50 protein-coding genes and 1 tRNA gene (1 of these 51 cut by a window edge) are annotated in these 55,927 nt (G+C 73.9%); 26 read left to right on the forward strand and 25 right to left on the reverse strand.

The features are described from left to right. Positions 1-103 precede the first annotated feature (103 nt). Positions 104-1,342 (reverse strand): ABC transporter substrate-binding protein, encoded by a 1,239-nt coding sequence (locus DS079_RS07465; protein ID WP_126986249.1) that lies wholly within the window; start codon positions 1,340-1,342, stop codon positions 104-106. A gap of 147 nt (positions 1,343-1,489) precedes the next feature. Here DS079_RS07465 and DS079_RS07470 point away from each other — a divergent pair, with 147 nt between their 5' ends. After that, positions 1,490-2,869: an ROK family protein gene (locus tag DS079_RS07470; protein ID WP_164736153.1), complete on the forward strand. Its 1,380-nt coding sequence runs from the start codon at positions 1,490-1,492 to the stop codon at positions 2,867-2,869. Beyond that, positions 2,866-3,981, forward strand: a complete 1,116-nt coding sequence (locus DS079_RS07475) for a Gfo/Idh/MocA family protein (RefSeq protein ID WP_126986251.1) — start codon at positions 2,866-2,868, stop codon at positions 3,979-3,981. The genes DS079_RS07470 and DS079_RS07475 overlap by 4 nt, the downstream gene beginning before the upstream one ends. A gap of 256 nt (positions 3,982-4,237) precedes the next feature. On the opposite strand, the gene DS079_RS07480 is transcribed toward DS079_RS07475, so the two are convergent. The 7 genes from DS079_RS07480 to DS079_RS07510 form a co-directional block, all read right to left on the reverse strand. Continuing rightward, the gene (locus DS079_RS07480) at positions 4,238-5,200 is read right to left on the reverse strand and encodes a glycine betaine ABC transporter substrate-binding protein (RefSeq protein WP_010550408.1); all 963 of its coding nucleotides are present in this window, start codon (positions 5,198-5,200) and stop codon (positions 4,238-4,240) included. Between the two features lie 49 nt (positions 5,201-5,249). After that, complete coding sequence (locus DS079_RS07485; RefSeq protein WP_126986253.1) at positions 5,250-6,167, reverse strand: ABC transporter permease; 918 nt, start codon at positions 6,165-6,167, stop codon at positions 5,250-5,252. Next, on the reverse strand, positions 6,164-7,465 hold the full coding sequence (locus DS079_RS07490) for a quaternary amine ABC transporter ATP-binding protein (protein WP_241237587.1): 1,302 nt from the start codon (positions 7,463-7,465) through the stop codon (positions 6,164-6,166). The genes DS079_RS07485 and DS079_RS07490 overlap by 4 nt, the downstream gene beginning before the upstream one ends. 368 nt (positions 7,466-7,833) lie before the next feature. Next, complete coding sequence (locus DS079_RS07495) at positions 7,834-8,583, reverse strand: dienelactone hydrolase family protein (protein ID WP_126986255.1); 750 nt, start codon at positions 8,581-8,583, stop codon at positions 7,834-7,836. A 76-nt stretch (positions 8,584-8,659) separates the two neighbouring features. Beyond that, positions 8,660-9,964 carry a calcium:cation antiporter gene (locus DS079_RS07500; RefSeq protein WP_126986257.1) on the reverse strand — a complete coding sequence of 435 codons (1,305 nt, stop codon included), beginning with the start codon at positions 9,962-9,964 and terminating at the stop codon, positions 8,660-8,662. Between the two features lie 178 nt (positions 9,965-10,142). After that, positions 10,143-11,090 (reverse strand): hypothetical protein, encoded by a 948-nt coding sequence (locus tag DS079_RS07505; RefSeq protein WP_126986259.1) that lies wholly within the window; start codon positions 11,088-11,090, stop codon positions 10,143-10,145. A gap of 168 nt (positions 11,091-11,258) precedes the next feature. Next, on the reverse strand, positions 11,259-11,522 hold the full coding sequence (locus DS079_RS07510; protein ID WP_126986261.1) for a hypothetical protein: 264 nt from the start codon (positions 11,520-11,522) through the stop codon (positions 11,259-11,261). A 122-nt stretch (positions 11,523-11,644) separates the two neighbouring features. Between DS079_RS07510 and DS079_RS07515 the strand changes: the two genes are divergently transcribed. Next, the gene (locus DS079_RS07515; RefSeq protein WP_126986263.1) at positions 11,645-13,126 is read left to right on the forward strand and encodes a SulP family inorganic anion transporter; all 1,482 of its coding nucleotides are present in this window, start codon (positions 11,645-11,647) and stop codon (positions 13,124-13,126) included. A gap of 67 nt (positions 13,127-13,193) precedes the next feature. Here the strand turns inward: DS079_RS07515 and DS079_RS07520 are convergent, their stop codons facing one another. The 3 genes from DS079_RS07520 to DS079_RS07530 all read right to left on the reverse strand — a co-directional run bounded on the left by DS079_RS07520 (position 13,194) and on the right by DS079_RS07530 (position 16,489). Further along, the gene (locus DS079_RS07520) at positions 13,194-14,114 is read right to left on the reverse strand and encodes an NADP-dependent oxidoreductase (protein ID WP_126986265.1); all 921 of its coding nucleotides are present in this window, start codon (positions 14,112-14,114) and stop codon (positions 13,194-13,196) included. A 39-nt stretch (positions 14,115-14,153) separates the two neighbouring features. Continuing rightward, positions 14,154-16,148: a heavy metal translocating P-type ATPase gene (locus tag DS079_RS07525; RefSeq protein WP_126986267.1), complete on the reverse strand. Its 1,995-nt coding sequence runs from the start codon at positions 16,146-16,148 to the stop codon at positions 14,154-14,156. Positions 16,149-16,249: 101 nt separating this feature from the next. Continuing rightward, a complete protein-coding gene (locus DS079_RS07530) occupies positions 16,250-16,489 on the reverse strand; it encodes a heavy-metal-associated domain-containing protein (RefSeq protein ID WP_010550398.1) in 240 nt (79 codons plus the stop codon). 166 nt (positions 16,490-16,655) lie between these two features. On the opposite strand from DS079_RS07530, the gene DS079_RS07535 reads away from it, so the two are divergent. Continuing rightward, positions 16,656-17,414 carry a Crp/Fnr family transcriptional regulator gene (locus DS079_RS07535; protein ID WP_126986269.1) on the forward strand — a complete coding sequence of 253 codons (759 nt, stop codon included), beginning with the start codon at positions 16,656-16,658 and terminating at the stop codon, positions 17,412-17,414. Here DS079_RS07535 and DS079_RS17395 read toward each other — a convergent pair whose 3' ends face one another. The 3 genes from DS079_RS17395 to DS079_RS07545 form a co-directional block, all read right to left on the reverse strand. Further along, positions 17,415-17,924: a hypothetical protein gene (locus DS079_RS17395; protein ID WP_241237588.1), complete on the reverse strand. Its 510-nt coding sequence runs from the start codon at positions 17,922-17,924 to the stop codon at positions 17,415-17,417. It abuts the gene before it with no gap. Between the two features lie 3 nt (positions 17,925-17,927). After that, positions 17,928-18,539, reverse strand: coding sequence for a hypothetical protein (locus tag DS079_RS17400; RefSeq protein ID WP_241237589.1), 612 nt, complete (start codon positions 18,537-18,539; stop codon positions 17,928-17,930). A 401-nt stretch (positions 18,540-18,940) separates the two neighbouring features. Next, positions 18,941-19,016 (reverse strand) — tRNA-Arg (locus DS079_RS07545). A 77-nt stretch (positions 19,017-19,093) separates the two neighbouring features. On the opposite strand from DS079_RS07545, the gene DS079_RS07550 reads away from it, so the two are divergent. Continuing rightward, positions 19,094-20,527 (forward strand): nitrilase-related carbon-nitrogen hydrolase, encoded by a 1,434-nt coding sequence (locus DS079_RS07550; protein WP_126986270.1) that lies wholly within the window; start codon positions 19,094-19,096, stop codon positions 20,525-20,527. Between the two features lie 116 nt (positions 20,528-20,643). Then, positions 20,644-21,267 carry a copper resistance CopC family protein gene (locus tag DS079_RS07555; RefSeq protein ID WP_126986272.1) on the forward strand — a complete coding sequence of 208 codons (624 nt, stop codon included), beginning with the start codon at positions 20,644-20,646 and terminating at the stop codon, positions 21,265-21,267. 175 nt (positions 21,268-21,442) lie between these two features. Here the strand turns inward: DS079_RS07555 and DS079_RS07560 are convergent, their stop codons facing one another. Next, positions 21,443-21,640, reverse strand: a complete 198-nt coding sequence (locus tag DS079_RS07560) for an antitoxin (protein WP_126986274.1) — start codon at positions 21,638-21,640, stop codon at positions 21,443-21,445. A gap of 170 nt (positions 21,641-21,810) precedes the next feature. Here DS079_RS07560 and DS079_RS07565 point away from each other — a divergent pair, with 170 nt between their 5' ends. The 3 genes from DS079_RS07565 to DS079_RS07575 all read left to right on the forward strand — a co-directional run bounded on the left by DS079_RS07565 (position 21,811) and on the right by DS079_RS07575 (position 27,626). Continuing rightward, entirely contained in the window at positions 21,811-22,671 is an 861-nt protein-coding gene (locus tag DS079_RS07565; protein WP_241237602.1) for a DeoR/GlpR family DNA-binding transcription regulator, read from the forward strand. Between the two features lie 69 nt (positions 22,672-22,740). Beyond that, entirely contained in the window at positions 22,741-27,369 is a 4,629-nt protein-coding gene (locus tag DS079_RS07570) for a DUF4011 domain-containing protein (RefSeq protein ID WP_126986276.1), read from the forward strand. Next, entirely contained in the window at positions 27,366-27,626 is a 261-nt protein-coding gene (locus DS079_RS07575) for a hypothetical protein (RefSeq protein ID WP_126986278.1), read from the forward strand. Before DS079_RS07570 ends, DS079_RS07575 begins: the two co-directional genes overlap by 4 nt. A 36-nt stretch (positions 27,627-27,662) precedes the next feature. Here DS079_RS07575 and DS079_RS07580 read toward each other — a convergent pair whose 3' ends face one another. After that, positions 27,663-28,172, reverse strand: coding sequence for a P-loop nucleotide/nucleoside kinase family protein (locus tag DS079_RS07580; protein ID WP_164736154.1), 510 nt, complete (start codon positions 28,170-28,172; stop codon positions 27,663-27,665). 48 nt (positions 28,173-28,220) lie between these two features. On the opposite strand from DS079_RS07580, the gene DS079_RS07585 reads away from it, so the two are divergent. Both DS079_RS07585 and proC read left to right on the forward strand, forming a co-directional pair. Then, positions 28,221-29,150, forward strand: a complete 930-nt coding sequence (locus DS079_RS07585) for a DUF368 domain-containing protein (protein WP_126986281.1) — start codon at positions 28,221-28,223, stop codon at positions 29,148-29,150. 61 nt (positions 29,151-29,211) lie between these two features. Further along, positions 29,212-30,051: a pyrroline-5-carboxylate reductase gene (gene proC / locus DS079_RS07590; RefSeq protein ID WP_126986283.1), complete on the forward strand. Its 840-nt coding sequence runs from the start codon at positions 29,212-29,214 to the stop codon at positions 30,049-30,051. A gap of 151 nt (positions 30,052-30,202) precedes the next feature. Here the strand turns inward: proC and DS079_RS07595 are convergent, their stop codons facing one another. Together DS079_RS07595 and DS079_RS07600 are read right to left on the reverse strand one after the other, a co-directional pair. After that, the gene (locus tag DS079_RS07595) at positions 30,203-30,868 is read right to left on the reverse strand and encodes a potassium channel family protein (protein WP_126986285.1); all 666 of its coding nucleotides are present in this window, start codon (positions 30,866-30,868) and stop codon (positions 30,203-30,205) included. Positions 30,869-30,943: 75 nt separating this feature from the next. Next, entirely contained in the window at positions 30,944-32,359 is a 1,416-nt protein-coding gene (locus DS079_RS07600) for a TrkH family potassium uptake protein (RefSeq protein WP_126986287.1), read from the reverse strand. 101 nt (positions 32,360-32,460) lie between these two features. Between DS079_RS07600 and DS079_RS07605 the strand changes: the two genes are divergently transcribed. From DS079_RS07605 to DS079_RS07620, 4 genes are all read left to right on the forward strand, one after another. Continuing rightward, positions 32,461-33,720 (forward strand): acetoin utilization protein AcuC, encoded by a 1,260-nt coding sequence (locus DS079_RS07605; protein ID WP_126986289.1) that lies wholly within the window; start codon positions 32,461-32,463, stop codon positions 33,718-33,720. 145 nt (positions 33,721-33,865) lie between these two features. After that, a complete protein-coding gene (locus DS079_RS07610) occupies positions 33,866-35,632 on the forward strand; it encodes a dynamin family protein (RefSeq protein ID WP_126986291.1) in 1,767 nt (588 codons plus the stop codon). Further along, positions 35,629-37,305 carry a dynamin family protein gene (locus tag DS079_RS07615; RefSeq protein ID WP_126986293.1) on the forward strand — a complete coding sequence of 559 codons (1,677 nt, stop codon included), beginning with the start codon at positions 35,629-35,631 and terminating at the stop codon, positions 37,303-37,305. Before DS079_RS07610 ends, DS079_RS07615 begins: the two co-directional genes overlap by 4 nt. Before the next feature lie 153 nt (positions 37,306-37,458). Then, a complete protein-coding gene (locus DS079_RS07620; protein ID WP_019174583.1) occupies positions 37,459-37,557 on the forward strand; it encodes a 30S ribosomal protein bS22 in 99 nt (32 codons plus the stop codon). 156 nt (positions 37,558-37,713) lie between these two features. On the opposite strand, the gene DS079_RS07625 is transcribed toward DS079_RS07620, so the two are convergent. Together DS079_RS07625 and DS079_RS07630 are read right to left on the reverse strand one after the other, a co-directional pair. Next, positions 37,714-38,019, reverse strand: coding sequence for a glutaredoxin family protein (locus DS079_RS07625; protein ID WP_126986295.1), 306 nt, complete (start codon positions 38,017-38,019; stop codon positions 37,714-37,716). Between the two features lie 204 nt (positions 38,020-38,223). After that, on the reverse strand, positions 38,224-38,754 hold the full coding sequence (locus tag DS079_RS07630; RefSeq protein ID WP_126986297.1) for a YceI family protein: 531 nt from the start codon (positions 38,752-38,754) through the stop codon (positions 38,224-38,226). Between the two features lie 132 nt (positions 38,755-38,886). On the opposite strand from DS079_RS07630, the gene DS079_RS07635 reads away from it, so the two are divergent. The 6 genes from DS079_RS07635 to ccsB all read left to right on the forward strand — a co-directional run bounded on the left by DS079_RS07635 (position 38,887) and on the right by ccsB (position 44,543). Further along, positions 38,887-39,492, forward strand: a complete 606-nt coding sequence (locus tag DS079_RS07635; RefSeq protein WP_241237590.1) for a MarR family winged helix-turn-helix transcriptional regulator — start codon at positions 38,887-38,889, stop codon at positions 39,490-39,492. A gap of 69 nt (positions 39,493-39,561) precedes the next feature. Continuing rightward, entirely contained in the window at positions 39,562-40,209 is a 648-nt protein-coding gene (locus DS079_RS07640) for a histidine phosphatase family protein (protein WP_126986299.1), read from the forward strand. Continuing rightward, the gene (locus DS079_RS07645) at positions 40,206-40,805 is read left to right on the forward strand and encodes a TlpA family protein disulfide reductase (RefSeq protein ID WP_126986301.1); all 600 of its coding nucleotides are present in this window, start codon (positions 40,206-40,208) and stop codon (positions 40,803-40,805) included. The genes DS079_RS07640 and DS079_RS07645 overlap by 4 nt, the downstream gene beginning before the upstream one ends. Further along, on the forward strand, positions 40,802-41,623 hold the full coding sequence (locus DS079_RS07650; protein ID WP_126986303.1) for a cytochrome c biogenesis CcdA family protein: 822 nt from the start codon (positions 40,802-40,804) through the stop codon (positions 41,621-41,623). The genes DS079_RS07645 and DS079_RS07650 overlap by 4 nt, the downstream gene beginning before the upstream one ends. Further along, positions 41,623-43,392 (forward strand): cytochrome c biogenesis protein ResB, encoded by a 1,770-nt coding sequence (resB, locus tag DS079_RS07655; protein ID WP_126986305.1) that lies wholly within the window; start codon positions 41,623-41,625, stop codon positions 43,390-43,392. The genes DS079_RS07650 and resB overlap by 1 nt, the downstream gene beginning before the upstream one ends. Further along, positions 43,389-44,543 carry a c-type cytochrome biogenesis protein CcsB gene (gene ccsB, locus DS079_RS07660; RefSeq protein ID WP_126986307.1) on the forward strand — a complete coding sequence of 385 codons (1,155 nt, stop codon included), beginning with the start codon at positions 43,389-43,391 and terminating at the stop codon, positions 44,541-44,543. Before resB ends, ccsB begins: the two co-directional genes overlap by 4 nt. A 567-nt stretch (positions 44,544-45,110) precedes the next feature. On the opposite strand, the gene DS079_RS07665 is transcribed toward ccsB, so the two are convergent. Then, entirely contained in the window at positions 45,111-45,506 is a 396-nt protein-coding gene (locus DS079_RS07665) for a PLD nuclease N-terminal domain-containing protein (RefSeq protein WP_126986309.1), read from the reverse strand. Positions 45,507-45,811: 305 nt separating this feature from the next. Between DS079_RS07665 and DS079_RS07670 the strand changes: the two genes are divergently transcribed. Continuing rightward, positions 45,812-46,180 carry a DUF4229 domain-containing protein gene (locus DS079_RS07670; protein WP_010550372.1) on the forward strand — a complete coding sequence of 123 codons (369 nt, stop codon included), beginning with the start codon at positions 45,812-45,814 and terminating at the stop codon, positions 46,178-46,180. 133 nt (positions 46,181-46,313) lie between these two features. Here the strand turns inward: DS079_RS07670 and DS079_RS07675 are convergent, their stop codons facing one another. The 3 genes from DS079_RS07675 to DS079_RS07685 all read right to left on the reverse strand — a co-directional run bounded on the left by DS079_RS07675 (position 46,314) and on the right by DS079_RS07685 (position 49,841). Next, on the reverse strand, positions 46,314-47,213 hold the full coding sequence (locus DS079_RS07675) for a 1,4-dihydroxy-2-naphthoate polyprenyltransferase (RefSeq protein WP_126986311.1): 900 nt from the start codon (positions 47,211-47,213) through the stop codon (positions 46,314-46,316). A gap of 266 nt (positions 47,214-47,479) precedes the next feature. Beyond that, positions 47,480-48,844 carry an AMP-binding protein gene (locus tag DS079_RS07680; protein ID WP_126986313.1) on the reverse strand — a complete coding sequence of 455 codons (1,365 nt, stop codon included), beginning with the start codon at positions 48,842-48,844 and terminating at the stop codon, positions 47,480-47,482. A gap of 1 nt (position 48,845) precedes the next feature. After that, positions 48,846-49,841, reverse strand: a complete 996-nt coding sequence (locus tag DS079_RS07685) for a 1,4-dihydroxy-2-naphthoyl-CoA synthase (protein WP_126986315.1) — start codon at positions 49,839-49,841, stop codon at positions 48,846-48,848. Between the two features lie 160 nt (positions 49,842-50,001). Here DS079_RS07685 and DS079_RS07690 point away from each other — a divergent pair, with 160 nt between their 5' ends. From DS079_RS07690 to DS079_RS07705, 4 genes are read left to right on the forward strand one after another with little or no spacing between them, the layout of a single operon-like run. Next, positions 50,002-51,054, forward strand: a complete 1,053-nt coding sequence (locus DS079_RS07690) for a hypothetical protein (RefSeq protein ID WP_126986317.1) — start codon at positions 50,002-50,004, stop codon at positions 51,052-51,054. A 51-nt stretch (positions 51,055-51,105) separates the two neighbouring features. Continuing rightward, a complete protein-coding gene (locus DS079_RS07695; protein ID WP_126986319.1) occupies positions 51,106-52,083 on the forward strand; it encodes an o-succinylbenzoate synthase in 978 nt (325 codons plus the stop codon). Between the two features lie 51 nt (positions 52,084-52,134). After that, positions 52,135-53,931 (forward strand): 2-succinyl-5-enolpyruvyl-6-hydroxy-3-cyclohexene-1-carboxylic-acid synthase, encoded by a 1,797-nt coding sequence (gene menD, locus DS079_RS07700; protein WP_126986321.1) that lies wholly within the window; start codon positions 52,135-52,137, stop codon positions 53,929-53,931. 22 nt (positions 53,932-53,953) lie between these two features. Beyond that, positions 53,954-55,387, forward strand: coding sequence for a trypsin-like peptidase domain-containing protein (locus tag DS079_RS07705; RefSeq protein ID WP_126986323.1), 1,434 nt, complete (start codon positions 53,954-53,956; stop codon positions 55,385-55,387). A gap of 109 nt (positions 55,388-55,496) precedes the next feature. On the opposite strand, the gene DS079_RS07710 is transcribed toward DS079_RS07705, so the two are convergent. Then, positions 55,497-55,927 carry the final stretch of an isochorismate synthase gene (locus DS079_RS07710; protein WP_164736155.1) on the reverse strand. The gene runs 868 nt beyond the window's last position, so 431 of the gene's 1,299 nt are visible here — the last part of the coding sequence; its start codon lies beyond the right edge, outside the window — the gene reads right to left on this strand; its stop codon occupies positions 55,497-55,499.

Here is a 55,927-nt window from a genome sequence, read left to right on the forward strand (position 1 = left end):
CAACGGCCGGCTCGAGCACCTCCGCGGCTCCGCACTGGGCTTCCGCAACCTCGTCCACTACATCGCTCGCAGCCTCCTCGAAGCCGGCGGCTTCAGACCCCTCCTACACCCTTAAATGCGAAGAGCCCGATTGGATGTAGTTCTCCGCCGGGATCGAGCGGGGGATGAACTGCGAGGCGCCCATGTAGAAGCGGCCCTCGTCGTAGTACCGCTGCATCTCGGCGATGCGGTCGTCGGTGACGGGCGGGGCGTCGGTCCTCGTGCCGAAGGCGAGGAACTCCGCGTTGTAGGGGTCCTGCACCTCGGGCCGCATCAGGAACTGCGCGAGCTCGCGCGCACCCTCGGGGCTGCTCGCCGCCTCGGGCACCCACAGCGACAGGTCGATGTTCACGCGCACCTTGAGATCGGCGGGGTCGTCGGTCATCGGCAGCGGGAAGGTGCCCAGCTCGACGTCCGTGCCGGCCTTCGCGATCTCGCCGAGCGCCCAGGGGCCCTGGAAGTACATCGCGCCCTTGCCCTGGGCGATCGCAGTGTTCCCGTCGCCGTAGCCGCGGTTGGCGGCATCGGGGTTCACGAACGCGAGCAGCTCGCCGAGGCGCTGCATCGGCTCGAGCAGGGTGCGCTGGAAGGAGACCTCGGAGTCGGGGCCGACGTCCTCGCCGAGCTCGTCCATCCGCCGGTAGAACTCCCGCACGTCCACGAGCCCGCCGACGGTGTAGTCGAACAGCCCCTGCGCCACCGTCCACGCATCGAGGAAGGTCGCGTAGATCGGGATGACGTCCGCGGCCTGCAGCGTCTCGCACACCGCGAGCAGCTCGTCCCAGGTGGTGGGGACCTCCAGGCCGTGCTCGTCGAAGATCCGCCGGTTGTAGATCACCGAGGCGGCGGTGACCGAATAGGGGAGCACGCTGGTGCGGCCCTCGTAGGTGGGATACCAGTCGGCGAGCTCGGCGACGTCCTCGCGGATCTGCCCGGCCACGGGGAGGTCGGAGAGGTCCGAGAGCGCCCCGCGCTCCATGAAGCGCCCCATCTCGAGGTTGTAGTTCAGGCAGCCGAGGTCCGGCGGGCTGTTGCGCACGAAGCTCGCCGAGAGGTTCGTCGCGATGTCGTGCTGGACGGTGAAGCGGGCCTGCGCCTGCGAGAACTCCCCGGCGAGCTGCGAGAAGTAGGGGATGGCCTCGGGCTTGGACTGGTAGAGCGTCAGCTGCGAGCTGCCGCCGCCGGTGCCGCAGGCGGAGAGGGCGGAGGTGGCGAGGGCGGCGCCCGCGCCGGCGAGCACGCCGCGTCGCGAGGGCCGCGTCGGCGCGTGCCGCGCGTGCCGGCTGATCGAGGATGACACCATCGTCTCCTTGGAGGGGAGCGGAGTCGCCGCAGTGATGCGACGGTAGTTACGCTAGAGGTTATATTTACGACCTATCGAAAGTATGGAGGGGGTGGTCCGGGCATGTCAACACCGCCGCGATCCGGGGAGCGGTCCCAGGTCGGAGAGGTGCGTTCCGCCGACCGCGGGGTCAGCTCGCCGCAGCTGATGCGTCGGGCGAACCGTCAGGCGCTCCTCCAGCACGCCCTCGGCGCCGAGGCCTTCACCGCGGCCGACGCGATGGCCGCCACCGGGCTCACGCGCGCCACCGTGCTCGGCGTGTGCGCCGAGCTCGAGCAGGCCGGATGGCTCGAGGAGGCCCCCGCCGAGCGCGACGGCGCAGCCCCGCGAGGCCGCCCCGCCCGCCGCTTCTCCCTGCGCGCGCAGGCGGGGATCCTGCTCGCCGTCGACGCCGGCGAGCACACCCTCGCCGCCCGGGCGGCGGACCTGCGCGGCCGCGAGCTGGCCGCCGAGCGCCTCGTGCTCGAGGACGCTCCGCTCGTCGGCGACGACCTCGAGGCCGGCGCCGCCGCGGCGGAACGGCGCCTCGAGGCGCTGCGCGCGCTGCTGGACCGGGTGAGCGCGCGGGCCGGCGCGGGAAGTCCGGTCGACGCGGCCGGCACAGGGGGCTCCCACGACACGGCCGACGCGGTCGACGCTCCCGCCGCGGCTGGCACTGCCGACGGACGAGGCGCGGGTGGAGCGCCCCGACTGCTCACCGTCGTGGGCGTGCCCGCCCCGGTCGATGCCGAGGGGCGCTCGCCGAGCGGCGACGCCGGCTACTGGCCCGCCATGAATCCCGGCCTCGTGGACGCGCTCGACGGCCCCGTCCTGGTCGAGAACGACGCGAACCTCGCCGCGCTCGCGGAGCGCGCCCACCTGGCCCTCTCCGGCGCCGACGCGGACCACCTCGCCGCCCTGCTCATGGGCGAGCGGTTCGGCGCCGGGCTCGTCGTCGACGGACGGCTCCTGCGCGGGGCCGACGGCGGCGCGGGCGAGATGCGCTTCCTCGAGACCGTGCTCGGCGACCCTCGCGGGGCCGACGGCGTCGCCGCCCTCGCCCGGCGGTGGGCGCTCGAGGCGCTCGAGGCAGGGGAGACCTCCGCCGCGCTCTCGGCCCTGCCCGCCGCCGAGCTCGGTGCGAAGGACGTCTTCGCTGCCGCGCGCGACGGCGACAAGCTCGCCCGTGCCGTGCTCGAGCGCATCGGCGACCGCCTCGCCCGCATCGCCATGATCCTCTCGAGCCTGATCGCCGTGGACACCGTCGTCGTCGCCGGCGCGATCGCCGAGGCCATCGACCCCGTCCTCGAGCATGCGCGCGAGGCGCTGCCCCGGATCGGGACCCCGCCCCTCCCGCAGCTGCGCGCCAGCTCCCTCGGCCGCGACGTCGTCGTGCGCGGGGCGCTGGAGCTCGCCCTGACCCACCTGCGCGAGGACCCGCTGGCCCTCCTGGCCACGGACCCCGTCCAGGACCCCCATCCACCGACCGAAGGGAACCGCACGTCATGACCGCAGCAGCACCGCAGGCCGCAGCACAGCAGGAGGGTGCGCGCCGACTCCGCGCCGGCGTGATCGGCCTGGGCTGGGCCGGCCAGCAGCATCTCGCCGCCTACGCCGCCGACCCCGCCGTCGACCTCGTCGCCCTCTCCGCGATGGAGGAGCACCTGCTGGAGAGGTTCGGCGAGGAGCACCGGGTGCCCGGCCGCTACCGGGACTGGCGGCAGATGCTCGCCGAGGCCGAGCTCGACGTCGTCTCGATCGCGACGCCGACCTTCCTCCATGCCGAGATGGCGATCGCCGCGCTCGAGGCCGGCGTGCACGTGCTCACCGAGAAGCCGATGGCCCAGACCGGCGAGGCCGCCGCCTCGATGGTCGAGGCGGCCCGACGCGCCGGACGCGTGCTCGAGGTGTCCTTCAACCACCGCCGACGCGGTGACGTCACCGCGCTGAAGACCGTGATCGACTCCGGCGTCCTGGGGGACATCTACTACGCCAAGACCGGCTGGATCCGCCGCCAGGGCATCCCCGGGCTCGGCACCTGGTTCACCAAGGCCGAGAGCGCCGGCGGCGGCGCGATGATGGACATCGGCATCCACATGCTCGACATGACCCTCCACCTCCTCGGCGAGCCGGGCGTCACCGCCGCCTCCGCCATGACGCACGCCGAGTTCGGCCCCCGCGGCCGCGGCGGCTCCGGCTTCGGCGTCTCCCAGCTCGAGGACGGCGCCCCCTTCGAGGTCGAGGACCTCGCCACCGCCTTCCTGCGCCTGGACGGCGGGGCGACGATGCTGCTGGAGTCCAGCTGGGCGCAGTGGATCCCCGAGGACCTCTGCTACGTCACCCTCTACGGCGCGGACGGCGGGGCGACGATCGAATGGGCCGGCGGGCCCGGTAACCACCGCATCACCGTGTGGACCGAGGTCGAGGGCATCCCCGCCGAGCTCAGCCCGCAGGTGGGCGAGGACCGCGGTCACGCCGGTGCCATCGCCGAGTTCCTGCAGGCGGTCCGCTCCGGCGACGTCGCGGCCCACGACGGCTCCCTGGCGCTGCGCCGCGCCCGGGTGATCGACGCCTGCTACGCCTCCGCCGCGGCGGGCGCCGAGGTCGCCGTCGAGGGCTGAGCGTCCCGCGCGCCGAACCCCCTCGGCGACGCCCCATGACGAGAGGCGCCCCCGACACCGCACGGTGTCGGGGGCGCCTCGCGGCGGTGGCGGCACGCAGCAGCGCCGGCCGATCCGGGGCCGGGCGCGCCCCCCCCCCCCCCCCCCCCCGGGCCCCCCCCCCCCCCCCCCGCCCCCCCCCCCCCCCGCCGGGGGGGGGGCCCGCCTCTCGTCGGTGCCGGCACTCAGCAGCGCCGGCAGATCCGGAGCCGCAGGCTCACTCGCCCTCGACGGGCGGGAGGACGTCGGGGTTCTCCTCGAGCCAGGCCTCCACGGCCTCGGCCTCCTTGCCCTCGCCGAACTCGTTGACGACCTTGTCCTCGAGGGAGCCGAACTGCTCGTCGGACAGCTTGGCGCCGGCGATCCACTCGGCGGCGTCGGGGAAGTCCTCCTTGAAGCCGGTGCGGCCCAGGTGGTGCAGCGCCTCCGGCTCGCCGAAGGCACCCTCGGGATCCTCGAGCGCCTTCATGTCGTAGGCCGGCATCGCCCAGAAGGGGGTCCAGAGCGTGACGACGATGTCCTCCTCGGCGTCGATCGCGTTCTCGAGCTCCGTGATCATCGCGGTGGTGGAGGACGTGACGAGCTCGTAGTCGTCGAGGCCGTAGCCCGGGATCACGCTCTCCTGGGTCGCCTTGGTGAGCCCGGCGCCCGGCTCGATGCCGACGATCCGGCCGCCGAAGCGGTCGGCCTGGCCCGCGAGCTCGTCGATCGAGGTGATGTCCACGTACTGCGGCACGGACAGGTTCAGCACCGCGCCCTCGTAGTAGGCGACCAGGTCCTCGATGTCGTCGCCGTACTCCTCCATGTAGGAGGCGTGGGTGACCTCGGGCCAGGCCGAGGGGAACATGTCCACATCGCCCTGGGCGAGGCCCGCGTAGAGCACGCCGGCCTCGGTGATCTGCTCGTGCTCGACGGTGTAGCCCATGGCGGTCAGGCGGTTGTCGAGCAGGTAGGCGAGGGACAGCCCGTCGGTCCACGAGGGGATGTAGCCGAGCGTGATGGTGTCGCCGCCCGAGCCGCCGCCGTCGGAGCCGCCTCCGCTCTCGCCCCCGCCGCCGCAGGCGGCGAGGCCGAGGCCCATCAGGCCGGCGCCGCCGATCAGGGCGGAGCGTCGGGTGAGGGGGCTGGCGGCGGGGCGTCGTGCGCCGCGGGGGCTGAGGGGGAGTCGTCGGGTGCTCATGAGGGAGTTCCTTCCGTGGGGTTTCTGATGGATCCGTCGGTCGCCGGTCTCAGGCGGCGGCCGCGTGGTCGGTGCCGCGACGGGACAGGGACTTCCTGATCAGTGCGATCAGGGAGGTCGGATAGCCGCTGGGGTTGCCGATCGCCGCGGTGAGGCGGTCGAGGAAGACGGCCAGGACCACCACGGCCAGGCCGGCCTCGACGCCGAGGGGCAGGTTCTGGGTGGAGATCGCCTGGACGACCTCCTTGCCCAAGCCGTCCGCGCCGACCATGCCGGCGACCACGGCCATCGACAGGGAGAGCATGATGACCTGGTTGACGCCCGCCATGATGGTCGGGACGGCCAGCGGCAGCTGGATGCCGCGGAGGATCTGGCCACGGGTCGCGCCGAAGGCCTCTCCGGCCTCGACGGTCTCCGCGTCGACCTGGCGGATGCCGAGCTCGGTCATGCGCACGCCGGGCGGCAGCGCGAAGATGATCGTGGAGAAGACGCCCGGGACCACGCCGATCGAGAAGAACGTGACCGCCGGGATCAGGTAGACGAAGGCGGGCATCGTCTGCATGAAGTCCATGACCGGCTTCACGATCGCGCTGACCGTGCTCGAGACAGCCGCGAGGATGCCCAGCGGCACCGCGATCACGACCGCGAACCCGGTCGCCACCAGCACCAGCGCCATGGTCTGCATCATCGTCTCCCACTGCTCCATCGAGATCACGATGGCGAAGCCGATGAGCGTCGCGAGCGAGAGCTTCCAGGAGCGGAACACGAAGGCGATCAGCGCGAAGACCACGACCATCACCAGCGCGGGCGCCAGCAGGAGCAGGTCGGTGAGGCCGCCGATCAGGAAGTCCATCACCGTGGAGAAGAGGTCGAACAGCCAGGAGACGTTCGCCTTGAGCCAGTCGATGCCGGCGTCGATCCACTCGCCGATCGGGAGGCGGGGCATGAGGGCGTCGTCGGGGTTCATCGTGCGTCACCTCCGCGGCGATCGTCGGCGGTCGGGGCGTCCTGCGCGGCGTCTCCCGGGGTGCTGGGGCCCACCGGTCCGGGCGGCGGATCGACGGCGGGGGAGGAGCTCTCTGCCTCGCCGATCACGCCGAGCGCGGTCAGCAGGGTGACCCGGGGGATCACGCCGGCGAACCGGCCCTCGTCGTCGACGACGACGAGCGGCGCGTCGTGCTGCGCGGACTTCCCGAACAGCTCGGCGACAGGCGTGTCGTGGCTGACCACCGCCATGTCGTGCACGTCGGACCAGGGCATCTCGTCCTGGCCGAGGCGCACGGCCTCCGCGACGTCGTCCTGCCAGATCACGCCGGCGGGGGTGCGGTCGCGCTCGAGCACCACGAGCCAGGAGTTCTGCGTCTCGCGCAGCAGCTTGTGGGCGGTGCGCGGGCCCTGGCCGATGCCGAGGGTCTCGCGCGGCTGCTCCATCACGGCGCCGGCCACCAGCACGCGGGTGCGGTCGACGTCCTGGATGAACTTCGCGACGTAGTCGTTGGCGGGCTCGTTGAGGATCTCCTCCGAGGAGCCGATCTGCTCGATCCGGCCGTCGCGCATCATCGCGATCCGGTCGCCGAGGCGCATCGCCTCGTTGAGGTCATGGGTGATGAACAGGATCGTCTTGTCCAGGCGCTGCTGCAGGTCGACGAGCTGGTCCTGCATGTCGCGCCGGATCAGCGGGTCCAGGGCGGAGAACGCCTCGTCCATCAGCATCACGTCGGTGCCGGCGGCGAGGGCACGGGCCAGGCCCACGCGCTGCTTCATGCCGCCGGAGAGGGCGGAGGGGCGGTAGCCGTCCCAGCCCTTCAGGCCCACCATCCCCAGCGCCTCCTTCGCCTTCTTCTCGCGATCGGAGCGGTTCATGCCGCTGATCTCGAGTCCGTAGGCGGCGTTCTCGCCGACGGTGCGATGGGGGAGGAGCGCGAAGTTCTGGAAGACCATGGAGATCCGGCGGCGGCGCACGTCCCGCACCTGCGCCGGGGACATCCTCGAGAGGACCTCCTCGCCGATGCGGATCTCGCCGTCGGTGGCGGGGAGAAGCCCGTTGACCATGCGGATGAGGGTGGACTTCCCGGAACCGGACAGGCCCATCACCACGAAGATCTCCCCGGGGTCGACGCTGAAGCTCGCATCGATCACGGCGGCGGTCAGGCCCTGCGCGCGCAGGTCCTCTCGCGAGCGTCCGCTGCGGAGCTCGCGCACTCCTCGCTCTGGGCGGCGGCCGAAGACCTTGTACAGGCCCTCGGCGGAGATCACAGGTGGCACAGGGGCTCCTTCGGTGGCGGCATGACGTGCGTGATGCCGAGCGGGACGTCAGCGACAGAGGGCGCAGAGGGGCCCGGGAGGCATCCGACGATCCCTCACTCTAGGCCTCGCCAGCGGGAAAAACCGCCTCGGAACAGGCGTTTCAAGTCCTGCGAAGGGGGCTGGGAGCGTCTGTGCGGCGGCGGCGGCGAGGATGAGGGAGCGATGAGGAGGTGGCCTGACCTGCAGGGATGCGTCCGCCGGACGGGACGACCGCCAGCCGATCCGACTGTCCGACAATCGGGACATAACTATTCGGTCACACCCTGGCCGGACGGGGGCGGCCGCCCGTCGACGACCTGCGGAAGGGCGGTGACGGCGCGGGGCCGTCAGCTCCGCGGCGGGAGGGCCTCGGCGAGGAAGCCGAGGGTCTGCTGCCAGGCCGCCTCGGCGGCGCCGGCGTGGTGCAGACCGGGGTGGGGGTTGTCGAAGGCGTGCCCCGCACCCTCGTGGAGTACGAAGCGCACCTGCTCGCGGGCGCCGTCGGCGGTGACGGCCTCGCGGATCCGCTCGACCTGCTCGAGCGGGATGAAGGCGTCGGCCGTGCCGAAGTGGTGCAGGCTCGGCACGTCCACCTGCGCGGCGCGGTCCAGCAGCGTCGGCAGCGCGGAGCCGTAGTAGCTGACCAGGGCCGAGACCGGGCGGTCCTCCTCGGCGGCCGATGCGGCGGCGGAGAACGCGAGCCCGCCGCCGTAGCAGAAGCCCACCAGCCCCACCCGTTCGGAGTCGACCGCGCCGTGGGCGCGCAGCGCGCCGATCGCCGCGATCGCATCGGCCTCGGCCCGCTCCCAGGGCACGCGCGAGGTCAGCGCCATGCCCTCCTCGAGCCAGGCCTGGAGGTCCTCGCCGTCCTCGATGCCGACGACCGGCGGGTCGAGGCGGGCGAAGAGCTGCGGGGCGAGCACCGCGTAGCCGCGGGCGGCGAGATCCGCGCAGCGCTGCTGCATGTAGGTGGAGAGTCCGAAGATCTCCTGCAGCACCACGAGGCCCGGTACGGGCTGATCGAGGTCCTCGGGAAGCCAGAGCAGCCCGGGCAGGTCGTCGGCGTCGGTGGGGATCTGAAGCGTCGTCGCACTCACGCCGCGACCCTACCCCGCGCTCGCCCGGCATGCCCGGGGCCGTCGTGCGGAGGGCGCGCTCCGGCGCCCGGCCGGCTCAGGAGAGCAGGGCCAGGGCGTACACCGCGAAGAGCAGCAGGTGCACGGTGCCGTGCACCGCGGTCACGCGCGGAGCCGCCGCGGAGACGGCCGAGACCGCGAACGTCACGCCGAGCAGCAGCAGGTTCACGGGCGACTCCGCCAGGACCACGGGGCTGCCGGTGGCGAGCCCGATGATCAGCACGGTCGGGATGGTCAGCGCCAGCGTCGAGACGAGCGCGCCGTGGCACAGGTTCACCACCCGCTGCATCTCCCCGCCGGCCGCCGCACGGAGCGCGGTGAGCGTCTCGGGGGTGAACACGATCGCGGCGATCAGTACGCCGGACAGGGCGATCGGGGCGCCGAGCCGGTCCAGTCCCTCGTCCAGCAGTCCGGCCATGTCGTGGGAGAGCAGCACGATCGGCAGCACGGTCGCGACGAGCAGGAGCACGCGCAGGCCCAGCTCCGCGCGGTGGCGAGAGAGCGTCGCGCCGATGCCTGGGGAGGAGTCCTCGGTGTCGGAGGCGTCCGCGGCGTCGGCGGGCTCCTCGGCGGACTCGTCGGCGGCGGGGAGCTCCACCTCCTGGAACTCGACCGCCTGCGCGCCGGTCTGGCGCCACAGGAAGACGGCGTACACGGCGACGGCCATCGCGGCGATCGCGACGCCCTGGACGGGGGCGTAGGCACCGTCCTCGCCGAGCACCGTCGGGACCGCGAAGGCCATCGCGCCGAGGCCGATCAGCAGCACCAGGTAGACGGAGGTGCCCGTCCGGTTCACGCGTATCGCCTCGCGGCGGATGCCGCCGACCAGCAGGCAGAGGCCGAGGACGAGGTTCATGATGATCATCGAGACCGCCATGACGGAGTCGCGGGCGATGGTCGCGTGATCGCCCGGACCGAGCATCACCGCGGCGATCAGCACCACCTCGATCACCACGATCGACAGGGTGAGCACCAGGGTGCCGTAGGGGTCGCCGAGACGGTGGGCGAGGGCCTCCGCCTGCGCGAAAACGCCGCCGGCGGCGATCACGATCACCGCGACGATCGCGGCGAGGGCGAGCGCGAGCAGCGCCGAGGGCAGCGCGCCCGGGGCGGGGGAGAGCAGCATCAGCGCGGCGACTCCCGCCCAGCCGAGCATCAGGCGCGAGCTCGCGCTGCGGTCGAGCACCCTGCGGACGAGGTTCCTCCCGACGAGGGCGGGGCCCGGGGAATCAGGGCCGGGGGAGCCGGGGACGTGCGGGGAGCCGCCGGACTCGGGGGAGCGGTCGGGTGCGGCCGACGGGGACGCGGCGCGCGGCAGGCGGGTGCGGGACGAGGGGGTCATCGGATCTCCTGCGAGGCCGTCCTCGTGGTGCGTCCGCGGGTCGGGTCGTCCCGGCCGGGGCGCCGATCTGCCCTCGGCGCGCTCTCACCGTAGCCCGTCGCGCCCGCCCGGGTCAGCTCGTGGTGAGCGGTCTGACCAGGGAGGGCGCGAGACGGGGCGGGGCGAGATGCGTCGGGGCTCAGACGTCGGTCGGGCTGCCGATGCCGACCAGCAGTCCCTGGTCGCCGTCGGCGAAGGGGCCGGGGGCGACGTGCAGCTGCCAGGAGTTGCCCTCGGCGGTGGTGGCCGTGCAGTCCGTCGTCCCGAACTCGTCGAAGTCCAGGCCGTCCTCGCAGGTCACCTCCGACCAGTCGGCCATGCCCGCCACCGGCACGTAGGCGTTCTCGGAGGTGAGGGTCTGCAGGGTCGCGTCCGCGGCCTCCTCCGCGTCGAGCGGCTCGGCCCCGAACATCGAGCCCTGGCCCAGCCCGGTCAGCATCACGTTCCCCTCGGTCAGCTCGCTCACCTCCTCGGGCAGCTCGGTACCGGTGGAGAACAGCACCGCGACCCGGTAGCCGTTCTCGAGGCCGTCCGCGTGCGGGACGGCGACCGTGTTCGCGACCCACTCCTGCTTCGGGGCGGTGTCGTCCGGGCTCGTCGGCCCGACGCAGCCGGCGCTCTGTCCCCTCTCGACCAGGAGCTCGTCGGTGCACTCGGCGGTGCCGCCGAAGGGTCCCGCGAGCAGCGCGGCGAGGTCGTCGCCGGCGAGGGTGGGTGCGCCGTCGCCGGAGGTCTCGTCGATGCCGAGGTCCGTGACCAGGAGGATCCGGGTGCGCTCGTCCGCGCCGCCCGGGTCCCCCTCCTCCTGGCCCCCCGCACCCTCGTCGTCCCCTGCCTCGTCCTGGTCGTCGGTCGCCTGGTCGTCCCCGGTCTCGGCGTCGTCGCCGGACCCGGCGTCGTCCGACGGCTGCTCCTCGCCGGACTGCTCCTCCGTCGCGGTGGCGGGCTCCTGGGCGCCGCCGTCCCCGGTCCCGGCCTCGTCCCCCGCGCCGCAGGCGGACAGGCCCAGCAGCGCCGTGGAGGCCACGAGCGCCATGCCGCGGCGCAGACGGCGGGTGGTCGTGGTGCGTGCGTCGAGGTGTCCCATCAGGGTCTCCGTCCCGGCCCTCCCCGGTGCGGCGGATGCGCCGTCATGGGCCGGGGAGCGGTGGCCCGCATCACACCCTGCCCATTGGTCAAGAGAGGGTCAAGCCCATGCCATGAAAAGCTTGTGCCGACGGTGTGGAGATCCTGTGCGGATCATCAGAAGTGCAGGTCAGCGCCTCTCGCCGGGGCGCGGGTCGCCGTGCAACCGCCGGTACTCGTCGTCCTCCGCGTCCTCGTCCCGAGTGAGCGCGTCGCCGCCCCCGCGCAGGCCCAGCAGCACCCCCAGCACGGCTCCGGCGAGCACGCCGACGACCGCGCTGATCCACAGGCTGTCGATGACCCTGAGGCCCATCCCGATCCCGACCACGAACCCGATGATCATTCCGAAGGGCAGCCAGGTGGAGTCGAAGCGGCGGCGAGCAGGCGGGGCCATGGAACCTCTGTCGGGCGGAGCGAGCGGGACGGTCGGGACGTGCAGCGCGGTCGCGGTGAGGCGCGACGCACGGCAGGCAGACCGCCAGGGTAGTCCGCCGCGGGCGCGGATAGCATCGGCCCGTGACCACGCCCTCCTCCTCTCCCTCCGTGCTGCAGGCCCTGCGCAGCCCGCGCCGCCTCACCACCGAGGTGCTGGCCGGCGCCGTCACCACCCTCGCGCTGATCCCCGAGGTCATCTCCTTCTCGGTGATCGCGGGCGTGGACCCGAAGGTCAGCCTCATCGCCTCCGTCGTGCTCGCGATCTCGATGACCTTCCTCGGCGGGCGCCCCGCGATGATCACCGCCGCCGCGGGCGCGGTCGCGCTCGTCGTCGCCCCGCTCGTGCACACCCACGGCGTCGAGTACCTGCTGCCCACCGTGATCCTCGCGGGCCTCGTCCAGATCGCCTTCGGCCTGGTCGGGCTCGCGCGGATCATGCGCTTCATCCCCCGCTCGGTGATGATCGGCTTCGTCAACGCGCTGGGCATCCTGATCTTCACCGCGCAGCTCCAGCACGTCCTGGACGTTCCCGCCGCGGTCTATCCGCTGTTCGCGCTCACCCTCGTCGTGGTGCTCGCCCTGCCGCGCCTGACGAAGGCCGTGCCCGCGCCGCTGGTCGCGATCGTGCTGGTCACCGCGATCGCGATGATCTTCCACCTCCGCGTCCCGACCGTCGGCGACCAGGGCGAGGTCTCCGGCGGCCTGCCCGGCCTCACCCCGCTCGAGGTGCCGCTGACGCTGGAGACCCAGCAGATCATCGCCCCGACCGCGCTGTCCGTCGCCTTCGTCGGCCTGATGGAGACGCTGCTGACCGCGAAGCTTGTCGACGACATCACCGACACCCGCTCCTCGAAGAGCCGTGAGTCCTGGGCGCTCGGCGTCTCCAACATCCTCGCCGGCTTCTGGGGCGGGATCGCCGGCTGCGCGATGATCGGCCAGACCGTCATGAACGTGAAGCTGGGCCGGGCCCGCACCCGCATCTCCACCCTCGTCGCCGGCGTGCTGCTGCTCATCCTGGTCACCGCGCTGTCGGAGCTCATGGAGCAGATCCCGATGGCCGCGCTCGCCGCGGTGATGATGGTCGTCGCGGTCTCGACCGTGGACTTCCACAGCGTGCGCCCCGCGACCCTGCGCCGCATGCCGGTCTCCGAGACGCTCGTCATGGCCACGACCGTCGTGGTCGTGGTGATCACTCACAACCTCGCCCTCGGCGTCGCCGCCGGGGCGCTGCTCGCGGTCGCCCTGTTCGCCCGCCGCGTCGCGCACGTGACCCGCGTGGAGCGCACGACGGGGGCCGACGGGACGCGCTACTCCGTGCACGGCCCGCTCTTCTTCGGCTCGAGCAACGACCTGGTCGAGCAGTTCGACTACGCCGCCGACGCCGAGCGCGGCCTCCCGGTCGCCGTCGACTTCACCGCCGCCCAGATCTGGGACGCCTCGACCGTGGCCGTGCTCGACTCGGTCCAGGCCAAGTACGTCGAGCACGGCCTCGAGGTCTCCTTCACCGGGCTCGACGAGCGCTCGACCGTCTTCCACGGGCGCCTGACCGGCACGCTGAACTGACCCGCCGGACCGCCGTGGGCGGGCCGGGTCGCACCGGCGGGGTCGGCCCCCGCCGGCACGCCGCCGCTCACGGCACGATGACGATCTTCCCGCCGAGGTGACCCTGCTCGACCCGGGCGATGGCCTCCGCCGCCCGGGCGAGCGGGTAGGTCTCGAGCACGTGGGGGTCGACGAGTCCCGCCTCGACCACGCCGACGATCTTCTCGAGCACGCCCTCGGAGCGCTCGCGCCCTGCCCCGCCGAGCTCCGTCGCGGTGGCCGCGTCCGCCGCGGAGACGAGGTGCGCAGGATCCTTCACGAGCGGGGCCAGCGCCCGCAGCGGCTCCCCGCCCACCAGGTCCACGAGCAGGTCCGCACCGTCGGGCAGCAGGTCGCGCACCGCCTCGGCGGCGCCGGGGCCGGCGGCGACGAAAGCCGCGCCGGTCTCCTCGATCAGCTCCCGCTTGGCCGCGGAGGCGACGCCCACGGCGGCGAAGCCGTGGACCGCGGCGATCTGCAGCACCATCCGGCCCACCCCGCCGCCGGCGCCGAGCACCAGCAGTGACTGGCCCGCCTCGATCTCGACCTGATGGGTGAGGTCGTAGGCGGTGGTGCCGGCGACAGGCAGGGTCGCGGCGTCGACGAAGGAGATCTCCTGCGGCTTGCGCACGGCCTCCGCGGCTCGCAGCACCGTGTGGGAGGCGAAGGCGCCCTGGCCCCGCGCGGGGGCGCCGAGCACCTCCTCGCCGACGGCGAGAGCAGTGACGCCCTCGCCGAGGGCGACGACGACTCCGGAGGCCTCGAGCCCCATCGGCATCGGCATCGGGGTCGAGGTGCCGAAGGCGCCCTCGCGACGCTTGACGTCGGCGGGGTTCACCCCGGCGGCACGGACCTCGATCAGGACCTCGCCGGGGCGGGGCTCCGGGACCGGGCGCTCGGTCAGCTCCTGGTGCTCGGGGCCGCCGTAGCGGGCGGTGACGAACACGGGCGAGGTGGTGGTGACGGTCATGTCAGGTCTCCTCTTTCTGCGGGCGGTTCCGCGACGGGGTCAGGCTGTCACGCGCGGGCGGGTGCCGCGCTCCTCGGCGATCGGCGGGGCGCTCGCCGAGGTGGGTCGGGACTCGTCCCGGCGGCGAAGCAGGCGCATGGCGTTCAAGATCACGAGTAGCACGGAGGCCTCGTGGACGAGCATGCCGATGGCCATCGTGACCCCGCCGGCGAAGACCCCGGCCAGCAGGGCCGCCACCGTGAGCACCGCGATCGCGATGTTCTGGTGCATCACCCGCACGGTGCGGCGGGCGAGTCCCACGGCCTCCGGGAGCTTCAGCAGGTCGTCCTTCATCAGTGCGATGTCCGCGGTCTCGATCGCGACGCCGGTGCCGGCCGCGCCCATCGCCACGCCGATGTCCGCCGTCGCGAGCGCCGGGGCGTCGTTCACGCCGTCGCCGACCATCGCGACAGTGTGGCCCTCGGCCTGCAGCGCGCGGACCGCGTCGAGCTTGTCCTCGGGCAGCAGCTGGGCGCGGACCTCGTCGACGCCGACCTCGGCGGCCACTGCCCGGGCGACGCGCTCGTCGTCGCCGGTGAGTATCACGACCTTCTTCACGCCCCGGGCGTGGAGTCGGGCGATCATCTCCGACGCATCGGTGCGCAGCCGGTCGGCCACGGCGACCACGCCGATCACCTCCCCGTCGAGCGCGATCGCCATCGGGGTGCGGCCCAGGCCCGCGAGCCGGGCGACCTCCTCAGCGGCCCCGCGGTCCTCGGCAATGCCCTCGTCTGCCAGCAGCGGCAGGTTGCCCACGGCCACGCGGCGGCCCTCCACGGTGGCGACGACGCCCTTGCCCGGAACCGGTTCGGTGTGCTCGGGCAGGCCCGCGATCGCGAGCCCCTCGGCGTCGGCGGCCTCGATGAGCGGACGGGCCAGCGGGTGCTCGGACCCGGCCTCGGCCCGGGCGGCCCATCCCAGCACCTCGGCGCGGCTGTGGGCGGGGTCCAGGACGCTCACGTCGGTGAGGTGCGGCCTGCCTTCGGTGAGGGTGCCGGTCTTGTCCAGCGCGACGGCGGAGATCCTCGCGCTGGTCTCAAGGAACTCCCCGCCCTTGATGAGGATGCCGTCCTTCGCGCCGCGGCCGATGCCGGCCACGATCGCGACCGGGATCGAGATGACCAGCGCCCCGGGGCAGCCGATCACGAGCAGCGTCAGCGCGAGCACGACGTCGCCGGTCACGAGCCCGGTGACCAGTGCGAGCAGGATGATCGCCGGGGTGTACCAGGTGGAGAAGCGCTCCATGAAGCTCTGGGTGCGGGCCTTCGCATCCTGCGCCTCCTCGACGCGGTGGATGATCCGGGCGAGAGTCGTGTCGGCGCCGATGCCGGTGGCGCGCACCTGCAGGAGCCCGGCGGCGGCGACGGTGCCCGCGAACACCTGGTCGCCCGCGGCCTTCTCCACAGGGAGCGCTTCGCCGGTGATCGAGGCCTCGTCCAGTGCGCCGGTCCCGCCGATCACGGTCCCGTCGACGGGGACCTTCGCGCCGTTCTTGACCAGCACGGTCTCCTCGAGCAGCACGTCGGCGGCGGGGATCTCGACCTGGCGACCGTCCCGCATCACGACCGCGACGTCGGGGGCGACCGCGACCAGCTCGGCGAGCGCGGAGCGGGTGCGGTTCATGGTGCCCGCCTCGAGGGCGTGGCCGATCGCGAACAGGAAGGTGACGGCGGCGGCCTCCCAGTACTCGCCGATCACGAGCGCGCCGATCGCGGCGATGGAGACCAGCAGGTCGATCGCGATGGTCCGCGCCCGCAGGGCACGGACGGCCGTGAGCAGGATCGGGGCCCCCGCCACCAGGGCGGCGGCGACCATGGCCAGGTCCGAGGCGATCAGGACGCCCCGGCGGTCCAGGGCGAGGCCGAACTCGTGGTGCCCGGCGCCGAAGGGGTTCACGCCGGCGGAGGCGGAGAGGACGGCGGCGAGGACGATGAGGGCGCCGGCGACGGTCGGCGTGCCCCAGGGGCCGCGCCACCAGCGCAGCAGGGTGGTCATGAGGAGTCCTTTCGAGACAGGCGCCCGCGGCCCCGGGACGGGGGATGCCGTACCGGGTGCCTCGGCGGGCGGGGATCCGCGGGGCGGATCCGGGGAGAGGGTCAGAAGGCGGAGAGCGTGGCCCGGTAGCCGGCCGCGCCGATCGCGGCGATGATCTCGTCGGTGGAGGTCACCGACGGGTCGTGGTCGACCTCGACGCGGGCGGAGGCGAACTTGACGGTGACGTCCCGGACGCCCGGCAGGCGGCCCACGCGCTTCTCGATCTTGGCCACGCAGGAGGGGCAGCTGAAGCCTTCGGCGCGGAACACGGAGCGGGTGGTGGAACCGGCGGTGGCGGTCATGAGCGGGTCCTCTCGGCGAGTGCGGCGAGGGCGTCTCCCTCGCTCGTACCTCGACCCTAGGTGCGCGCGGAGAGGGAGAACATGACGGCGGTCATTCGCCCGCACGGCAATCCTGACCAGGACCGATGGCCCGTTCTAGGGGCCGCGCACGGGCTATCCTCACGCCATGACCGCTCCCGAGGGGCGGCGCACCATCCCGCTGGCGGAGGTGACGCTGCCGCACCAGTGCCCCGCGCCCGTGCGCCTGGGTGTGCTCTCCCGCTCCGCATACTTCCACGGTCTGGACGCCGCGGCGCTCGAGGGCATCGACCGACGCATGCGCACCGCCACGATCGGCGCCGACGAGGCGGTGTTCCGGGCGGGGGAGGAGGCGAGGGCCCTGTACGTCGTCGCCGAGGGGCGGGTGCGGATGTCGCAGCCGACGCCGTCGGGCGCGCTCGTGGTCACCGACATCCTCGGGCCGGGGGCGATGTTCGGGGCGATGAGCAGCCTCGGCGAGCCCGTGCACCAGCGCACCGCGACCGCGCTCGTCGGCTCCTGCGTGCTGCAGATCGGGCAGGCCGCCTTCCGAGAGGTGATGGTCGAGCAGCCCGTCGTGGGGCTGCGGGTCGTGGACGACCTCGCCGAGCGGCTCTCCCGCGCCCAGACCGACCTGGGCGGGCAGGGTCCGGACACCGTCGAGCAGCGGGTCGCGCGGGCACTGCTGCGCCTCGCCGAGACGCTCGGGGAGGACCGCGGCGCGCAGGGCTTGCTGCTCGAGGTGCCGCTGAGCCGGGCGGACCTCGCCGGCCTCGCCCGCTCCACCCCCGAGTCGGTCTCCCGCGTGATGAGTCGGCTGCGGCGCGAGGGGATCATCGACTCCGGCCGGCGCTGGACCTCGATCCTGGACCGCGGCGCGCGCGAGGAGCGCGCCGCGGCGAGCTGATCAGATCGGTCGGCGGCGCACCAGGCGCAGCACGGTGCGCAGGATCATCATCACCAGCAGCAGGATCCCCACGTAGCCGTTGATGACGTAGACGATGTTGACCATCTGCGAGAACGGCAGCACCAGCCCGATCAGGGTGCCGACCGCGGCGAGGACCACGGTGAGGCGCTTGAACCCGGGGGTGCCGTCGGCGAAGAAGCGCTGGGAGACGGTCCACAGCAGCGGCACGGCCGTGGTGAAGATGCCCGCGAGGATGATCAGCGAGAAGACCGAGGCGAGGGCGGGGCTGATCTCGTTCGCCAGCACCAGCATCGGGATCTCGGTGCCGGCGACGAACTCGATGTTCGCCAGCAATCCGAGCCCGACGACGATGCACGCGACCGAGAACAGGGTGCCGCCGAGGACGCCGCCCGAGGCGGCCTCGCGGTTGCTGCGGGTGGTGCGGCCCAGCGCCGTCAGGAACGCCGCGAGCCAGAGCATGCAGAAGCCGACGTAGGACAGCCCCGACATGACCTAGTTGTTCGAGGCCTGCACCAGGTCGAGCGAGGGGAGCATGGACACGCCCTCGCCGACGCCGTGCGAGGAGCGGACGATGCCCACGATGCCCAGCGCGATCGCGATCACCACGATGACCGGGCCGATCTTGCTGATCACGTCCACCAGGCTCGAGAGCCCGAACCAGGCCGTCAGCCCCACCACGACCGCGAGCGCCACGCCGTCGATGTGCTTCGAGAGGCCGTCGTGCTCCTCGCACACGGCGCCCGCGCCGGAGACCATCACGGTGAAGCTCAGGAACACGAACAGGATCGAGAACCAGTCGAAGAAGGTGCCCAGATACCTGCCGCAGTAGTAGGAGAAGATCCGTGAGGGCTTGTCGAACCTGTGCTTCCGCCCGACGAGGAAGAATTCCACGCACACGTAGGAGATCAGCACCAGCACCAGCAGGCCGGTGCCGAAGATCCCCCAGTAGCCGTAGGAGGTGAAGTACTGCAGGATCTCCTGCCCGGTCGCGAAGCCCGAGCCGATCAGGAAGGCGATGATCGCCCCTGCAAAGGTGAGCACCCGCAGCGGGGTGCTGTTCTCTCTGGTCGCGAGGTCTTTCTGGGTCGTCGTCGACTGCTCCACGGAAGCTCCTGCCCGGGGACATCCTGGCACGGGTCCTCGGCCGCCCCTCGTCGGACGGTCCGCTCCGCTGCGCCGGGAGGGGGCGTGCCGCCGTCGGCCCGCTCACCCCTGATATATCAATGGTCGGCGCTCAATGTATGTGGTGGTGCTCACGCCGTCAATCGGCGTGCGACGGCGCTGCCGAGGCGGAGCCGGGTCCGGGTCGCGACATGGGGCCGGGATGGCTCGAGGGCGCCGCCGACGCGCTCGCCGACGAGGCGTCGCTGCCGGAGTGGGCCGAGATCGCGAGGGAGCACGATCGCGCAGTGACCGGCGCGCGTCGCTGAGCGGACCGGAGGAGACGAGGAGCGGAGGCGATGGGGCCGACGAATCCGTGTCGTCCACGCGCTGAACGATGCTGATGGTGCCCCCGGCAGGATTCGAACCTGCGACACCCGCTTTAGGAGAGCGGTGCTCTATCCCCTGAGCTACGGAGGCGCTCCGGTCCGGTCGGGGGATGGATCCCCATGAACGAAGGCCTGGGTCATCGTAGCGTCCCATGGCAGGATCGCTCCATGTCGACCGCATCGCACGAGACCGCCGCCACCGTCGCCGCCGTGATCCTGGCCGGGGGAGCGGCCTCGCGCCTGGGCGGCACCGACAAGACCCGCCTGCCCATCGCGGGCGCGAGCGTGCTCGAGCGTGTGCTGCGGGCCGCCCCCGTCGGCCGCCGCATCGTCGTGGGCCCGAGCGGGGCCGACGGCGGCGACCTCGCCGCCCGCCACGGCGCCCGCTTCGTGCTCGAGGACCCGCCGCGCTCCGGGCCGCTGGCCGCGCTCGCCCGCGGCGTCGCCGAGATCTCCGAGGCGCCCGACGAGGCGACCGTGCTGGTCCTCGGCGGGGACATGCCACTGCTGCGCCCCGAGACGCTCCGCGCCCTCGCCGCTCGCAGCGCCGAGACCGGCCGCGTCGTCGCCCTCGAGTCGAAGGACGGGCATGTGCAGTTCCTCGGTGCCGCCTGGCCGCTCGGCCGGATCCGCGCCGAGCTCTCCGAGATCGAGCACGACGGCGGCGGCTGGGCGGACCTCAGCCTGCGCCGCCTCTACGGCACCCTCGGCGAGGGCGAGCTCGTGAGCCTGCCCGTCACCGGCTCCGAGGCCGCCGACATCGACACCCCCGACGCCCTGGACCAGGTGCGCCGCGCCGCCGGCCCCCGCATCGCCCTCGCCCAGATCGAGGTGCCCACCGATCATGAGTCGATGGTCGCCGTGGTCCGCGGCGCCGTCGCCGAGGCCGCCCAGGAGGGCGCCCACCTCGTGCTCCTGCCCGAGGCGACCCTCACCCCCTTCGGCACCGACCTGCGCGCCGCCGCCGAGACCCACCACGAGGACTTCGCCCGTCTGCTCCAGGAGCTCGCCGACGAGCACTCCCTCGTTGTGGTCGCCGGCTCCTTCAGCCCCGCGGACGACGGCCGCGTCCACAACACCGTCCTCGTTCGCGGCCCCGGCGGCACCCCCTCGCTCGAGTACCGCAAGATCCACCTCTTCGACGCCTTCGACGCCGACGAGTCCGCCACCGTCGCCCCCGGGCAGGAGCTGGTCACCTTCGACCTCGCCGGCACCCGCTTCGGCCTCGCCACCTGCTACGACATGCGCTTCCCGGAGCAGTTCACGGCGCTCGCCCGCCGCGGCGCGCACGCGATCCTGCTGCCGACGGCCTGGGCCGAGGGCCCCGGCAAGCGCGAGCAGCTCCAGCTGCTGCTGCGCGCGCGGGCGCTGGACTCGACCTCGGTGATCCTCGCCGCCGACCAGTCCCCGCCCGCCGGCTACGCGGGCAGGGCCCCGCGCGGCATCGGCCGCTCCGCCGCCGTCGGCCCGCTGGGCCGGATCCGCCAGGAGCTCGGGCTCGAGCCCGGACTGCTGATGGTCGACCTGGACCTCGCCGAGGTCGAGACGGCGCGCGCGACCCTGCCCGTGCTGCGCCACGCGGTGCCGCTGCCCGAGCGCTGAGCCCGCGGCGAGCACGATCTGATCGCGGGGCTGCCGGGAGTGCCGCTCGGCAGGCCCGCCTGTCGGCGTGACCTGGGGAACAGACCCGCCCCGACCCTCTCGCGTACCCTGCCGGGGTGAACACCCTGCTCAGCCGCCGTGCCTCCGTTCGCCCCGCCGCCCTCGCAGCGCTCTTCGCCGCCCTGCTCGCCGCGCTCCTCGCGCTCGGCGCGCCCGCGCAGGCGCATGACACGCTGCTCGAGTCGGATCCGGCCGACGGCGCGACGCTGGAGAGTTCGCCCGAGGCGATCACCCTCACCTTCTCCGCCGACGTCCTCGAGGTGAGCCCGCTGGTGCGGATCACCGACGAGAACGGCGAGCAGCTGGCCGAGATCACTCCGAGCATCGACGGACCCGTCGCCACCGCGACCCTCGAGGAGCCGCTGCCCGCGGGGACCAGCACCGTCCAGTGGCGCGTCGTCTCCAGCGACGGCCACCCCATCGAGGGCACCTTCGAGGTGGCCGTCGAGCAGGACGCCGCCGCGGAGGAGACCACCGAGGCGCCCGCCGAGGAGAGCAGCCCCGCCGAGGAGAGCGCCCCCGCCGAGACCGCCGCCCCCGCCGAGGAGGGTGAGCAGGCCACGGCCGAGGCCGCCGAGGAGGAGAGCGGCTCCTCCATGACCCCGCTGCTCATCGTGTTCGGCGTCGTCGTGGTCGGCGCGGTCGTCGCGGTGCTGCTGATCATGCGCCGCCGCGACTGACACCCGGTCCGTCGGTCGCTGGGCCGCAACCGCGTCGGCCGCTCGACCCCGCGCCGCCGGCCCGCCGGCCCACCGGCCCCGCGACCCGGCCCGTCGGCCGTGGCCCGCCCCCTGAGCAGCGAAGAACCCCCGAGGCATGCCTCGGGGGTTCTTCGCTGCTCAGGGGGGCGGGGACTCAGTTGTCCTTGTTGTCGTCCCCGCCGAGTCCGAGTCGGTCGCGGGCGGCGTCCGCGCCCTTGTCGACGTGACCGTCGACGTTGTCCGGAGCGCGATCCTTGACCTGCTCGGTCGCACCGTCGAGGCCCTGCTCGACCTTGTCCGGGTTGTCGTTGGCGAAGTCCTTGGCCTTGTTCAGCGCGTCATCGAAGCCCATGGTCATGTCCTTTCGTTCGCGGAACCACCCCGTGACCGGGGCGACATCGCCAACCTACGACGCCCCGCCGCCGTGACTCAAACGTGACCCGACGATCCGACGGGATCTGGTCGATTCTGCGCGCGACAGGCGCTATCGGTCGCAAAGCGCGCAATACTGTCTGCGTGACCATGCGCGAAACCGGGCCCCGCCCCTCCGCTTCGACCCCCTCGAGCCCGTCCCAGGCGCCGCGTCGCGCCGCGAGGGGACGCAGCGCCCGCTGGGACCACGTGCTCTCGCTGCTGACCACCACCAAGCGCCTCAGCGTCGCCGAGGTCGCCGCCGACCTCGAGGTCAGCGAGTCCACGGTGCGACGCGACTTCATGGAGATGGAGCGGGCCCAGCTCGCCCGGCGCACCCACGGCGGGATCGTCGCGGTCGACGTCGCCTACTCCCTCGCCAGCGTCCCGCGCGCGGCCGACGAGGGCTCCGCCCAGCGCGAGCGGGTCGCGGACCGCGCCGCCTCCCTCGTCGAGCCCGGGCAGATCATCGGCTTCAACGGAGGGCGCACCACCACCTCCGCCGCCCGCCGGGCCGTCTCCCGCTCAGACCTCGACTCCCGCGACGGGACGCCGGGCCTGACCGTGGTCTGCGCGGCGCTGAACATCGCCACCGAGGCCGTGCTGCGCCCCTCCGTGCGCACCGTCGTGCTCGGCGGCGTCGCCGAGCCCTACTCCTTCGAGCTCACCGGCCCCCTCGCCACCGCCACCATGCGCGACCTGTGGCTGGACACGATGTTCGTCGGCACCGTCGGACTCGACCTCGGTGCGGGCCTGACCTGCAACTCCGACGCCGAGGCGGGAGTCACCCGGATCATGATCGGCCACTCCCGCCGCGTCGTCGGCCTCGCCACCGCCGACAAGATCGGCCACCGCGCACTCGCCGGGATCTGCCCCGTCTCCGTGCTCACCGACCTGGTCATCGCCGGTCCCGTCCCCGAGGACCTCCGCGCCCATCTGCAGGAGAGCTCGGTGCGCCTGCACGAGGTGTGAGCAGGTCGGGCGTCCCACGGCGGCACGCCTGCGCGGACGCCCGCCGGGCTCCCGGTAGCGTGGGCTCCCATGTGGAGTTTCCTGCGCGGGAAGAAGCGACCGGAGAGCACGGACCAGGAGGCGCCGTCGCGCGACGACGCCCTGTCGGCCCTCGCCCGGGAGCGTCGCGGCGAGCGGTCCGGGGACCAGCAGGAGGCCCCCGCGAGCCCCGACCCGGCACCTGCCGCCCCGCAGCGCGAGGAGCCCCCGGCCGAGCCTGCGCGGACCGGCGGCTACGAGGTCGTGCTCGACCACCGCTTCGACGAGGTCGGAGCCGGGATCGCGCCCGAGCAGGACGAGGACGGCGTGCCCGTGGTCCGCCGCGAGCACCGACCACTCAGCCGCGAGGACCGCGTCGCCGACGCCCTGGACCGCTGGGCCCAGCAGATCACCGGCGGCGTCACCGCCCCCTCCTTCCTCACCCAGATCCGTGCCGGCGGCACGGTCCTGGACCTCACCCACTCCCATCCCTCCGGCCTCGCGCAGCTCCTCGCCGGCCGCGGCCCGACGCGCCTGTCCTCCCTGGTCCGCGAGGTCGGGGCGCTCGCCGACGCCCGCGCCCACGCCCGCACCATCCGCGAGGTCGCCGAGCGGCACGCGGAGGAGGTGGGCCTGACCACCTGCCACCTCGGGATCGGCGAGGCGATCTGGTACCCCGAGGACGGCTCCGAGCCGATCCACGCCCCCGTGCTCGTGCGCCCCGTGACCCTGCGTCTGCGCGGCAACGCCCGCGAGGACGTCGACCTCGAGGTCGACGCGACCGCGGACCTCAACCCGGTCCTGCTGCGCGCCCTGCGCGAGGCCGGCGTCGCCGTCGACGCCCGCGCGCTGCTGGCCACGACCGACGGCGCCCACGGCTTCGACCCCAACCCCGTCCTGGACGCCTTCCGCTCCCTCGGCCAGCCGCTGACCGGCTTCCGCGTCCTGCACGCCCTCGTCGTCGGGAACATGATGGACGCCGCCGGCTCCGTCGCCGAGGACCTCGCCGAGGCGCGCGAGGACTGGGCCGCCTCGCCGCTGGTCGCCGCGCTCGCCGGCGACGAGACCGCCCGCACCGAGGTGCAGGACGCGGAGGGGACCGAGCTCCCCTCGGTGCCCGAGGACGAGCTGGTCGCCGCCGTCGACCCCGGCCACCGCGCCGTGCTCGAACGGGTCCTGGCCGGTGGGGACCTCGCCGTGCCCACCCCGCCCGGCACCACCAGCCTCGACCTCGTGGTCGACCTCGCCGAGGAGCTCAACGCCCGCGGCAAGAGCGTCCTGATCGTCTCCCAGCGCCGCCGCAACCTCTCACAGCTCGTCGAGATCGCCCGCCGCCGCGGCCTCGACGAGCTCGTCTTCGACCTCTCCCCGGACCCGTCCCTGCAGCGCAACGCCTCCGCCTCGCTGCTGCGCAGCCTGCGCCGCGCCGGCTCCCACGGACTCGGTCCGGACGACGCCGCCCCCGAGGAGCTCGGCGCCAGCCGCGACATCCTCGTCGGCCACGTCGAGGCGATGCACCGGATCCAGGAGCCGTGGGACGCCTCCGCCCACGACGCGATCTCCGCGCTCGCCGCGCTGACCCGCCTCCACCCCGCCCCCCGCACCTCCGTGCGCCTGCCCGGCTCCGTGGCCGCGCAGATGGTGGGGGAGGACCGCGACCGCTACACCGAAGCGCTGCGCGAGGCGGCCGAGGTGGGCGTGCTCTCCACCGGTCCCGAGCAGACCGCCTGGTACGGCGCGCCGATCAGCTCCGACACCCAGGCATCGCGGGCCGAGGAGCTCGTGGACCAGCTGCGCGGCGAGATCCTGCCGCAGCTGCGCCGCGCCGGCGCCCGCGCCGGCGGAGAGCTGGGACTGCGCGAGCCCGCGACCCTCGTCCAGCTCGGCGAGCGCCTCGCCCTGCTGGACCGGGTGCAGGCGCTGCTGGGCACCTTCCAGTCCGCCGTGTTCGCCGCCCCGCTGCCCGATCTCGTCGCCGCCACCGCCGACAAGCGCTGGCGCGAGGAGCGCGGCGTGGAGATGGGCTTCGGCGCCCGTCGGCGGCTGAAGAAGGAGGCCGCCGCGCTGCAGCGCCCCGCCGCCCTGTCCCCGGACCTGCACCGCGACCTCGGCGAGGCCCGTGACGTGGTCGAGGAGTGGCGCCGCCACGCCGCCGAGGCGGAGGGGAGCCCCTCGCGGCCGTCCCTGCCCGAGGACCTCGAGCAGATCCACCGCATCGCCGCCCGCTCCCAGAAGGTGCTCGACGAGCTCGCCGTGCTGCTGGACGGCACCCCCGCCGGCGCCGACCTCGCCCGCACCGACCTCGACGAGCTCGAGCGCCGCGTCGAGGCCCTCGCCGCGGACCGCTCCGATCTCGAGACCCTTCCGCGGCGCACCGAGCTGCTGCGCCGACTCGGCTTCGACGGCCTCGGCGAGCTCGTCGAGGACCTCCGTGCCCGCCGCGTCCCGATCGACCAGGTCGGCGCCGAGCTGGAGCTGGCCTGGTGGCGCAGCGTCCTCGAGATGATCGCCGGCGCCGAGCCGACCATCTCCCAGTACGACGGCACCTCCCTCTCCCAGGTCGCCGAGCGCTTCCGCCGCCTGGACTCCGCCTACCTCTCCGACGCCTCCGCTCGCGTGCACGCCGCGGCCGACGAAACGCGAGTGGCGACGATGAAGCTCTACCCGGACACCTCCCGCGCCGCGATCGCCGAGCTCGCCCGCTCCTCGACCGTGTCCATCCGCGACCTCGCCGCGAAGTACGAGGACATCCTCTTCGCGGCCCGACCCGCCTGGCTCGCCTCCCCGTACCTGGTCCCGCAGGTCATCCCGCGGGGGCGCCACTTCGACGTGCTGATCGTCGCCGACGGCGGGCGCCTGCCCACCGCCGCGGCGCTGCCCTCGATCGTCCGGGCGTCGCAGACCGTCGTCGTCGGCGATGTGCTCGAGTACGGCGGGGACTCGGTCCCGAGCCTCCTCGACGACATGCTGCGCATCGCCCCGCACCAGGAGATCCTGCGCGATCCCCATCCCGCGACCGAGGGGCTGCGCGGCTTCGCCCAGCGCCGCGCCCTGGTCGGCGAGGTCGTGGCGGTGCCGAGCCCCGTCGCCCCCGAGCAGGACCGCCTGGTCACCGTCGAGAACGGCCGCGGCCCGGTCACCGAGGGGACGGAGTACGTCGAGTCCACCGAGGCGGAGCTGCGCCGTGTCACCGACCTCGTGATCGAGCACGCCCGCACCCGCCCCGAGCGGTCCCTGGCCGTGCTCACTTTCACCGAGGAGCACGCCCGGCGCCTGATGGAGCGGATCATGAACACCGTCTCCGTCATCCCGGCGCTGCGCGACTACTTCGACCCCGGCGCCCGCGAGGTCTTCACCGTGCTGCCCGCCGCGCAGGCCACCTCCGTGCTGCGCGACGACATCATCGTCTCGATCGGCTTCGGGAAGACCCCGCACGGCCGGCTGCTGCACCGCTTCGGACCGCTGTCCGAGGAGAGCGGCCGCAAGGCCCTCGCCACCGTCATCACCCGCGCCCGCGGCCGCACCACCGTGGTCTCCTCGCTGGCCGTGCAGGACCTCGACCACGCCCGGCTGCGCTCCGACGGCGCCCGGGACCTGCGCGCCCTGCTCTGGGTGCTGCAGGGCGGGCACGACGTCCCCGTCGTCCCCCATGTCGCCGCGCTCACCGGCAGCGACGAGGAGATCGCTCCGCCCGCCCCCGAGCTGCCGCGCGCCGCACCCGCTCCGAACGGGAGCGAGGGCCCCGTGCAGGAGGGCCGCGGCGGCGCCGCACCGGAGCCGGCCGCGTCCGCGGAGCCGGCGCACGCGCAGGAGCTCTCCGACGAGGACCTCGACGCCGCGATCGAGGCGGCGCTGGCCCGCAAGTCCGCCGCCTCCCCGCGGAGCGCGGACCCCGAGACCGACGGCGCCGTGACCGGACAGGAGACGGAGCAGCCGGCGGCGGAGTCCGACGACGCTGCCCGGGCCGCGGCCGGTGGCGCTGCCGGTTCCGACGCCCCCGCGGGCGTCGATGCGCCGTCCGACGTCGACGAGCCCGCCCCCGCGCGGCCCGAGCCGGAGGCCGAGCGAGCCCCGCGCGAGCTCGAGACCGACGCCCTCGTCCAGGACCTCGCGGACCGCCTGCGCCGGCTCGGCCTGCTGGTCGAGCGGGACTTCGGCCTGTCCGCGGACCGGATCGAGCTCGCGTTCGGCCATCCGGACATGCCCGGCCGACTGCTGCTGGCCGTGGACACCGACGGCGACCACTACGTCGACACCCCCAGCCAGCGCGAGCGCGACCGGCTGCGGGCCGAGCGCCTCGAGGCCGCCGGATGGGCGACCGAGCGCGTGTGGTCCTGGGCCCTGTTCATCGACCCCGACGGGGAGGCCGAGCGGATCCGTCGCGCCCTGGACCGGGCGCTGCGCCTGGTCCAGGCGGAGGAGAGCTCCGACTCGCCCTCCGGCGTCGGCACGATCCGCCATCGTCTGCCCCGCCCGCAGATCCCCGCCGGTCACCCGCTGAGCTTCTACTCCAGCGACGACTTCGACGCGGTGGTGGAGTACATCTGCTCCGACGGCCGCGCCCGGCTCGAGGAGCACCTGGCCACCGAGGTGCGCAGCTTCCTCGGCTTCGAGCAGCGTTCCGTGCTGCTGGACGTCTCCGTCTCCAGCGCGATCCGCCGCTACCAGGAGCGGCAGTGAGCACCGGCTCCGCGGCCGACGGGGAAGCGTCGGCCCGTGGGAGAGCGGCGAGGCCCGTCCGCCGGGTCGTCGTCTCCTCCGTGACCGGCAAGCCGATCGACTGGGAGGCGCAGGACGCGGCCGCCCCCGCCGCCTCCCGCGGCGAGGAGCCGAAGGTGCTCCCGGACCGCCTCGCCGAGGACGCCCCCGAGCCCGGGGCCGACGAGTCCAACGACGCCCGCCTCAGCGGCGACGTGCCCCCGCACTGGGGTCGCTGAGGCGGTGCACGGACGGGCGCTGGGTGCCCGGCTCGGTCAGGGATGGACGATCAGGCGAAGTCCCTCGTCCTCCGAAGGTTCCTCGATCAGACCGGCCAAGTGGTAATTCCCCGCCAGATCCACCGTATGTGCATACGCCGTGCCTGCCTCGGTCCGGGCTCGGGCCCGTCGGGTGGACTCCTCGAGCGGGGTCGTCAGACGGTGCAGCAGCACCTCGGCGCCGGCCCGTCGAGCCCGCGCGATCCCGTCGGCCCGGCGATCCCGCGACCAGGCGTTCCAGTCCAGGATCGCGTCGCTCCCCGTGCGCAGCACCTGCTCGGCGATGTCGCCCAGCAGTGCCCTCACGACGGCCGCTCGCTCGCCGTACGCCGTGTCCTCCACGGTGAGCTCCGGATTCAGACGCAGCATCCACTCGTCCAGCGTCAGGCGCACTGCGGGCGACTCCGCCTCCAGGCGGCGGGCGAGGGTGGACTTCCCCGAACCAACCAGACCGCACAGGAGATGAAGACGCGGTCGGGCGGTATTGGGGCCGGATGCGTCACTCACGCAGTCGACGATATCGGTGCTGGCGCTGCACCTCCGTAGGCTCGGGCCATGACGGACACCGCCCCCGCCGCCGCGCCCGCCGACACCGCCCTCCCGCGCCACCGCAACCCGCTCGGGAACCTCCTGCGCGGCGCGCTGATCGGGGTGGTCGAGACCGTGCCCGGCGTCAGCGGCGGCACCGTCGCGCTGGTCACCGGGATCTACGACGAGCTGATCGAGGCGGGGCACCGGATCACCGCCGCCGCTCGTCGCCTCGTGACCGGGCCGGATCGCCTCGCCGGAGCGCGTGAGCAGCTGCGCGGCGTGAACTGGCTGCTCGTCCTCCCGCTGCTGGTCGGCATGGCAGCGGCCGTCCTCACCGTCGCCGGGCCCGTCGCAGGTCTCGTCGAGAGCCACCCCGAGACGATGCGCGCCCTGTTCCTCGGCCTCGTCGCCGGCTCCGTGCTGGTGCCCGTGCGGCTCTCCGGCGGGGCGTGGCGCGGAGCGGAGCTCGGCCTGTTCGCCCTCGGCGCGGTCGGCGGGCTGCTGCTGACCTCCCTGCCCTCGACCTCCCTCGAGCCGAGCCCGTGGGTGGTCGCCCCTGCCGCCGCGATCGCCGTGTGCGCGCTCGTGCTGCCCGGTGTCTCGGGGTCCTTCCTGCTGCTGAGCGTCGGCCTCTACCAGCCCACCCTGCAGGCCGTGGACCAGCGGGACCTCGGCTACATCGCCTGGTTCGGGCTGTGGGCGCTCGTGGGGCTCGTCGTCATCGTGAAGCTCATGCGGATCCTGCTGACCCGTCACCACCGCGGCACCATGGTGGTGCTCGCAGGCCTCATGATCGGCGCCCTGCGCAGCCTCTGGCCGTGGCAGGACGCCTCGGGCGCCCTGCAGGGCCCGGGCGCGGACTGGCCGCTGATGCTGCTGCTCGCCCTCGTCGGCGTGGCGGCCGTGCAGCTGCTCGTCCTCGTCGAGTCCCGCCTCGCCGCCCGCACGCCGTAGGCCCGAGGGCGCCCACCGGGACGGCCCCCATGGTCCAGCGCCTGCGCCGTACCCTGACGGCATGACTGACACGAGCACCGACAGCATCGACCTCTCCGCCATCCGCGTCGCCCTGATCGGGGCCGGGAACATGGGCGGGCCCGTCGGCCGCACCATGCTCGACGCCGGCGTGCGCCCCGAGAACCTGCGGATCGCGAACTCGATCCCGACCAGCAGCGAGCGCGCCGCGGAGGAGCTCGGCGCGACCGCCGCCGCCTCCCGCGCCGAGGCGATCGAGGGCGCCGACGTCGTCGTCCTCGGCGTGAAGCCCTACCAGATCCTCGACCTCGTCGCCGAGCTGCGGGACGACCTCCCCGACGGCGCCGTGGTGCTCTCCCTCGCCGCCGGCACCACCCTCGCGCAGATCCAGGACGCGCTCCCGTCGGACGCCGCCGTCGCCCGTGCCATGCCGAACACCCCCATCTCGGTGGGGGAGGGGGCCGTGGGCCTCATGCGCGGCGACGCCGTCTCCGACGAGCAGCATGCGCTGCTGCACGCCCTGTTCTCGAGCGCCGGCGTGGCCGTGGACATCACCGAGGAGCAGGTCCACGCCTTCATCGGCACCGCCGGCTCGATGCCCGCCTTCGTCTTCACGATCATCGAGGCGATGACCGACGAGGCCGTGCGGCTCGGGCTGAAGCGCGACCTCGCCGCCTCCCTCGTGCAGCAGACGGTGCGCGGCGCCGCGACCATGCTCACCGAGAGCGGCACCCACCCGGCCGTCGCGAAGAACGCAGTCTCCAGCCCCGGCGGCACCACCGTGCAGGGCCTCGCCGCCCTCGAGCGGGAGGGCGTGCGCGCCGGCGTCGCCGCCGCCATGGCCGCCGCGGCCGACTCCTCCCGCGCGATGAGCCGGGGCTGATCGCCCCGACCGGCGCGCACGGCCGCCTCAGGGGAGGGGCGGGCCCGGGTGCCGTGGGGGAGGGCGGGGCGTGGACGGGCTCCTGGTGACACGCGGTGGCATATATGCCGCAGCGTGCCACCGACGTCCCGTCCCCGTCCCCGCCCCGGGCTCAGGCGCGCTGGGAGAACTTCTCGATCTGGCCCGTGCGGCCGGAGACGATCAGCAGGTCGTGCGCGGCGACCATCGTCTCCGGCACCGCGTAGGTGAAGTCCTTGCCCGGTGACTTCACGCCTACCACGGTCACGCCGAAGCGCTGGCGGATGTCGGAGTCGGCGAGGGTCATGCCCTGCACCTCGCGCGGCGGGCGCATCTTCACGATCGCGAAGTCGTCGTCGAACTCGATGAAGTCCATGAGGCGGCCGTTGACCAGGTGCGCGACCCGCTTGCCGGCATCGGCCTCGGGGTAGACGACGTGGTGGGCGCCGATGCGCTGCAGGATCCGGCCGTGGGCGGGCGAGATCGCCTTCGCCCAGATCACGGGCTTGCCGAGGTCCACGAGGTTCGTCGCGATCAGCACGCTGGACTCGATCGAGGTGCCCACGCCCACTACCGCGATGCGGAAGTCGCCGGCACCGACCTGCTCGAGCACCTCGGGCTGGGTCGCATCGGCCCGCACCACGTGGGTGAGCTGGCCGGAGTACTTCTGGACGAGGTCCGGATCGGTGTCGATCGCGAGCACCTGCGTGCCGAGCTTCTCGAGGGTCAGGGCGATCGCGGCGCCGAAGCGGCCCAGGCCGATCACGAGGACGCCCTCGTCGCGGGCGGTGCGGGGCATGACGGCTCCTTCAGGTCGGGCGCGGTCGGGGGTCGGGTCGGGGCCGGCTCAGTCTAGGCCGGTCCCCGTCGGGGCTCAGCCCACGATCGGCCGCTCCTCGGGGTACTGGATCATCCGCACTCGGGAGCGGACGGCGAGGGCTGCGCCGAGGGTCATCGGGCCCAGGCGTCCCACGTACATGCACAGCGCGAGGACGGCCTTCGCCTCGGTGGGCAGGGACGGGGTGATCCCGGTGGACAGCCCCACGGTGCCGAAGGCGGACAGCGACTCGAAGAGCACCTGGTCCAGCGAGTACGGGGTCATCCGCAGCAGCACGAAGGTCGCCGCGAACACGATCGTGGCGCTCATGACGAGCACCCCGATGGCCTGGCGGATCGTGTCGTGAGGGATGCGCCGGCCGAACACCTCGACGTCGGGGTTGCCTCGGATCTCCGCCCAGATCGACAGCATCAGCAGCGCGAAGGTGGTCACGCGGATGCCGCCCGCGGTGGAGCCGGAGCCGCCGCCGATGAACATCAGCAGGTCCGTCAGCAGGCGCGACTCGGTGGTCATCTGGCCGACGTCCAGCGTCGCGAAGCCGCCCGATCGCGGCATGATCGCGGCGAACCCGGCGGCGAGCACCTTCGTGCCCACGCCCTCGTTCCCCAGGGTGGCGGGGTTGGACCACTCCATCGTGAGATAGCCGCCGAACCCGACCACCAGCAGCAGCGCCGTCGTGGTGAGGGTCAGCTTCGCGTGGACGCTCCACCTCCGCGGGGTGCGCAGCTTCCGCACCACCACCAGGATCACGGGGAAGCCGAGGGAGCCGACCAGCACGGCGAGACCGATCGGGATCGAGAAGAACGGATCGCCGAGGTACTGCGCGGTGCCCGCGGCCTCGGGCACGAAGCCCGCGTTGTTGAAGGCGCTGATCGCATAGAACAGACCCAGGAACAGCGACTCCCCGACCCCGTGCTCGGTGACGAACATGTACGGGGTCAGGGCCACGAAGGTCGCGATCTCGAAGGCGGTGGAGGTGATGAGGATGACCCGCAGCACCCCGCCCACCTCGGCGAGCCGCTCGGCGCGGGTCTCCTGCGCGGTGATCACCCGCTGGGCGAGACCGAGCCGGTGCATCACCGAGATGCTCAGCAGGGAGGCGACGGTCATCAGCCCCAGGCCGCCGAGCTTCACCGCGACCATGATCACGGTCAGCCCGAAGGTCGACCAGTGGGTGCCGGTGTCGACGGTGACGAGCCCGGTCACGCAGATCGCGGAGACGGCGGTGAACAGTGCGTCGATGAGGTCGGTGCCCTGACCGTCGCGCGTCGCGATCGGCAGCGAGAGGAGCGCCGTGAACACGCCGATCAGCAGGGTGAACACACCCAGCGCGATCCGGGCCGGGGTCGCCTTGGACAGCGACCTGGCGTGATCGCGCAGGCCCTGCCGGCGGGCGCGCGGGGCAGGGCCGGACAGCCGCCGGCGGGTGGGCCGGGTCCCCCGTTCGGTCATCGCATCCCTCGTGCTCGTGGCGACCGGCGGTCGCGTCCGCGGCAGTCTAGACCCGTCCCGCGCGAACACCCGTCCCTCGCGATCCTCGGTACGCTCACCCCATGCCCGCCGACGTGCCCGCCCCTGCCCAGGTCCCCGCCCCCGACGGCGTCGGGATCGTCTGGGACGACGCGCTGTGCGAGTACGACTTCGGGCCCTACCACCCGATGGCCCCGATCCGCCTCACGCTCACCCGGATCCTCGCGGGCGCGGCCGGGGTGCTGGACCGCGAGTGCGTGCGGACCCTGCCCGCACCCGTCGCGAGCGACGAGGAGCTCCAGGCCGTCCACGACCCCGCGCTGGTCCAGGCGGTCAGGCGGTCCTCGCCCGGCTTCGAGGGGCTGACCGCCGAGGACCTCGACGAGCTGATCTCCTTCGGCATCGGCGGCGACGACGTCCCGCCCTTCCCCGGCATGCACACCGCCTCCGCCCGCATCGCCGGCGGCTCCCTCGCCGCGGTCGACGGGATCATCGCCGGCCACGTGCGCAGCGCGGTCAACGTCGCCGGCGGCATGCACCACGCCAAGCCCGGCAGCGTCTCCGGCTTCTGCGTCTACAACGACGCCGCCCTCGCGGTGCGCCGGGCACTGGATGCGGGTGAGGAGCGGGTGATGTACGTCGACGTCGACGTCCACCACGGCGACGGCGTCGAGCGCGCCCTGTGGGACGAGCCGCGCGCCGTGACCCTCTCGATCCACGAGACGGGGGAGAGGCTCTTCCCCGGCACCGGCTTCGTCCAGGACACCGGCGGACCCTCCGCGCAGGGCACCGCGATCAACGTCCCGCTCCCGCCCCGCACCACCGCCGACGGCTGGGTGCGGGCGATCCGTGCGACGGTCCCCGCCCTGGTCCGGGCGGTGAAGCCCACGCTGCTGGTCACCCAGCACGGCGCCGACACCCACCGCAGCGACCCGCTGGCCGACTTCTCCGTCACCCTCGAGGCGCAGCGCGAGGTGATGATGCTGATGAAGGAGCTGGCCGACGAGGTGTGCGGCGGGCGCTGGCTCGCCCTCGGCGGCGGCGGGTACGCGGTGATCGACGTGGTCCCGCGCTCCTGGACCCACCTGCTCGCGGTCGCGACGGGCGAGCCGATCGACCCGGCCGCCCCGCTGCCGCAGGAGTTCCTCGAGGCGGCCGACCGCGCCCGCACCGAGCACGGCCTCTCACCGGAGCCGTCGGTGCGGCGCTTCGGCGACGACCGCCCCCTGGCCGTGCGCGACTGGGAGCACGGCTTCGACCCCGAGGACCCGCTCGACCGGGCGGTCCAGGCCGCGCGCCGCGGCGCCTTCCCCGAGTGGGGACTGGACCCCTTCCTGGACTGAGCGGTCCCGGGACGGGCCGGCCGATCCGTCGGCCCGTCCTCGCCGGGACGACCCGCGATCCAGGGACGACGCTCCCGGCGACCTGCCACAATGACGCCCAGGTGCCCCGTGCCCGGGGCCCGCACTCGACCATCCCGGGGGAGCCATGACCGATCGGACCACCCAGGTGCTCGACACCTTCGCGGAGCATCTGCGCACGCTCACGCTGCCGCTGCCCGTCGAGGGCGCCGAGGCCGCCCGCACCGAGGCCCGCGCCGCCCTCTCCCAGCTCGCCGACCACGTCACCCCGCGCCTCGCCTCCCTCGACGCACCGCTGCTGGTCGTGATCGGCGGCTCCACCGGTGCCGGCAAGTCCACGCTGGTCAACGCGCTGGTCGGCGCGCCCGTGAGCCGCTCCGGCGCGATCCGCCCCACCACCCGTCGGCCCGTGCTCCTCCACCACCCGGCCGACGAGCCCTGGTTCACCGGCACCCGCATCCTCCCCGGCCTCGCCCGCGTCCACGGAGGCACGAGCCCCGAAGCGCGCGACGCCGAGGCGCCGGGGGCGCCGGACACGACCGGCGACGTGGACCCCGCGACCTCGCTGGCCCTCCACGCCGAGGAGCGGATCCCGCAGGGCCTCGCGCTGCTGGACGCCCCGGACATCGACTCGGTCGCGAAGGGCAACCGCGAGCTCGCCCGGCAGCTGCTGCGCGCCGCGGACCTGTGGCTCTTCGTCACCACCGCCAACCGCTACGCCGACGCCGTGCCCTGGGAGGTGCTGCGCACCGCCGCCGAGCGCGACGTGACCGTCGACGTGGTCATGAACCGCATCCCGGACCGCGACGGCGTGGCCGAGGAGCTCGCCGCCGACCTCACCTCCATGCTCGAGCGGCAGGGCGTCGAGGTGGACCGTCTCTTCCTGGTCCCCGAGACCACGATCGACGACGACGGCATGCTCCCTCCCGAGGTGATCGCCGAGCTCGCCGCGCACTTCACCACGCTCGCGGCCGACGGCGAGGGCAGGCGCTGCATCGCCCGGCGCACCCTCGCCGGCGCCGTCGACGGCCTCGCCACCTCCGCCGGCGACATCGCCGGGCACGCCGCGCTCCAGGACGACGAGCGCCGGCGGCTGCGCGAGGAGGCCGTGGCCGCGTTCTCCGGCTCCCGGGAGCGGATCGACGCCGCCCTCGGCGACGGCTCCCTGCTGCGCGGCGAGGTGCTCGCCCGCTGGCAGGACGTGGTGGGAACCGGGGAGTTCTTCCGCGGCGTGGAGTCCTTCGTGACCCGCGCCCGGGACCGGCTCGGCCAGATGCTCTCGGGCCGCCCCGCCCCCGCGGTCGAGGCCGAGCAGGCGCTCGGCAGCGGACTCGTCCACGTCGTGGTCGACGAGACGGCGCGCGGCGCCGAGCGGGCCGACGCCGCCTGGCGCGCGAGCACCGCCGGGCGCTCCCTCGCCGAGGGCCAGGACCTCACCCGGATCGACGAGGACTATCCCGAGCAGGTCCGCGCCGCGGTGCGCGCCTGGCAGGGCGACGTGCTCGAGCTGGTCCGTGCCGAGGGCGCCGACCGCCGCACGAAGGCGCGGGTGCTCTCCCTCGGGGTGAACGTCGTCGGCGTCGCGCTGATGGTGGTCGTCTTCGCGTCCACCGCCTTCATCCCCACCGGCCTCGAGGTCGGCGCCGGGGCGGCGACCGCCGTCGTCGGCCAGCGGCTGCTCGAGGCGATCTTCGGCGACGAGGCGGTCAGGCGCATGGCGAAGGCCGCCCGGGAGTCCCTCACCGGTCGGCTCGACGCCCTGGTCGCCGAGCGCTCCGCCCCCTTCCTCGACCGGCTCGACGCGCTCGGCGACGACGACGCCGCGGAGGAGCTCGAGGCCGACGCCGAGGCGCTCGCCGCCCTCGCCCGCGACATCCGGGAGGAGACCCGATGAGCCTCCGCCGCCCCCGCACCACCCCGCTGCACGAGCGGCTCGACGCCCTGGACCGGGCGCTCTCCGCCCTCGACGGGATCGCCCCCGGTGAGGCCCTGACCGGGACGACCGAGCTGCTGGAGAGGATCGACCGCCGCCGCGCCCTCTCCGCCGAGCACACCGTGATCGGACTGTTCGGCGCGACCGGCTCCGGGAAGTCCTCCCTGCTCAACGCCTTGATCGGCAAGGACGTGGCCCGCGCGGCGGTGCGCCGCCCCACCACCTCCGCGCCGCTCGCCGCCGTGCTCGGCGACGCGGGCAGCGAGGCGCTGCTGGACTGGCTCGAGGTCGAGGAGCGCCACGCCCTCGACGAGGGCACGGCGCTGGCCCGGGCGGCCAACAAACCTGCCCGCGGCCGTCGTGCCCGCCGCACCGAGGCCGGGACTCCCGGCGTCGTGCTGCTGGACCTGCCGGACCTCGACTCGGTCGAGTCCGCCCACCGCGACATCGCCGAGCGCATGACCGGGATGGTCGACGTGATCGTGTGGGTCACCGACCCGCAGAAGTACGCCGACGCGCTGCTGCACCACGAGTTCGTGCGCCCCTTCGCCGGCCACGACGCCGTCACCGTGCTGGTCCTGAACCAGGTGGACCGGCTCCGCGAGGCCGAGCGCGAGGGCGTGCTCGCCTCCCTCGCCGCGATCGCCCGCGCCGACGGGCTCGAGAGCGCGCCCGTCCTCGCCGCCTCCGCCGAGACCGGGGAGGGGATCGAGGAGCTGCGCGAGCACCTGCTCGGCATCGCCCGCAGCCGCGAGGCCGTGGTCGAGCGGCACCGGGCCGACGTGCGCGGAGCCGCCGCACGGCTGCGCGAGGCCGCGGATCCCACCGGCATGGCCGAGCGCTCGAGCCCCGCCGCGATCGACACCCTCGCCCGGGACCTCTCCCTCGCCGCCCGGGTCGAGCCCGTCGCCCGCGCCGTCGGCGGCTCCTACCGCCACCGGGCGGCGCGCCGCGTCGGCTGGCCGCCGCTGCGCTGGATCCGCTCGATGCGCGCGGATCCCCTGGCCCGGCTCGGCATCGGCCGAGGTCGCGACGGGGAGGGCCTCGAGCGCACCTCCCTGCCCGCCCCGGACGCCGCGGCCTCCGCGCGCGCCTCCGGGGGCGTGCGCCGATTCGCCGACGACGCCTCGGCCGGCGGCAGCGATCCCTGGCGCGCCGCCGTCCGCGCCGCGGCCCGCTCCGAGGAGGAGGCGCTCCCGGACGCCCTGGACCAGGCGGTCGCGGAGGCGGACCTCCGCGCGGGGGAGACCTCCTGGTGGTGGCGGGTGCTGGACGTGCTCCAGTGGCTCGCGCTGCTGATCGGCGTGGTGGGCCTCGGCTGGCTGGGCCTGAACGCCGCGCTCGCCTTCCTCGGCGTGCCCCCGCCGCCGATGCCGATGGTCGAGGAGCTGTGGATCCCGATCCCGCTGCCCACGGTGATGCTGGTCCTCGCGATCGCGGCGGGGATCCTGCTGGGCGTCGCAGGCTCCGCGATCGCCGCGATGAGCGGCGCGTGGCACCGTCGTCGGGCGCGGCGCCTGCTCACTGCCCGGGTGCGGGGGACCGCGCAGGATCTCGTCGTCGAGCCGGTCGACGAGACGCTGCACCAGGCACGGCAGGCTGCGAGCGATCTCGCACTCGCGCACGGCGAGTGAGGCGGCGGGACGGTGTAGAGTGGATCGTCGACCGTGGCGTCGGCCGGGCGTCGGCCCGGGAGACTGCTCAGCCTGCCCCGCACGCTGACCGGCCGCGCATCTGAGATCCGCAGCATCACACCGCAGGCTCGTCCTGCAGAACAGAGGCTACCTATGGGTTCTGTCGTCAAGAAGCGACGCAAGCGCATGTCCAAGAAGAAGCACCGCAAGCTGCTTCGCAAGACCCGTCACCAGCGCCGCAACAAGAAGTGAGCGACGCCTGACATGCGAGAGCCCCCGCCGCATGGCGGGGGCTCTCGCATGTCAGGCGTCGCCGGTCGGGGCGGGCGTGCGGCCGGCCCGGTGCGCGTCTCGGGCACCGGGCTCGTCGGCCGCGACCGCTCGGGCGCCGGTGCCTCGTCGCGATCCTCAGGCGCGGCCGGTGAGGCGGCGCCACCAGGGGCGACGGCGCAGCGCGGTGCGCAGCTGCTCGGCATCGACCCGGTAGCGGGCGTGGACCTTCCCGTCCACGATGATCACCGGCACGTCGTGATCCCAGTCCTCGCGCAGGCGCTCATCGGTGTCGATGTCCCGCACCTCGACGGCGGTGCCGGCGCGGTCGGCCTCGGCACGCACCACCGGCAGGGCGTCGTCGCACAGATGGCAGCCCTCCCGCGTGAGGTAGAGGACGCGGGCGTCGGGTTCGCTGGGGGAGGGGACGTGCTGCGAGGTCATGGGCGGCACCATATCGGGCGGAGGAGCGGACGGTTGATGGAGGTCGGGGGCCGGGGGCGAGGCACCGGCGACGCTCCCGCGCATGCGCGGGGCGCGGCCGCGACGATCCCGGACGCCAGGACCGCGGACGCGACGACGGGCCGCCCGCGAACAGCGGACGGCCCGTCGGACCGGGCGGCGCGGGGCGCCGCGGAGATCAGGGGATCAGGCCGCGGTCGGCGCGGTGAACTCGGCCTCGATGGAGATCTTCACGGCGTCGGCGACCAGCACGCCACCGGCCTCGAGGGCGGCGTTCCAGGTCAGGCCGAACTCCTTGCGGGAGATGGTGGTCTCGCCGGTGAAGCCCGCGCGGTAGATGCCGAAGGGATCGGTCGCGGCGCCCTCGTAGGTGAAGTCGAGCTCGACGGGCTTGGTGGTGCCGTTGATGGTCAGCTCGCCGTGGAGGGTGTCGCCCTTGAGCTCGGTGGAGCGGAAGGTGATCGTCGGGTTGTTCTCGACGTCGAAGAAGTCGGCGCTCTTGAGGTGCGCGTCGCGGTCCGGGTTGGAGGTGGAGACCGACTCGGTCTTCAGGGTCGCGGTGAAGGCCAGGTCCTCGCCGCCCTCGGCGACGACGAGCTCGCCCTCGACATCGGTGAACTGGCCGCGGGCCTTCGAGATGCCGGCGTGGCGCACGGTGAACGCCGCGGAGGTGTGGGCGGGGTCGAGGGTCCAGGTGCCGGGGGTGAGGTCGCTCATGAGATGTCTCCTTCTCGTGGTGGTCCGGTGGTGACGGGCGATGGTCGAGCCGTTCCGCACCGTCATGCTTGAAAGCTAAACTAAAATGGGGGATGATGGCAAGAGGAAGAGTCCCCGGAAAGAGGAAACGTGATGTATGACACGACGTCAAGCGAGGAGCAGGCGGTCGCGGCGGCTTCGGTGACCCCCGCGGTCGATGGCGCGCAGGACGAGGCGGAACGCGCCTCGACGCCCGAGGAGCTGTGGCTGACGGCGAAGGAGCAGGAGGCGTGGCGCACCTTCCTCTACGCCACCACCCTGCTCACCGACCGGTTCGGCGACGCGCTGCAGTCCGACCCCGAGATCGGCCTGGCGCTGGGGGAGTACGAGATCCTGGTGCGCCTGAACGAGGCCGAGGGCGGGTTCCTGCGCATGTCCGAGCTGGCCGACAAGGTCGTCCACTCCCGCTCCCGCCTCACCCACACCATCACCCGCATGGAGAAGCGGGGCCTCGTCGAGCGTGTGCGCTGCTCCTCCGACGGTCGCGGCCGCCAGGCCCAGCTGACCGCCGAGGGCCAGGCCCTCCTCGAGCGCGCCGCACCCACGCACGTGCGCTCCGTGCGCGATCTCCTGCTGGACGTGATCGGCCACGACGACCTGCTCGAGCTCGGCAGGATCCTCGGCCGGACCATCGCGGAGGACGCCCCGATCGCCGTCGGATGTCCGGCACCTCACGAGGACGCCCCGGCTCGGAGCTGATCCGGAGGTGGGGTTGGTACCGTGAGGCGGCTCGCGAGAGCCTGCGACAGTGAGAGGAAGCCCCCAGCGATGACCACCACCACGGTGCACCTCGTGCGCCACGGCGAGGTGCACAACCCGGAGCGCATCCTGTACGGGCGCCTGCCCGGATACCGGCTCAGCGCCCGTGGTGAGCAGATGGCGCAGCGCGTCGGCGAGCACCTCGCCGGCGCCGACGTCGCCCTCGTGCGCTCCTCGCCGCTGCTGCGCGCCCAGCAGACCGCCGCCCCGATCGCCGCGGCGCACGACCTCGAGATCTCGACGGACCAGCGCCTCATCGAATCGGGCAACCGCTTCGAGGGCCAGCGCATGGGCCACGGCGACGCGAAGCTCACCGACCCGCGCAACTGGCGCTGGTTCATCAACCCCTTCCGCCCCTCCTGGGGCGAGCCCTACCGGGAGCAGGTCGCGCGCGTCGTCTCCGCCGTGCACGAGGCCCGCGCCGAGGCCGAGGGACGCGAGGCCGTGCTGGTCCTCCACCAGCTGCCGATCTGGGTCACCCGGCGCAGCGCGGAGGGCAAGCCCCTGTTCCACGACCCGCGCCGGCGCGAGTGCGGCCTCTGCTCGGTGACGAGCCTGCACTTCGTCGGCCCGCACCTGTCGGACGTCGGCTACGCCGAGCCCGCTGCCGCCCTCTACGACGGCGCCGTCGACGCGACCGGAGGGAAGCTCACATGAGGACCCCGCGCCCCGTCCCGAGCCGGCGCGGCCTCCTCCGCGTGGCCGCCGCGGCGCCACTGGCCGTGCTGCTGGCAGCCTGCGGGACCGACACCTCCGACCGCTACGCCTCCGGGGACTCGGGCTACGTCTCGGGCGACGGCGTCTCCGTCGAGATCCCCGCCGCCGAGCGCGGCGAGGCGATCGCCTTCACCGGCACCACCTTCGACCAGGAGCCGGTCGACCTCGCGGACACCCGCGGCGAGGTGCTCGTGCTGAACGTCTGGTACGCCTCCTGCCCGCCCTGCCGCAAGGAGGCCCCGGACCTCCAGGCCATCCACGAGGAGTACGCCGAGCAGGGCGTCTCCTTCCTCGGCATCAACGTGCGCGACGCCGCCGGCCCCGCGAAGGCCTTCGAGGAGAAGTACGGGATCACCTACCCCTCCGTGCCCGACACCGGCGCGGAGATCATGTACGCCCTGCGCGGCCAGGTCGCCCCGAACGCCGTCCCCTCCACGCTCGTGCTCGACCGCGAGGGGCGTGTCGCCGCCCGCATCTCCGGCGCTGCCGACCCTTCCGTGCTCCGCGCGATGATCGACGCGGTGGTCGCCGAATGATGCTCGCCGAGATCGGGGCCGCCTTCCAGGCGACCGCCCTGTCCGGATCGCTGCTGCTCGCGATCGCCGTCGCCGCCGCAGCGGGCCTGGTCGCCTTCCTCTCCCCGTGCGTGCTGCCGGTGGTCCCCGGCTATCTCGGGTACGTCTCGGGACTCGCCGGACAGGGCCCCGGCCCCGCCCCCGCCGCGAAGGGCACCGGCCGCCGCGCCGCCCGCCCGCAGCGGCCCGGCACCGGGCGGATGCTCGCCGGCTCCCTGCTGTTCGTGGCCGGCTTCGCAGTGGTGTTCATGGCGCTCGGCGGCTTCGCCGGCGCCGTCGGCTACCTCCTCCAGGAGCACGCCGTGTGGATCAACCGCGTCGCCGGCGCGATCGTGATCCTCATGGGCCTGGTGTTCATGGGCCTGATCCCGGGGCTGTCGGCCACGATGCCGATCTCCGCGAAGAAGCCCGACGCGGGCCTGCTCGGCGCACCGCTGATGGGGCTGGTGTTCGGCCTGAGCTGGACCCCCTGCATCGGCCCCACCTACGCCGCCATCGTGGCGCTGTCCCTGGACGGCGGCGGCGACGGCGCGGCGGTCCGCGGCGGCGTCCTGGCGCTGGCCTACTCCCTCGGCCTCGGCATCCCCTTCGTGCTCTTCGCGCTGCTGTTCGAGCGCGCGCTCGGGCTGAGCAGGAAGCTGTCGGCCCACCGCCGCAGCATCGGCCTGCTCTCCGGCGCGCTGCTGATCGCGATCGGCGTGCTCCTGATGACCGGGGTGTGGGCGAGCTGGATGAGCGAGCTGCAGGGACTGATCGCGACCTTCGAACCGGTGGTGTGATGAGCGAGAAGAACCCCCGTCCGGACCACGGCGTCCGGACCGACGACGCAGAGCGGCCCGGCACGGGCCCCGACGAGGCGAGCGGATCCGGCACGGGCCCGTCGGAGTCCGGCAGCTGGTCCAGCAAGCCCGAGGTCGACGGGAAGCGCGCCGCCGTGCCCTCCCTGGGCCTGCGCGGCACGCTGCTGTTCCTGTGGCGGCAGCTGACCTCCATGCAGACGGCGCTCGTGCTGCTCATGCTGCTGGCCGTCGCCGCGATCCCCGGCTCGCTCTACCCGCAGCGCAGCGTGAACCCGGCCCTGACCGAGCAGTTCCTCGAGGAGAACGGCCGCTGGGGCGAGGTCCTGGACGCGCTGGGCTTCTTCGAAGTCTTCTCCTCGCCGTGGTTCTCCGCGATCTACCTGCTGCTGTTCATCTCCCTGATCGGCTGCATCGTCCCGCGCGTCGGCGTGCACCTGAGGCAGCTGCGCGCGAAGCCGCCCCGCACCCCCTCCCGCCTGACCCGCTTCACCGGGTACACCCGCCTCGAGCTGCCCGGCGCGCAGGCCGACTCCCTGATCGAGACGGCCCATCGCAGCCTGCGCCGCTCCCGCTACCGCGCCGAGGTGCGCGAGGAGAAGGCCGGCCGCTCCGTCAGCGCCGAGCGGGGGCTGCTGCGCGAGACCGGCAACCTCCTGTTCCACATCGCGCTGGTCGGCGTGCTGGTGTGCAACGCCGGCGGCACCCTGACCAGCTATCGCGGCCAGGTCACGGTGGTCGAGGGGGGCGGCTTCGCGAACTCCCTGACCCAGTACGACTCCTTCGAGTCCGGGGCCTGGTTCGACGAGAACGACATGCCCGACTTCCGTTTCACCCTCGAGGATTTCCGCGCCACCTACGTCCAGCCCGGCGAGGCGGGGAGGGTCGGCGAGCCGCGCTCCTTCGAGGCCGACGTGCAGGTGACCACCCCCGGTCAGGAGCAGGAGTCCCGCACGCTCCAGGTCAACAAGCCCCTGCACGTCCCGGGCGCGTCGATGTACCTGCTCGGCAACGGCTACGCCCCCGAGATCACGGTCACCGATCCCGAGGGCACCGTCGTCGCCGAGGGGCCGCTGATCACCGTCCCGATGGGCGACATCAACTACACCTCTCAGGTGGTGCTCAAGGCGCCCGACGCCCAGCCCGAGCAGACCGCCGTCGTCGGCTTCTTCCTGCCCACCGGCACCATCGACGAGCAGGGACCGCGCTCCCTCTACCCCGACGCGCTGGACCCGCAGCTCGCCCTCACCGTCTACCAGGGCGACCTGGGCCTGGACTCCGGCGTGCCGCAGAACGCGTACGAGGTGGACCTCACCACCCTCACCCAGGTCCCGGGGGAGGACGGCGACCCGGTGCTGATCCGGCTGTACCCCGGCCAGGAGTACAGCCTCGCCGACGGCACCACCGTCAGCTTCGACGGGCTGAAGCGCTTCGCCGCCTTCGACATCGTCCACAACCCCTTCGAGCGCTGGATCCTGATCAGCGCGCTGGTCGCCGTCGGCGGCCTGATCCTCTCCCTGTTCGTGCCGCGCCGGCGCCTGTGGGTGCGGGTGCGGGAGCAGGGCGGCACGACCGTGCTCGAGGTCGCCGGGCTCGCCCGCAGCGACGATCCCGCGCTCGCGGACGACGTGAAGGCCCTGGCGTCCCGGCTCTCGGAGGTGCACGATGGACAACGGCTCCCGGACGCCGCACCGTCCGGGCACCCCGAGGCGGACGCCTCGGGCGGACCCCGAGAAGGAAGTGCCCAGTGATCAACCAGCAGCTGGCAGAGCTCTCGAACCTCGCCATCGTGGTGACGATCGTGCTCTACGTGCTCGCCCTGATCGGCTTCGGCGCCGATCTGTCCTCGTCCTCCCAGCGCCGCAGCGACGCCCGCCTCGCCGCCCAGGAGCGGAAGGAGGCGCAGGAGAGGGAGATGAGCCCCGCGAGCGTCGGCGCCTCGGGCGCCGAGGCGGAGGGGGCGACCGCGGTGGGTGGCACCGCGGTGGCTGCTCGCCCCGGCGCAGCGAGCGCGGGCTCCGCAGGCTCCGGCGCCGGCGGCTCGGATTCCCTCGCCCCGGGCACCGCCGGTACGCGCACCGCGGGGGAGGCTCCTGCCGCGTCCGGTGGCATGTCCGCGCAGCGCTTCGCCTTCCTGCTCGCCTCCGCCGCGACCGTGCTGCACCTGATCGGCGTGATCACTCGCGCGCTCGCCACCCAGCGCGTCCCGTGGGCGAACATGTACGAGTTCGCGACCACCTCCACCGCGATCGTGATGGTCGCCTTCCTCGCCTTCAGCGTGCGCCGCACGGAGCTGCGGGCGCTGGGCACCTTCGTCGTCGGCCCCGTGCTGCTCGTGCTGCTGCTCGCGCAGACGTTCTGGATCGTGCCCGCCGCCGAGCTCACCCCGAGCCTCCAGAACTCCCACTGGATCTACATCCACATCGGCGTCGCGGTCGTGGCGACGGCGCTGTCGATCCTCGGCGCGGTCGTCGCCTCGATGCAGCTGTTCCAGGCGAAGCACGAGCGCGTCCTCGCCGAGCGCGCCGCGACCGAGGATTTCCCCGAGCACTGGGGCCGCTTCGGGCACGTGCTGGACCGGCTGCCCTCCTCGTCCTCCCTCGAGGCGCTGAGCTTCCGCATCCACTCGGTCGCGTTCGTGTGCTGGACCTTCACCCTGATCTTCGGGGCGATCTGGGCCCGCGAGGCCTGGGGCCGCTTCTGGGGCTGGGACCCCAAGGAGGTGTGGACCTTCATCATCTGGGTGATCTACGCGGCCTACCTCCACGCCCGCGCCACCGGCGGCTTCCGCGGCTCCCGGGCAGCGGGCCTGGCCCTGGCCGGCTTCGTCGCCGTGGTCTTCAACTACACGATCGTGAACACGGTCATCAACGGCCTGCACTCCTACTCCGGCCTCGGCTGAGACTCCGGCCGGGGCAGGCAGTCCGGCCTCGGGTGATTCTCCGGCCAGCGCTGGCAGTCCGGCCTCGGCCGGTGCTCCGGTCCCGGCTCTGCCCGCGCCGAGCAGTTCTTCGGCGATCCGTTCCAGGACATGGAACGGATCGTCGAAGTGTTTCCGGCCGCCGCAGTGCGGACGAGACCAGGGCCGCAGCGCGAAGAGTCGATCGACGTCAGGTACCAGCTTCCTGGTAGCTGACGTCGATCAACTCAGTGCAGTGGTGGTGCGTAGGAGGTCAGTGCCGCGACGTGCGGAGCAGATCGACGTGAGGTACCACTTTCCCGGTACCTGACGTCGATCAAGTCTGTGCAGCGGTGGTGCGGACGGTGTCGGTGCCTGTGCACGTGCAGTTGGTCGACGTGAGGTACCACCTTTCTGGTACCTGACGTCGATCGACTCCGGTGGGAGGGCTCGGCCGAGCTTCGCTGAGTGGGCCTGGCCGACCTCCGGTGACCGGTCCAGCCAGCAGGTGACGCCATGCGGCGCGCCGAAGCGCGGATCGCCGAGGCGGAACCTCCCGGCCCAGCCTGCTCAGGCGCTGCGGCCGGTGTCGGTCCCGCTGTCGCCGGGGCCGTCGTCGAGCTCGCCGGAGTCGCCGGAGTCGCCGGGGCCTTCGCCGCGCTCGCGACGCTCACGACGCTCGCGGCGGATGTCCTCGTCGAGCTTGCGCAGGAACTCGGGATCCTCGTCGGGGGCGAGAGGGCCGTCGCGCCGCGGACCCGGGCTGCCGGAGGAGCCTCGGCCCCAGGAGCGCTCCTTGCCCACGAACAGCCAGGTGAGCGGTCCCACCCAGGGGATCAGCACGATCAGCACGATCCATGCCCATTTCGGCACACCTCTGACCTTGTCGTCCTGGGTCTGCACACAGTCGGCGAGTGCGAAGACGGTCAGGGCGATCGAGAGGACTGCCAGGATGCCGCGGGCCATGGGGACAGTCTAGGCCGCGGACCTGGGACGGGGCCGGGGACTCTGGACCGGATCGGGGACTCGGGACGGGGCAGGGGGGCTCTGGACCAGATTGGGGGCTCTGGACCAGATCGGGGACTCAGGACGGGATCGGGGACCGGGCAGGGACTCGGGACGAGACCGGAGTACGGCAGGGCTGCCCATCGCGTCCGCGGCAGGGCTCGCCGCGCGCGCCGTGATCGCGGCCCGCAGCCCGCGGCGTGATCCTGGCCCCGAGCCGCCTCCGGGGACAGCGGGTTCCCGGACGGGGGACCTAGTCTGGAGCGATGCGACAGTTCCTGCTCTACGCCGTCATCCGCCTGGGCCTGTGGATCGCCCTGTGGTGGGTGCTCACCGTGGTCGGGGTGGGCGTGATGCTCGCCGGCGTGCTCGCGGCGTTGATCGCGATGCTGATCTCGATCCTGTTCCTGGACCGCCTGCGGGACGCCGCGGCGATGCGCTGGAAGGTCGCGCACGAGCGCAGGGTCGAGAAGCGCGGCGAGACCGTGGACGAGGACGCCGAGTACGAGGACGGGCTCTTCGCCGACGAGGTCCGGATCGACGGAGAGACGCGGGCGGGGGACTCCGCCGCAGGCCCCGCGGACCTGCCCGACCTCCCCGAGGACGGCACGAGCGACAGGGATACCAGGGCCTGAGTCGCCCCCAGGGAGCTCAGCGCGCTGACACGCTGCCCTGAGCCCTGAGCCCTGAGCCCTGAGCCCTGAGCCCCCAGCCAAGGGCCCGCTGCTCCCCGGATGGTGCGTCCTGCGGACCAGCGGTCCGACGAGGTCAGAGCACCAGGCCGACGAGCAGCAGCAGCAGCGAGAAGACCAGCTCGAGCCGTCCGGTCGCGCCGAGCACGGGGATCAGGTCCCGGCCCATCGCCCCGCCGAGCACCTTCCGCACCGGACCGATGGCGAGCGGCAGGGCGAGCAGCACGAGCGCCGCGGGCCAGTGCGCGATGATCACCGGCACCATGAGCACGAAGGGCGCCAGCAGCGTCGTCGTGTAGAGCAGGCGCGTGCCGCGCTCACCGAGTCGGACCGCGAGGGTCCTCTTGCCGGAGACGGCATCGGTGGGGATGTCGCGCAGGTTGTTGGTGAGCATCAGCGCGACGGCGAGCAGCCCGATCGCGACCGAGGCGAGCAGCGCCGCCCAGGAGGGGCGGCCCGTGATCGCGAGCGCTGTGCCGTTGACGGCGACGAGACCGAAGAACACGAACACGAAGAGCTCGCCGAGGCCCAGGTAGCCGTAAGGCTTCCTGCCGCCGGTGTAGAACCAGGCTGCGGCGATCGCGGCGGCGCCGACGACCAGCGCCCACCACATCTGCGCCACGGCCACCAGCACGACGCCGAACAGGCCGCCGAGGGCGAGGGAGATGATCGCGGCGCGCTTCACGGTCGCGGGGCGGGCGGCGCCGGAGCCGGTGAGGCGGAAGGGACCGACCCGGTCGTCGTCCGTGCCGCGGATCCCGTCGGAGTAGTCGTTGGCGAAGTTCACGCCGATCTGCAGCGAGAAGGAGACGGCGAGGGCCAGGAGCGCTCGGGGGATCACCAGCGCCCAGTCGACCGCTCCGGTGAGCTCGCCGAGCTGCCACACGGCGACGCCGGTTCCGGCGGCGACGGGGGCGAGGGCGGCGGGGAGGGTCTTCGGGCGGGCGCCCTCCACCCACTGCGGCAGGCTGGCCATCGTGCTCCTCACGCGTGCTGGGGCCGGCGGTCGACGGCCCCGACGAGCTTACGCCGCGGCGCGGCGCCGGACCGTCCCGTCGACTGTGAGTCGTGACCCGAGTGACGAGCACCGGGCCACCCGGATGCCGGGCCCCCGCGATGCAGGATCGGCCTGATGCCGGGCAGCTCCGATGCCCCGCCGCCGCTCTGCTCGACGTCCGTGGCGTACGGACTCCGCGGCCTCCCCGACGGCGCGGCCGACGGGCAGGGCGGGGCGGCGGACCCTCAGCCGCCGGCGAGGCGGCGGGCGGCGGCGCGGTCCACCTTGCCGATGCCCAGCAGCGGCAGCTCCTCGACGACGTGGACGCGCTTGGGGATCATGTGCGCGGGCACCTCGGTGGTGCGCAGCGCGGAGCGGACGAGCGCCGAGGCCTCCGCGGGGTCCGTGCCCTCCTCGAGGGTGACCAGCGCCTCGACCCGCTGGCCCCATTCCGGATCGGGCACCCCGACCACGACGGAGGTGCGGACCAGGCCGCGCAGCATGAGGGAGCGGTCGATCGCGCGCTCGACGTCCTGGGGGAGGACCTTGCGTCCGCCGGTGTTGATCACGTCGTCGGCCCGGCCCAGCACGGTCAGCGCTCCGTCGTCCCCGATCTCGGCGAGGTCGGAGGTGAGGAAGGCGCGGTCCGCGCTCTCGCGGGAGACCACAGCGCCGGAGACTGCGGCGTCGGCGGCCGGCCCGTCGGCCGACGGGGAGGCGCCGGCGAACACTCCGCCGTCGGTGCCGCCGCCCTCGGTGAGATAGCCGAGGGCGAGGGTGGGGGAGGAGATCCGCAGCCGGCCCGCGCCGGACTCGTCGGGGTCGAGCACCGACAGGGACACCCCGGGCAGCGGCCGACGGTCGTAGACGCAGCCGCCCGCGGTCTCGGAGGAGCCGTAGGTGGTGCGCACCGGGATCCGCTGCCCGCGGGCGCGGGCGAGGACGTCGGTGCTGGTCGCCGCTCCGCCGACGAGCACGGCGGCGAAGCGCTTCAGCAGGCCGCGGGCGCGGGCGTCGTCCCCGGTCGCGCCGGTGACGATGCGGGTGAGCTGGGTGGGGACGAGGGAGGTCATCGCCGGCAGCCCGGCCCGCTCCGCCTGCTCGAGGACGGGTCCGGCGAGCTCCACGAAGGCGGCGGCGTCGAAATGGCCGCGCAGGTCCGGCAGCGGATCCGGAAGGGCGGGCCCCGGAATGCCCTGCACCTGGCCGGTGCGGTGCGCGCGGGCGAGGACCTGCACCCCGGCGATGTGCGTGGGCGGCAGCAGTGGCAGCCAGAACCCGTGCCCGCGGGAGTCCGGGGCGGTGCCGTCGGCGGCGAAGAGCTGCGCGGTCGCGTCCTGCGAGGCCCTCAGCGCCGCGAGGCTGAGCGCGACGGCCTTCGCGGTGCCGGTCGAGCCGGAGGTCGGGACCACCAGCGCCGTGTCCTCGAGCCCGGCGGGCAGCCTGTCCGGGGCCGGGAAGGGCCCGAGCCACAGGCGCGCCCGGCCCGCCATCACCTCGCCGATCGCCTCGGAGTGCGCGGCGAGAGAGGCGGCGGAGGCGTCGTAGGCGGGCGGGACCAGCCAGGGCGGGGACGCGGCGGCGGGGCCGTCGGGCAGGGGCGCGGCCATCTCAGCCCTGCGGGTGGGGGAAGGAGGTCCAGTCGGGGTCGCGCTTCGCGAGGAAGGCGTCGCGGCCCTCGGCGGCCTCGTCGGTCATGTACGCCAGACGCGTCGCCTCCCCGGCGAAGACCTGCTGGCCCATGAGGCCGTCGTCGGCGAGGTTGAAGGCGAACTTCAGCATCCGGATCGCCTGCGGGGACTTCGTCGCGATGGTCGCGGCCATCGCGAGGGCCTGCTCCTCGATCCGTGCGTGGTCGACGACCCGGTTCACGGCCCCCCAGTCGTAGGCGTCCTGGGCGGAGTACTCCTCGGCCAGGAAGAAGATCTCCCGCGCCCGCTTCTGCCCGACCTGCTTGGCGAGATAGGCGGAGCCGTAGCCGCCGTCGAAGGAGCCGACGTTCGCGTCGGTCTGCTTGAAGCGGGCGTGCTCGCGGGAGGCGATCGACATGTCCGCGACCACGTGCAGGGAGTGCCCGCCGCCGGCGGCCCAGCCGTTCACGACCGCGATCACGACCTTGCCCATGGTGCGCATGAGGCGCTGCACCTCGAGGATGTGGAGGCGACCCGCGGAACGGGTGCGCACGGAACCGGTCTCCTCCACAGCCTCCTCTGCGGCGTACTCGTAGCCGGCACGGCCGCGGATCCGCTGGTCGCCGCCGGAGCAGAAGGAGTGCCCGCCGTCCTTGGGGGAGGGGCCGTTGCCGGTCAGCAGGATCACGCCCACCCCGGTGTCGAGCCGGGCATGGTCCAGCGCCCGGTACAGCTCGTCGACCGTGTGGGGGCGGAAGGCGTTGCGCACCTCGGGACGGTCGAAGGCGATCCGCACCGTCGGGAGGTCCCGGGAGGTCAGCTCCCCGTCCGGCGACTCGATCCGCTCCACGGCGCGGTGGTAGGTGATGTCGGTGAGCTCGGGACCGCCGTGCTCGTGCGCCGGCACCTCCCGCCAGCGGCGGGGATCGAAGGTGTCGGAGACCCGACGGGGCAGCGGAGCGGGCGGGGTCGTCATGGCCTCCAGGGTAGTCCGGGCGGGGTGGGCCGCGGAGCGCTCCGGGGCCGGCCGCGGGTGCGCATCTCGAGAGCCCCGGTGCGCGGGCCGAGCAGGAGTCGTCATGCGGTGGTCATCTGAGGGTCGCCCGTGCTCCATCGGGCCGCGGCACCCTGGGCGCATGCATCCTCGACCCTCCCGCCGCGCCCTCCTCGCCGCCACGGCGCTCTCCTCCGCGACCGTCCTGCCGGCGCTCCTGACCGACTCCGCGACCGCCGTCCCCGCCTCGGACGGGCCGCGCTTCCGCATCGCGGTCGCGACCAACGAGCCCTGGGGCACCTACCACGTCAGGCCGGTGCTGGACGACATCGCCGCCCGCGGCGGCGAGATCCTCCAGGTCGTCCCCGACCTCGAGGGGATCGGCGCCGAGGAGACGGTCCCGGTCCGCACGCTCGAGCAGATGCGGGCCGAGGACGTCGACCTCCTCGTCGTCAGCGGCGCGACCGACTGGCCCGGACAGGTGGCCGAGGCCCTGCCCGACATCCCGGTGCTCGCCTCGAGCCTGGCCTACATGAACGCGGTCGAAGGGCCGCACGCCGCCGCGCTCCGCCCCCGGCTGCTGCCCGGCACCGCCAGCTCGGACGCCGAGGCCGAGACCTTCGCCGTGCACATGGGCGTGCCCGTCCCCTCGCTGCGCGTGGTCGGGATCCCCGAGCTCGACGACCTGCCGCAGCGTGCCCCGGAGTCCGGCACCGTCCTGGTCGCGACCTCGGTGACGCACGCCGACGAGACCGGCGGCGCCGCGCCGGGCGCCGAGCTGCTGCTCGAGACCGCGCACGCGCTCGCCGACCGGGGACGCAGGATCCTCGTCGGCCTGCACCCGCGCGAGGACCGCTCGCTGTGGAGCGACTTCGAGATCGCCGAGGAGGGCACGCTCGCGGCCTCCGCCCGCGCCGAGGCGGTCGTCGGCATCCCGGGATCCGTGTTCCCGAAGATCGCCGCCGTCGGCACGCCGCTCGTCGGGATCACCGCCGACGGGATCCAGGTGCCCCAGTACCTCCTGGACCTCGGCGCCTCCGCCGCGACCCTCGAGGAGGCGCTCGCCGCCGTGGAGAGCGCCGAGCCGGTGGACAAGCGGACGCTGCGCCACGTGGTCGGCCCGCTCGGCCGCGCCGGGACGACCTACGCGCAGGTCCTCTTCGCCGCCGCGCGGCGGGTCGGGCGCGAGCGCTGACCCGTCGCGACGCCGGAGGCGCGACGGAGACGGGCTGACTACCCTGGCCCGATGCACATCCCCACCCCCCTCCGCGAGCGCGGCATCGACCGCGTCCACGCCTGGTCCATCCCGATGACCACCCGTTTCCGCCGGATCACCGAGCGCGACGGACTGCTGCTGCACGGTCCGGAGGGCTGGGCGGAGTTCTCCCCGTTCTGGGACTACGACGCGGCCGAGTCGACGGCCTGGTTGCGCGCCGCACTCGAGGACGCGACGACGCCCCGCCCCGCACCGCGGCGCGAGGAGGTCGAGGTCAACGCCACGATCCCGGTGCTCCCGCCGGTGCTCGCGGCGCGGATCGCGACGGTCGGCGGGGCGCGGACGGCGAAGGTGAAGGTCGCCGACCCCGGCTCCGACCTCGCCTCCGACGCGCAGCGCCTCGAGGCGGTCCGCGACGCGATGGGCTCGGACGCCCGGATCCGCATCGACGCGAACGCCGTCTGGACGTTCGAGGAGGCGCTCGAGGCGCTGCCCGTCCTGGACCGGGCCGCGGGCGGGCTCGAGTACGCCGAGCAGCCCTGCGCCGCGCTCGAGGACCTCGCCGCGCTGCGCCGCGCCCTCGACATCCCGATCGCGGCCGACGAGTCGGTGCGCCGGGCGGAGGACCCGCTCCGGGTCGCCCGGGCCGAGGCCGCCGACCTGCTGGTGATGAAGGTCCAGCCGCTCGGCGGCGTGACCCGCTGCCTCGAGCTGGCCGAGGAGGCGGGGCTGCCGGTCGTGGTCTCCTCCGCGCTCGAGTCGAGCATCGGCCTCGGCGCGGGGCTCGCCCTCGCCGCGGCGCTGCCGGAGCTGCCGCACGCCTGCGGTCTCGCGACCGCGACCCTGCTCACCGGCGACCTCGCCCCGCAGCCGCTGCACGCGACCGGCGGCACGCTGCCCGTCGGCCGGACGGCGCCGAGCGAGGAGCTGCTCGCCCGCCACGCGGCCGACGACGCCCTCGCCGCGCGCTGGGAGGAGCGGCTCGCGGCCTGCGCGTCCCTGCTCTGACAGCACGTGAGCTCTGACAGCACGTGAGCAGGCCGGGACTACGCTGACGGGGTGCACGAGCCCTCCGCCCCGATCCCCGCTCCGCTGACGATCCCCGCGCCCCGGCCCACCGGCTCCGGCGCGGTGGACCAGGCGGTCGCGGTCTGGTCCGCACTCGCGGAGCTCGGACTGGCCGAGGCGGTGCTCAGCCCCGGCTCCCGCTCCGCGCCGCTGGTCTACGCGCTCGCGGCCGACGAGGTCGCCGGTCGGATCCGTGCCCACGTCCGGATCGACGAGCGCGCCGCCGCCTTCACCGCCCTGGGTCTCGGCCGCCTGGATCCCGCCCGGCCCGCCGCGGTCGTGACCACCTCCGGCACCGCCACCGCGCACCTCCACGCCGCCGTGATGGAGGCGCACCACTCGCGGATCCCGCTGCTCGTGCTCACCGCGGACCGGCCTGCCGAGCTGCGCGAGGTCGGCGCGAACCAGACCACTCGCCAGGCCGGCATGTTCCGCTCGCTGGTGCGCCTGGCCGTGGACCTGCCCGCCCCGACCGCCGAGGCGGCGAGCCCGGTCGAGCTGCGCACCGCGGTCTCCACCGCCGCCCGCGCCCTCGCCGCCGCGACCGGGGAGCACCCCGGTCCCGTGCACCTGAACCTCTCCTTCCGCGACCCGCTCGTGCCCCGCGCAGAGGAGTCGGAGCAGCCCGACAGGACCGCGGCGCCTGAACGGATCGTCGTCACGCGGCGCGTCCCCGCCCCGGCGCCCGCCCCGCAGCCGGTCCCGGTCGACTCCCGCACCGTCGTCGTCGCCGGGGACGGGGCGGGGCCGGCCGCCGCCGCGCTCGCCGATGCGCACGGCCTGCCGCTGCTGGCCGAGCCGAGCTCCGGCGCGCTCATGGCGGACGGCCTCGTCCCCCGTCATCCCGCGCTGCTGCGCGAGGTGATGGCCGATCCCGCGCACCCGCTGCGCCCCCGCCGTGCGATCGTGCTCGGTCACCCCACGCTGTCCCGGCCGGTCGTCGGCGCGCTCCTGGGCGCGCCCGACGTCGAGGTGGTCGTCGTGGACCCGCATCCGGACTGGCCCGACGTGGCCCGCCGCGCGAGCCTCGTGGTCCCCGCCGCGATCGGGCAGGAGATCCCCGGGACGGGGCAGGAGGCGGCCGGGGCCGGGCAGGACGCGGCCTCGGCCGGGGCCGCGCCGGCCGCGCCGGCCGCCCCGGAGATCGACCTGGTACAGCGCCGCGCGTGGGTCGAGGCGTGGCGCACCGCGGCCGACGCCGCCGCAGCCCGGCTGCCGCAGCCGTGGCAGCAGCGCGCCGCGCTCGCCGTCTGGGAGGCCTCCGGGCCGGGCGACCTGCTCGTGCTCGGCTCCTCGAGCCTCGTGCGCGACCTCGAGCAGCACGCCGGGCCCACCTCTGCGCAGGTGATCGCCAACCGCGGCCTCGCCGGGATCGACGGCACCACCGCCATGGCCGGCGGCCTCGCCCTGGCACGTGCTGCACAGGACGGGCCTGGGGAGCGGGGCCGCACGCGTCTCCTGGTCGGTGACCTCACCGCCCTCCACGACCTCACCGGCCTGCTCGTCGGCCCGGAGGAGCCGCGCCCCGAGCTCGACGTGATCGTCGTCGACGACGGCGGGGGCCGCATCTTCTCCGGCCTCGAGCACGCCGCGGCGCCCCCTGCGCTGCTGCGCCGCTTCTTCACCACCCCGCACGGCGCCGACATCGCCGCGGTCGCCGCGGGTCTCGGCGCCGACGCGCGCTCCCTCGAGGCCGACGAGCTGCCGGCGACGCTCGCCGAACCCGCGCAGGGCCTGCGCGTGCTCGTCGTCCAGGAGTCGCTCAGCGAGGTCCCGAGGAACTCTTGAGCGCGAGTGGTGACATGACCCCATGAACGACGAGCACGCCCCGCAGCCGCCCCGCGACCCGAGCGCCGGGACCCCGGATGCCCCGTACGGCACGACCCCGGCCTACGGCAGCCCTGCCCCCGACGACGGGGCGTCCCCCTACGCCGCGTCCTACGGCGCAGGTCCGGCCTACGGCGCAGGCCCGGCCTACGGCGCGGCTCCGGTCCACGGCGCGCCGTCGGCCGAGACGACCGAACAGCTCCCGGCCGCCGCCTCCCCGTTCGATCACGCCGTCCACGGCTCCGCCGCTGCCGACTCCGGCGCCCCCGCGCCGGTCGCCACCGGGGCCGCCGGGACGGCCGCGCCCCGCCGCGGCCCGGGCTGGGTCGGGACCAGCGCCCTCGTGCTCGCCGGGATGCTGCTCTCCAGCGGCCTCACGCTCGGCGGCGTCGTCGCCTACGACCAGCTGCAGGGCGACGAGCCGGTCGCCGCCGCGCAGGACTCGCAGACCTCCGAGGCGCGACCTGCCGCGACGACCACCGCGGAGGACCCGGACTGGGCCGCGATCTCCGAGCAGGTCTCCCCGAGCGCCGTCTCGATCCTTTCCTCCACCGGCTCCGGCACCAGCCAGGGGACCGGCGTGGTCCTCGACGAGGACGGCACGATCCTCACCAACGACCACGTCGTCGGCGATGCCGAGTCCCTGCAGGTCACCACCAGCGACGGACGCAGCTTCGCCGCGAGCGTCGTGGGCACCGACCCCTCGACCGACCTCGCCGTGATCCGCCTGGAGGACCCGCCCGAGGACCTGCAGCCCGCGACCTTCGCGGACTCCTCCACCGTGGCCGTGGGCCAGCCCGTGATGGCTCTGGGCACCCCGCTCGGCCTCGAGAACACGGTCACCACCGGCATCGTCTCGGCGCTGGACCGGCCGGTCAGCGCCACCGGCGAGGAGACCGACGGCTCCGACACCACGTTCACCTCCGCGATCCAGACCGACGCCGCGATCAACCCCGGCAACTCCGGCGGCCCGCTCGTGGACGCCGCCGGGCAGGTCATCGGCATCAACACCGCGATCGCCTCGATCCCCAACGAGTCCGGGCAGGCCGGCAGCATCGGGCTCGGCTTCGCGATCCCCGCGAACACGGCGATGCTGATCGCCGAGCAGCTCCAGGACGGCGGCACCGTCCAGCACGCCTTCGTCGGCGTGACCACCACCGACGGCACGGCCGACGACGGCAGCGCCGGCTATCGCGGCGCGGAGGTCGTCGCCGTGGAGCCGGGCAGCCCCGCGGCGGAGGCGGGACTGGCCGAGGGGGACCTCATCACCGGGATCGACGACACCCCCGTCGGCGGGGCGGGCGCCCTGACCGGCATCGTGCGCGGACTCGAGGTCGGCTCCACCCACACGCTCGAGCTGGTGCGCGACGGGAAGGTGCAGACGCTCGAGATCACCCTCGCGGCCCGGGAGGGCTGAGCAGCGGAGACCTCGTGCCCGCCCGGCCGTCGCTCGGGCGGCGACGTGCCGGGCGGCGCAGTACGACGCAGGGCCTCGTCCCGTGCCCTCGGGCGCCGCGCCCCGGACCTCAGGCCTCGGCGTCGCCGCGCAGGGACCGCAGCATCGGACGGCACTTCGCGAGCGCCTCGGCATGCTCGGAGACCGGGTCGGAGGCCGCGACCAGCCCGCCCCCGGCCTGCAGCACCGCAGAGCGATCACCGGTCAGATGCGCCATCCGCAGCGCGATCGCCCACTGGCCGTCACCGCTCGCGTCCATCCAGCCGACCGGGGCGGCGTAGCCGCCGCGGTCGTGCGGCTCGAGGCGGGCGATGATCTCGTCGGCCTGCTCGCGCGGCGTGCCGGAGACCGCCGCCGAGGGGTGCAGGCGAGCGGCGACGTCCAGGCTCGTCACCCCCTCGTGCAGGCGCGCCGAGACGTCCGAGGCGAGGTGCTCGAGCCCCGGCAGGCGCAGCACGAACGGCTCCGCGGAGACCTCGATCTCCGCGGCGAGGTCCTCGA

This window comes from Brachybacterium paraconglomeratum, from assembly GCF_003994255.1.
In the GTDB taxonomy this organism is placed as follows: domain Bacteria; phylum Actinomycetota; class Actinomycetes; order Actinomycetales; family Dermabacteraceae; genus Brachybacterium; species Brachybacterium conglomeratum.

Excerpts from the sequence above, each read along its gene's own strand:
- DS079_RS07465 (WP_126986249.1), bottom strand. The coding sequence starts at position 1,342 with ATGGTGTCATCCTCGATCAGCCGGCACGCGCGGCACGCGCCGACGCGG.
- DS079_RS07475 (WP_126986251.1), top strand. The coding sequence starts at position 2,866 with ATGACCGCAGCAGCACCGCAGGCCGCAGCACAGCAGGAGGGTGCGCGC.
- DS079_RS07480 (WP_010550408.1), bottom strand. The coding sequence starts at position 5,200 with ATGAGCACCCGACGACTCCCCCTCAGCCCCCGCGGCGCACGACGCCCC.
- DS079_RS07485 (WP_126986253.1), bottom strand. The coding sequence starts at position 6,167 with ATGAACCCCGACGACGCCCTCATGCCCCGCCTCCCGATCGGCGAGTGG.
- DS079_RS07500 (WP_126986257.1), bottom strand. The coding sequence starts at position 9,964 with ATGACCCCCTCGTCCCGCACCCGCCTGCCGCGCGCCGCGTCCCCGTCG.
- DS079_RS07505 (WP_126986259.1), bottom strand. The coding sequence starts at position 11,090 with ATGGGACACCTCGACGCACGCACCACGACCACCCGCCGTCTGCGCCGC.
- DS079_RS07510 (WP_126986261.1), bottom strand. The coding sequence starts at position 11,522 with ATGGCCCCGCCTGCTCGCCGCCGCTTCGACTCCACCTGGCTGCCCTTC.
- DS079_RS07520 (WP_126986265.1), bottom strand. The coding sequence starts at position 14,114 with ATGACCGTCACCACCACCTCGCCCGTGTTCGTCACCGCCCGCTACGGC.
- DS079_RS07525 (WP_126986267.1), bottom strand. The coding sequence starts at position 16,148 with ATGACCACCCTGCTGCGCTGGTGGCGCGGCCCCTGGGGCACGCCGACC.
- DS079_RS07530 (WP_010550398.1), bottom strand. The coding sequence starts at position 16,489 with ATGACCGCCACCGCCGGTTCCACCACCCGCTCCGTGTTCCGCGCCGAA.
- DS079_RS07535 (WP_126986269.1), top strand. The coding sequence starts at position 16,656 with ATGACCGCTCCCGAGGGGCGGCGCACCATCCCGCTGGCGGAGGTGACG.
- DS079_RS17395 (WP_241237588.1), bottom strand. The coding sequence starts at position 17,924 with ATGTCGGGGCTGTCCTACGTCGGCTTCTGCATGCTCTGGCTCGCGGCG.
- DS079_RS07550 (WP_126986270.1), top strand. The coding sequence starts at position 19,094 with ATGTCGACCGCATCGCACGAGACCGCCGCCACCGTCGCCGCCGTGATC.
- DS079_RS07560 (WP_126986274.1), bottom strand. The coding sequence starts at position 21,640 with ATGGGCTTCGATGACGCGCTGAACAAGGCCAAGGACTTCGCCAACGAC.
- DS079_RS07565 (WP_241237602.1), top strand. The coding sequence starts at position 21,811 with ATGCGCGAAACCGGGCCCCGCCCCTCCGCTTCGACCCCCTCGAGCCCG.
- DS079_RS07570 (WP_126986276.1), top strand. The coding sequence starts at position 22,741 with ATGTGGAGTTTCCTGCGCGGGAAGAAGCGACCGGAGAGCACGGACCAG.
- DS079_RS07585 (WP_126986281.1), top strand. The coding sequence starts at position 28,221 with ATGACGGACACCGCCCCCGCCGCCGCGCCCGCCGACACCGCCCTCCCG.
- proC (WP_126986283.1), top strand. The coding sequence starts at position 29,212 with ATGACTGACACGAGCACCGACAGCATCGACCTCTCCGCCATCCGCGTC.
- DS079_RS07595 (WP_126986285.1), bottom strand. The coding sequence starts at position 30,868 with ATGCCCCGCACCGCCCGCGACGAGGGCGTCCTCGTGATCGGCCTGGGC.
- DS079_RS07600 (WP_126986287.1), bottom strand. The coding sequence starts at position 32,359 with ATGACCGAACGGGGGACCCGGCCCACCCGCCGGCGGCTGTCCGGCCCT.
- DS079_RS07605 (WP_126986289.1), top strand. The coding sequence starts at position 32,461 with ATGCCCGCCGACGTGCCCGCCCCTGCCCAGGTCCCCGCCCCCGACGGC.
- DS079_RS07610 (WP_126986291.1), top strand. The coding sequence starts at position 33,866 with ATGACCGATCGGACCACCCAGGTGCTCGACACCTTCGCGGAGCATCTG.
- DS079_RS07615 (WP_126986293.1), top strand. The coding sequence starts at position 35,629 with ATGAGCCTCCGCCGCCCCCGCACCACCCCGCTGCACGAGCGGCTCGAC.
- DS079_RS07620 (WP_019174583.1), top strand. The coding sequence starts at position 37,459 with ATGGGTTCTGTCGTCAAGAAGCGACGCAAGCGCATGTCCAAGAAGAAG.
- DS079_RS07625 (WP_126986295.1), bottom strand. The coding sequence starts at position 38,019 with ATGACCTCGCAGCACGTCCCCTCCCCCAGCGAACCCGACGCCCGCGTC.
- DS079_RS07630 (WP_126986297.1), bottom strand. The coding sequence starts at position 38,754 with ATGAGCGACCTCACCCCCGGCACCTGGACCCTCGACCCCGCCCACACC.
- DS079_RS07635 (WP_241237590.1), top strand. The coding sequence starts at position 38,887 with ATGTATGACACGACGTCAAGCGAGGAGCAGGCGGTCGCGGCGGCTTCG.
- DS079_RS07640 (WP_126986299.1), top strand. The coding sequence starts at position 39,562 with ATGACCACCACCACGGTGCACCTCGTGCGCCACGGCGAGGTGCACAAC.
- DS079_RS07645 (WP_126986301.1), top strand. The coding sequence starts at position 40,206 with ATGAGGACCCCGCGCCCCGTCCCGAGCCGGCGCGGCCTCCTCCGCGTG.
- DS079_RS07650 (WP_126986303.1), top strand. The coding sequence starts at position 40,802 with ATGATGCTCGCCGAGATCGGGGCCGCCTTCCAGGCGACCGCCCTGTCC.
- resB (WP_126986305.1), top strand. The coding sequence starts at position 41,623 with ATGAGCGAGAAGAACCCCCGTCCGGACCACGGCGTCCGGACCGACGAC.
- DS079_RS07665 (WP_126986309.1), bottom strand. The coding sequence starts at position 45,506 with ATGGCCCGCGGCATCCTGGCAGTCCTCTCGATCGCCCTGACCGTCTTC.
- DS079_RS07670 (WP_010550372.1), top strand. The coding sequence starts at position 45,812 with ATGCGACAGTTCCTGCTCTACGCCGTCATCCGCCTGGGCCTGTGGATC.
- DS079_RS07675 (WP_126986311.1), bottom strand. The coding sequence starts at position 47,213 with ATGGCCAGCCTGCCGCAGTGGGTGGAGGGCGCCCGCCCGAAGACCCTC.
- DS079_RS07680 (WP_126986313.1), bottom strand. The coding sequence starts at position 48,844 with ATGGCCGCGCCCCTGCCCGACGGCCCCGCCGCCGCGTCCCCGCCCTGG.
- DS079_RS07685 (WP_126986315.1), bottom strand. The coding sequence starts at position 49,841 with ATGACGACCCCGCCCGCTCCGCTGCCCCGTCGGGTCTCCGACACCTTC.
- DS079_RS07690 (WP_126986317.1), top strand. The coding sequence starts at position 50,002 with ATGCATCCTCGACCCTCCCGCCGCGCCCTCCTCGCCGCCACGGCGCTC.
- DS079_RS07695 (WP_126986319.1), top strand. The coding sequence starts at position 51,106 with ATGCACATCCCCACCCCCCTCCGCGAGCGCGGCATCGACCGCGTCCAC.
- DS079_RS07705 (WP_126986323.1), top strand. The coding sequence starts at position 53,954 with ATGAACGACGAGCACGCCCCGCAGCCGCCCCGCGACCCGAGCGCCGGG.